General features: G+C 67.5%; 52 protein-coding genes and 1 tRNA gene (2 of these 53 cut by a window edge). 34 read left to right on the top strand and 19 right to left on the bottom strand.

The features are described 5' to 3' along the window. The 13 genes from C458_RS13780 to C458_RS13720 all read left to right on the top strand — a co-directional run. Positions 1 to 243, top strand: partial view of a cation:proton antiporter regulatory subunit gene (locus C458_RS13780; protein ID WP_008576569.1) — the 3' end only. 243 nt of this gene lie to the left of the window's left edge; only the last 243 of its 486 coding nucleotides appear in the window; its start codon lies beyond the left edge, outside the window; the stop codon is at positions 241 to 243. Then, positions 243 to 1,457, top strand: coding sequence for a cation:proton antiporter (locus C458_RS13775; RefSeq protein ID WP_008576568.1), 1,215 nt, complete (start codon positions 243 to 245; stop codon positions 1,455 to 1,457). Before C458_RS13780 ends, C458_RS13775 begins: the two co-directional genes overlap by 1 nt. A gap of 541 nt (positions 1,458 to 1,998) precedes the next feature. After that, a complete protein-coding gene (locus C458_RS13770; protein ID WP_008576567.1) occupies positions 1,999 to 3,213 on the top strand; it encodes an argininosuccinate synthase in 1,215 nt (404 codons plus the stop codon). Between the two features lies 1 nt (position 3,214). Continuing rightward, the gene (argH, locus tag C458_RS13765; protein ID WP_008576566.1) at positions 3,215 to 4,681 is read left to right on the top strand and encodes an argininosuccinate lyase; all 1,467 of its coding nucleotides are present in this window, start codon (positions 3,215 to 3,217) and stop codon (positions 4,679 to 4,681) included. Between the two features lie 320 nt (positions 4,682 to 5,001). Next, complete coding sequence (gene lysW, locus C458_RS13760; protein WP_004045057.1) at positions 5,002 to 5,181, top strand: lysine biosynthesis protein LysW; 180 nt, start codon at positions 5,002 to 5,004, stop codon at positions 5,179 to 5,181. 1 nt (position 5,182) lies between these two features. Next, the gene (lysX, locus tag C458_RS13755) at positions 5,183 to 6,058 is read left to right on the top strand and encodes a lysine biosynthesis protein LysX (protein ID WP_008576565.1); all 876 of its coding nucleotides are present in this window, start codon (positions 5,183 to 5,185) and stop codon (positions 6,056 to 6,058) included. Further along, entirely contained in the window at positions 6,055 to 7,098 is a 1,044-nt protein-coding gene (argC, locus tag C458_RS13750) for an N-acetyl-gamma-glutamyl-phosphate reductase (RefSeq protein ID WP_008576564.1), read from the top strand. Before lysX ends, argC begins: the two co-directional genes overlap by 4 nt. Before the next feature lie 54 nt (positions 7,099 to 7,152). Beyond that, on the top strand, positions 7,153 to 8,085 hold the full coding sequence (locus tag C458_RS13745; RefSeq protein WP_008576562.1) for an acetylglutamate/acetylaminoadipate kinase: 933 nt from the start codon (positions 7,153 to 7,155) through the stop codon (positions 8,083 to 8,085). Then, positions 8,085 to 9,221 (top strand): aspartate aminotransferase family protein, encoded by a 1,137-nt coding sequence (locus tag C458_RS13740; RefSeq protein WP_008576560.1) that lies wholly within the window; start codon positions 8,085 to 8,087, stop codon positions 9,219 to 9,221. The genes C458_RS13745 and C458_RS13740 overlap by 1 nt, the downstream gene beginning before the upstream one ends. Continuing rightward, positions 9,218 to 10,381: a [LysW]-lysine hydrolase gene (locus C458_RS13735; RefSeq protein ID WP_008576559.1), complete on the top strand. Its 1,164-nt coding sequence runs from the start codon at positions 9,218 to 9,220 to the stop codon at positions 10,379 to 10,381. Before C458_RS13740 ends, C458_RS13735 begins: the two co-directional genes overlap by 4 nt. A gap of 84 nt (positions 10,382 to 10,465) precedes the next feature. Further along, positions 10,466 to 11,365: an ornithine carbamoyltransferase gene (gene argF / locus C458_RS13730; protein ID WP_008576557.1), complete on the top strand. Its 900-nt coding sequence runs from the start codon at positions 10,466 to 10,468 to the stop codon at positions 11,363 to 11,365. Between the two features lie 147 nt (positions 11,366 to 11,512). Continuing rightward, positions 11,513 to 13,717, top strand: a complete 2,205-nt coding sequence (locus tag C458_RS13725; protein WP_008576555.1) for an ATP-dependent DNA helicase — start codon at positions 11,513 to 11,515, stop codon at positions 13,715 to 13,717. A gap of 79 nt (positions 13,718 to 13,796) precedes the next feature. Then, positions 13,797 to 15,173 (top strand): cytochrome P450, encoded by a 1,377-nt coding sequence (locus tag C458_RS13720; protein WP_008576553.1) that lies wholly within the window; start codon positions 13,797 to 13,799, stop codon positions 15,171 to 15,173. Between the two features lie 53 nt (positions 15,174 to 15,226). Here C458_RS13720 and C458_RS13715 read toward each other — a convergent pair whose 3' ends face one another. Further along, entirely contained in the window at positions 15,227 to 15,724 is a 498-nt protein-coding gene (locus C458_RS13715; RefSeq protein ID WP_008576551.1) for a 2'-5' RNA ligase family protein, read from the bottom strand. A 59-nt stretch (positions 15,725 to 15,783) separates the two neighbouring features. Then, positions 15,784 to 15,978: a hypothetical protein gene (locus tag C458_RS13710; RefSeq protein WP_004045037.1), complete on the bottom strand. Its 195-nt coding sequence runs from the start codon at positions 15,976 to 15,978 to the stop codon at positions 15,784 to 15,786. Between the two features lie 100 nt (positions 15,979 to 16,078). Between C458_RS13710 and C458_RS13705 the strand changes: the two genes are divergently transcribed. Further along, positions 16,079 to 17,284, top strand: coding sequence for an SPFH domain-containing protein (locus C458_RS13705; RefSeq protein WP_008576550.1), 1,206 nt, complete (start codon positions 16,079 to 16,081; stop codon positions 17,282 to 17,284). 443 nt (positions 17,285 to 17,727) lie between these two features. Continuing rightward, positions 17,728 to 18,222, top strand: a complete 495-nt coding sequence (locus C458_RS13700) for an acyl-CoA thioesterase (RefSeq protein ID WP_008576549.1) — start codon at positions 17,728 to 17,730, stop codon at positions 18,220 to 18,222. A gap of 27 nt (positions 18,223 to 18,249) precedes the next feature. On the opposite strand, the gene C458_RS13695 is transcribed toward C458_RS13700, so the two are convergent. The 4 genes from C458_RS13695 to uvrB form a co-directional block, all read right to left on the bottom strand. Next, on the bottom strand, positions 18,250 to 18,690 hold the full coding sequence (locus tag C458_RS13695; RefSeq protein WP_008576548.1) for a universal stress protein: 441 nt from the start codon (positions 18,688 to 18,690) through the stop codon (positions 18,250 to 18,252). 69 nt (positions 18,691 to 18,759) lie between these two features. Continuing rightward, the gene (locus tag C458_RS13690; protein WP_008576547.1) at positions 18,760 to 19,845 is read right to left on the bottom strand and encodes a sulfite exporter TauE/SafE family protein; all 1,086 of its coding nucleotides are present in this window, start codon (positions 19,843 to 19,845) and stop codon (positions 18,760 to 18,762) included. 408 nt (positions 19,846 to 20,253) lie between these two features. After that, positions 20,254 to 20,673 carry an NUDIX hydrolase gene (locus tag C458_RS13685; protein WP_008576545.1) on the bottom strand — a complete coding sequence of 140 codons (420 nt, stop codon included), beginning with the start codon at positions 20,671 to 20,673 and terminating at the stop codon, positions 20,254 to 20,256. Between the two features lie 6 nt (positions 20,674 to 20,679). After that, positions 20,680 to 22,788 (bottom strand): excinuclease ABC subunit UvrB, encoded by a 2,109-nt coding sequence (gene uvrB, locus C458_RS13680; protein WP_008576543.1) that lies wholly within the window; start codon positions 22,786 to 22,788, stop codon positions 20,680 to 20,682. Between the two features lie 88 nt (positions 22,789 to 22,876). Between uvrB and C458_RS13675 the strand changes: the two genes are divergently transcribed. Then, positions 22,877 to 23,146, top strand: a complete 270-nt coding sequence (locus C458_RS13675; protein ID WP_004045016.1) for a hypothetical protein — start codon at positions 22,877 to 22,879, stop codon at positions 23,144 to 23,146. Positions 23,147 to 23,289: 143 nt separating this feature from the next. On the opposite strand, the gene C458_RS13670 is transcribed toward C458_RS13675, so the two are convergent. Further along, a complete protein-coding gene (locus tag C458_RS13670; RefSeq protein WP_008576542.1) occupies positions 23,290 to 23,889 on the bottom strand; it encodes a hypothetical protein in 600 nt (199 codons plus the stop codon). 185 nt (positions 23,890 to 24,074) lie between these two features. On the opposite strand from C458_RS13670, the gene C458_RS13665 reads away from it, so the two are divergent. Then, complete coding sequence (locus C458_RS13665; RefSeq protein WP_008576540.1) at positions 24,075 to 25,517, top strand: short-chain fatty acid transporter; 1,443 nt, start codon at positions 24,075 to 24,077, stop codon at positions 25,515 to 25,517. A 52-nt stretch (positions 25,518 to 25,569) separates the two neighbouring features. Here the strand turns inward: C458_RS13665 and C458_RS13660 are convergent, their stop codons facing one another. Next, positions 25,570 to 26,430: a sulfurtransferase gene (locus C458_RS13660; protein WP_004065861.1), complete on the bottom strand. Its 861-nt coding sequence runs from the start codon at positions 26,428 to 26,430 to the stop codon at positions 25,570 to 25,572. A 251-nt stretch (positions 26,431 to 26,681) separates the two neighbouring features. Here C458_RS13660 and C458_RS13655 point away from each other — a divergent pair, with 251 nt between their 5' ends. Beyond that, complete coding sequence (locus C458_RS13655) at positions 26,682 to 27,458, top strand: sulfurtransferase (protein WP_008576536.1); 777 nt, start codon at positions 26,682 to 26,684, stop codon at positions 27,456 to 27,458. Positions 27,459 to 27,467: 9 nt separating this feature from the next. Here C458_RS13655 and C458_RS13650 read toward each other — a convergent pair whose 3' ends face one another. Then, positions 27,468 to 28,520, bottom strand: a complete 1,053-nt coding sequence (locus C458_RS13650; RefSeq protein ID WP_008576534.1) for an AI-2E family transporter — start codon at positions 28,518 to 28,520, stop codon at positions 27,468 to 27,470. A gap of 130 nt (positions 28,521 to 28,650) precedes the next feature. Here C458_RS13650 and C458_RS13645 point away from each other — a divergent pair, with 130 nt between their 5' ends. The 3 genes from C458_RS13645 (at position 28,651) to C458_RS13635 (ending at position 32,698) form a co-directional block, all read left to right on the top strand. Beyond that, positions 28,651 to 29,787 (top strand): thiamine ABC transporter substrate binding subunit, encoded by a 1,137-nt coding sequence (locus tag C458_RS13645; protein ID WP_008576533.1) that lies wholly within the window; start codon positions 28,651 to 28,653, stop codon positions 29,785 to 29,787. A 9-nt stretch (positions 29,788 to 29,796) separates the two neighbouring features. Beyond that, entirely contained in the window at positions 29,797 to 31,518 is a 1,722-nt protein-coding gene (locus tag C458_RS13640) for an iron ABC transporter permease (RefSeq protein WP_008576531.1), read from the top strand. A gap of 94 nt (positions 31,519 to 31,612) precedes the next feature. Next, on the top strand, positions 31,613 to 32,698 hold the full coding sequence (locus C458_RS13635; protein ID WP_008576530.1) for an ABC transporter ATP-binding protein: 1,086 nt from the start codon (positions 31,613 to 31,615) through the stop codon (positions 32,696 to 32,698). A 28-nt stretch (positions 32,699 to 32,726) separates the two neighbouring features. Here C458_RS13635 and C458_RS13630 read toward each other — a convergent pair whose 3' ends face one another. Beyond that, on the bottom strand, positions 32,727 to 33,407 hold the full coding sequence (locus tag C458_RS13630) for a class I SAM-dependent methyltransferase (protein ID WP_008576528.1): 681 nt from the start codon (positions 33,405 to 33,407) through the stop codon (positions 32,727 to 32,729). A gap of 125 nt (positions 33,408 to 33,532) precedes the next feature. Here C458_RS13630 and C458_RS13625 point away from each other — a divergent pair, with 125 nt between their 5' ends. Both C458_RS13625 and C458_RS13620 read left to right on the top strand, forming a co-directional pair. Continuing rightward, on the top strand, positions 33,533 to 33,991 hold the full coding sequence (locus C458_RS13625) for a DUF2391 family protein (protein ID WP_008576525.1): 459 nt from the start codon (positions 33,533 to 33,535) through the stop codon (positions 33,989 to 33,991). Between the two features lie 93 nt (positions 33,992 to 34,084). Further along, positions 34,085 to 34,663: a hypothetical protein gene (locus C458_RS13620; protein WP_008576523.1), complete on the top strand. Its 579-nt coding sequence runs from the start codon at positions 34,085 to 34,087 to the stop codon at positions 34,661 to 34,663. A gap of 21 nt (positions 34,664 to 34,684) precedes the next feature. Here the strand turns inward: C458_RS13620 and C458_RS13615 are convergent, their stop codons facing one another. Beyond that, on the bottom strand, positions 34,685 to 35,539 hold the full coding sequence (locus C458_RS13615) for a hypothetical protein (protein ID WP_008576521.1): 855 nt from the start codon (positions 35,537 to 35,539) through the stop codon (positions 34,685 to 34,687). A 253-nt stretch (positions 35,540 to 35,792) separates the two neighbouring features. Further along, the gene (locus tag C458_RS13610; RefSeq protein WP_008576519.1) at positions 35,793 to 36,038 is read right to left on the bottom strand and encodes a ferredoxin; all 246 of its coding nucleotides are present in this window, start codon (positions 36,036 to 36,038) and stop codon (positions 35,793 to 35,795) included. A gap of 109 nt (positions 36,039 to 36,147) precedes the next feature. Here C458_RS13610 and C458_RS13605 point away from each other — a divergent pair, with 109 nt between their 5' ends. Both C458_RS13605 and cgi121 read left to right on the top strand, forming a co-directional pair. Further along, positions 36,148 to 38,607 carry an ATP-dependent DNA helicase gene (locus C458_RS13605; protein ID WP_008576517.1) on the top strand — a complete coding sequence of 820 codons (2,460 nt, stop codon included), beginning with the start codon at positions 36,148 to 36,150 and terminating at the stop codon, positions 38,605 to 38,607. Beyond that, the gene (gene cgi121 / locus C458_RS13600; protein ID WP_008576516.1) at positions 38,604 to 39,098 is read left to right on the top strand and encodes a KEOPS complex subunit Cgi121; all 495 of its coding nucleotides are present in this window, start codon (positions 38,604 to 38,606) and stop codon (positions 39,096 to 39,098) included. The genes C458_RS13605 and cgi121 overlap by 4 nt, the downstream gene beginning before the upstream one ends. Positions 39,099 to 39,259: 161 nt before the next feature. Here the strand turns inward: cgi121 and C458_RS13595 are convergent. Further along, positions 39,260 to 39,332: transfer RNA gene (locus C458_RS13595), tRNA-Gln, on the bottom strand. Between the two features lie 132 nt (positions 39,333 to 39,464). Here C458_RS13595 and C458_RS13590 point away from each other — a divergent pair. Together C458_RS13590 and C458_RS13585 are read left to right on the top strand one after the other, a co-directional pair. Continuing rightward, complete coding sequence (locus tag C458_RS13590; RefSeq protein ID WP_008576515.1) at positions 39,465 to 40,037, top strand: IMP cyclohydrolase; 573 nt, start codon at positions 39,465 to 39,467, stop codon at positions 40,035 to 40,037. A gap of 47 nt (positions 40,038 to 40,084) precedes the next feature. Beyond that, on the top strand, positions 40,085 to 40,744 hold the full coding sequence (locus C458_RS13585) for a metallophosphoesterase (protein WP_008576514.1): 660 nt from the start codon (positions 40,085 to 40,087) through the stop codon (positions 40,742 to 40,744). 28 nt (positions 40,745 to 40,772) lie between these two features. Here C458_RS13585 and C458_RS13580 read toward each other — a convergent pair whose 3' ends face one another. Both C458_RS13580 and C458_RS13575 read right to left on the bottom strand, forming a co-directional pair. After that, positions 40,773 to 42,119, bottom strand: coding sequence for a tryptophanase (locus C458_RS13580; RefSeq protein ID WP_008576513.1), 1,347 nt, complete (start codon positions 42,117 to 42,119; stop codon positions 40,773 to 40,775). A 236-nt stretch (positions 42,120 to 42,355) separates the two neighbouring features. Beyond that, on the bottom strand, positions 42,356 to 43,534 hold the full coding sequence (locus C458_RS13575; protein ID WP_008576512.1) for an aspartate kinase: 1,179 nt from the start codon (positions 43,532 to 43,534) through the stop codon (positions 42,356 to 42,358). A gap of 187 nt (positions 43,535 to 43,721) precedes the next feature. Between C458_RS13575 and C458_RS13570 the strand changes: the two genes are divergently transcribed. Together C458_RS13570 and C458_RS13565 are read left to right on the top strand one after the other, a co-directional pair. Continuing rightward, positions 43,722 to 44,150, top strand: coding sequence for a hypothetical protein (locus C458_RS13570; RefSeq protein WP_004044961.1), 429 nt, complete (start codon positions 43,722 to 43,724; stop codon positions 44,148 to 44,150). A gap of 148 nt (positions 44,151 to 44,298) precedes the next feature. Further along, on the top strand, positions 44,299 to 45,108 hold the full coding sequence (locus C458_RS13565) for a ZIP family metal transporter (protein ID WP_008576510.1): 810 nt from the start codon (positions 44,299 to 44,301) through the stop codon (positions 45,106 to 45,108). A 123-nt stretch (positions 45,109 to 45,231) separates the two neighbouring features. Here the strand turns inward: C458_RS13565 and C458_RS13560 are convergent, their stop codons facing one another. Continuing rightward, positions 45,232 to 46,359, bottom strand: coding sequence for an NADH:flavin oxidoreductase (locus C458_RS13560; RefSeq protein WP_008576509.1), 1,128 nt, complete (start codon positions 46,357 to 46,359; stop codon positions 45,232 to 45,234). 108 nt (positions 46,360 to 46,467) lie between these two features. Next, positions 46,468 to 48,069: a DNA-directed DNA polymerase II small subunit gene (locus tag C458_RS13555; protein WP_008576508.1), complete on the bottom strand. Its 1,602-nt coding sequence runs from the start codon at positions 48,067 to 48,069 to the stop codon at positions 46,468 to 46,470. 144 nt (positions 48,070 to 48,213) lie between these two features. On the opposite strand from C458_RS13555, the gene C458_RS13550 reads away from it, so the two are divergent. Continuing rightward, positions 48,214 to 49,011, top strand: a complete 798-nt coding sequence (locus C458_RS13550) for a S26 family signal peptidase (protein ID WP_008576507.1) — start codon at positions 48,214 to 48,216, stop codon at positions 49,009 to 49,011. 41 nt (positions 49,012 to 49,052) lie between these two features. Here the strand turns inward: C458_RS13550 and C458_RS13545 are convergent, their stop codons facing one another. Further along, entirely contained in the window at positions 49,053 to 50,771 is a 1,719-nt protein-coding gene (locus C458_RS13545) for a Cdc6/Cdc18 family protein (RefSeq protein ID WP_008576506.1), read from the bottom strand. 1,390 nt (positions 50,772 to 52,161) lie between these two features. Here C458_RS13545 and C458_RS13540 point away from each other — a divergent pair. The 4 genes from C458_RS13540 (at position 52,162) to C458_RS13525 (ending at position 57,120) form a co-directional block, all read left to right on the top strand. Then, positions 52,162 to 52,803, top strand: coding sequence for an Era-like GTP-binding protein (locus tag C458_RS13540; RefSeq protein ID WP_004044952.1), 642 nt, complete (start codon positions 52,162 to 52,164; stop codon positions 52,801 to 52,803). Between the two features lie 6 nt (positions 52,804 to 52,809). Further along, positions 52,810 to 53,202 (top strand): DUF2073 domain-containing protein, encoded by a 393-nt coding sequence (locus C458_RS13535; protein ID WP_004044951.1) that lies wholly within the window; start codon positions 52,810 to 52,812, stop codon positions 53,200 to 53,202. A 48-nt stretch (positions 53,203 to 53,250) separates the two neighbouring features. Continuing rightward, complete coding sequence (locus C458_RS13530; protein WP_081603283.1) at positions 53,251 to 54,237, top strand: Zn-ribbon containing protein; 987 nt, start codon at positions 53,251 to 53,253, stop codon at positions 54,235 to 54,237. 345 nt (positions 54,238 to 54,582) lie between these two features. Further along, positions 54,583 to 57,120, top strand: coding sequence for a DEAD/DEAH box helicase (locus tag C458_RS13525; protein WP_008576502.1), 2,538 nt, complete (start codon positions 54,583 to 54,585; stop codon positions 57,118 to 57,120). Between the two features lie 71 nt (positions 57,121 to 57,191). On the opposite strand, the gene C458_RS13520 is transcribed toward C458_RS13525, so the two are convergent. Continuing rightward, on the bottom strand, positions 57,192 to 57,215 hold the end of the coding sequence (locus C458_RS13520; protein ID WP_008576500.1) for a universal stress protein. It continues 246 nt past the right edge of the window; the window shows 24 of its 270 coding nt (coding positions 247–270); the start codon falls outside the window, past its right edge — the gene reads right to left on this strand; the stop codon is at positions 57,192 to 57,194.

Raw genomic sequence — 57,215 nt, 5'->3', positions numbered from 1 at the left:
CTGGGCGGGGACACGCTCATCGAGTGGGTCGAAGTCGGCGCGAACTCCGATATCGCGGGGAGGACGCTCAGCGAGTCCGACCTCCGGCAGGCGACCGGCGCGTCGGTCATCGCCATCGAGCGGGGCGACGAGGTCGTCACCTCGCCCGGCGGCGACGCCATGGTCGAAGCCGGCGACACGCTCGTCGTCATCGGTCCCAAGACGGCCTGCCGCGACTTCGTCGCGCTCGTCAAAGGGGCCTGATGGCGGCGGCGCTGCTCGAATTCGGCTATCTGTTCGCCGTCCTCGCGGTCGTCGGAGCGGTCGCGCTCCGCCTCGGCCTGTCGGTGATTCCCCTCTACGTCGGCGGCGGCGTCGTCGCCGGGCCGTACGTCGCCGGGCGGTTCGGCCTCCCGTACGTCCCGAACGGCGAGGTCGTGACGATTCTCGCGGAACTCGGTATCGTCCTCCTGCTGTTTTTCCTCGGCCTTGAGTTCAGCCTCGACCGACTCCGGTCGTCGGGGGCGAAAATCGGCCGCGCGGGCGTCATCGACCTCGCGGTGAACCTGCCAATCGGCATCGCCATCGGCCTCGTCCTCGGGTGGTCGCCGGTCGAGGCGCTGCTGCTCGGCGGTATCGTCTACATCTCGTCGTCGGCCATCGTGACGAAGACGCTCATCGACCTCGGGTGGATCGCGGACCCCGAGTCGGAGCCGATTCTGGGCACGCTCGTCTTCGAGGACCTCGCCATCGCGGTCTACCTCGCGGTCGTCACCTCGCTCGTACTCGGCGGTGACGGCGGCGTCGCGGCCATCGGTCGATCGCTCGCCATCGCCTTCGGCTTCCTCGGCCTCCTGTTCGTGGCCGTCCAGTACGGGACGGCGCTTTTCGCCCGCATCCTCGACGTGGAGAATCAGGAGGCGTTCGTCCTGCGGGCGCTCGCGGTCGTCGTTCCCATCTCGGGTGCGGCGCTCGCGCTCGGGGTGAGCGAGGCCGTCGCGGCGTTCTTCGTCGGCATGGGCTTTTCGACGAGCGGCCACCGGGAACGACTCGAACACCTGCTCGTCTCCGTGCGCGACGTGTTCGCCGCGGTGTTCTTCTTCTGGATCGGGCTCGGCACCGACCCGACGCTGTTGGCGGCGGCGGCCGTCCCGCTCGCCATCGCGGTCGTCCTCTCGACGCCGTCGAAGGTTCTCTCGGGCTATCTCGGCGGTCGGGCGTACGACCTCTCGGCGCACCGGTCGCTCCGGGTCGGCGTCGGGATGGTCCCCCGCGGCGAGTTCTCGCTCGTCATCGCGGCGCTGGCCGCCGCGGGCACGACGCCGGTGATGCGCGAGGTCATCCCGGCGTTCGCCGTCGGCTACGTGTTCGTCATGAGCGCGCTCGGCACGGTGTTGATGCAGCGGTCCGACCTCGTGGAGCGTCTGGTCTTCCGCGGCGGCGAGACTGACGGCGAGGCCTCGGCCGAGAGCGCCTGAGTCGCCCCGGCGGGGCGTGTTCGAACCGTCGGTGGCGAATCGACCGCGGCCGACGCCGACCAACCCGAACGTCGAGGCCGACTCGAAGGACTCGACTGACCCGACCGGCCACAGAACACTTACCCGAGGAGCCGTCACGTTGCGGGTGCTATGACCCTTATCGAGTGGCTCATCATCGCAGTCGTCGTGGTCGCGGTTATCGCGCTCGTCCTCGCGCTCGTCGACAACGAACTGCTGGTCGAACTCGCCGGGGAGTTGCTCGACTGAGGAAACGTTTGCGTCGCCGGAAGCGTTTAATAGGGAAGCCGCCGTAGCGTCTCACAACCATGGCGACTCGCAGCACTTGCGCCACTTTTGCCCCGCTGCGAGCCGCGGCTGTCCGACCCCGACGACGGGCCCTTTAGGGCCACAATCATCACCTCCTTCGGGACACGTCGAAACCGCTAATCTCCTGTTTTCGTGCCCATAGGCATCTCTACCCTTTAATTTCATGGACTGAATGCAAAGAATTTATCTGTATGTCCCCGCCACAGACGAGTACATGAAGAAAGTCGCACTCGCGTTCTCGGGCGGACTCGACACGACAGTCTGCGTCCCGATTCTCGAAGAGGAGTACGGATACGACGAAGTCGTCGGCGTCACGGTCGACGTCGGCCAGCCCGAAGAGGAGTTCGAGGAGGCCTACGAGACGGCCGAGGCCCTCGGACTGGAACACTACGTCGTCGACGCGAAACAGGAGTTCGCACAGCTCTGTCTCGACTCGGTCTGCGCCAACGCGGACTATCAGGGCTACCCGCTCGGCACCGCGCTCGCGCGCCCGGTCATCGCCAAGGCCATCCTCGAACTCGCAGAGGAGCAGGACTGCGACGGCATCGCTCACGGCTGTACGGGCAAGGGTAACGACCAACTCCGCTTCGAGGCGGTCTGGCGCGCCTCCGACCTCGAAGTCATCGCACCCGTCCGCGAGATGGGCATGACCCGCGAGTGGGAAATCGAGTACGCCGCCGAGAAGAACCTCCCGGTGCAGGGCGGCAACGAGGGCGTCTGGTCCATCGACACGAATCTCTGGAGCCGTTCCATCGAGGGCGGCAACCTCGAAGACCCCGGCTACGTCCCGCCGGAGGACATCTACGAGTGGACCGACCAGCCCTCGGACGAGACGGAACTCATCGAAATCGCGTTCGAAGACGGCTACCCGGTCGCCGTCGACGACGAGGAGCTCGAACCCCTCGAACTCATCTCGCTTCTCAACGAGAAGGCCGGCAAGCACGGCGTCGGCCGCACGGACATGATGGAAGACCGCATGCTCGGCCTCAAGGTGCGCGAGAACTACGAGCACCCGGCCGCGACGACGCTCCTGAACGCCCACGAGGCGCTCGAAGGGCTCGTCCTCACGAAGGAGGAACGCGACTTCAAGGCCACCGTCGACAACGAGTGGTCCCAGAAGGCCTACGAGGGCCTCATCGACGCCCCGCTCGTGGGCGCGCTGAACGCCTTCCTCGAAAAGACCCAAGAGCGCGTCACGGGCACCGTGACCATCAAGTTCGAGGGCGGACAGGCCCGCCCGGTCGGCCGCGAGTCCGAGTACGCCGCCTACTCCGAGTCCGCCGCCTCCTTCAACACGGAGACGGTCGACGGCATCGAGCAGGCCGACGCCACGGGCGTCGCCAAGTACCACGGCTTCCAGGCGCGCCTCGCCAACCAGAACGCGAAGAAAGAAAAGCCCGAACTCGCCGCAGACGGCGGTAGCGACTGAGATGGCAGGCGAGGACGGCGACTCCGAGGGCGTCATCCGCCGGGACCGCTTCAGCGGCGGCCCCGCCCGCGGGTTCATGTCGAGCCTCGCGGCCGACGAACGCATCTTCGAGGCCGACCTCGCCGTCGACCGGGCGCACGTCGTGATGCTCGCGTCGCAGGACATCATCGAGTCCGAGGTCGCGAGCGATATTCTCGCCGCGCTGGACGAGGTCGAGGCCGCGGGCCACGACTCGCTTTCGGGCGGCGAAGACGTCCACGAGGCCATCGAGGCCGCCGTCATCGACATCGTTGGCCCCGACGGCGGAAAGATGCACACCGCCCGCTCGCGCAACGACGAGGTGGCGACCTGCATCCGTTACCGCCTGCGCGAGGACGTGCTTTCGGTGCTCGACGCGGCGCTCGCCCTGCGCGAGTCGTTACTCGAGACGGCCGCCGAACACACCGAGACGGTGATGCCCGGCTACACGCACCTCCAGCCCGCGCAACCGACGACGGTCGCGCACTTTCTCCTCTCGTACGAACGGGCGGTCGCCCGCGACTGCGCCCGCCTCATGTGCGCGTACGAGCGCATCAACCAGTCGCCGCTCGGGTCGGCCGCCTTCGCGGGGACGCCCTTCGACGTGAACCGCGAACTCGCCGCCGACCTGCTCGGCTTCGACCGCGTGATGGAGAACTCGATGGACGCCTCCGCGACCCGCGACTTCCTCGCGGAGACGCTGTCGGCGCTCACGACCCACGCGGTCACGCTCTCCGGCCTCGCCGAGGACCTCGTGATATTCTCGAACAAGGGGCTCGTCGAGCTGTCGGACGACTACTCGTCGACCTCCTCCATCATGCCGCAGAAGAAGAACCCCGACACGATGGAGCTCGTCCGCGCCGTCGCGGGCGACGCGGTCGGAGAACTCACCGGCCTCCTGACGACGCTAAAGGGGCTGCCGCGTGCGTACAACCGCGACCTCCAGCGCGCCCACAAACACGCGTTCCGCACCGTCGACGACGTGGGCGAGGCGGCCGCGGTCGCCGCCGGCGCGGTGGCATCAGCGGCGTGGCCCGAAGACGAACTCGCCGCGGCCGCGGGCGACGGCTTTTCGACCGCGACCGGCGTGGCTGACCTGCTGGCGATGGCCGGCCTGCCGTTCCGCACGGCCCACGAGGTCGTCGCGGAGGCGGCCGCCCGCTCCGAGGGAACGCCCGACGTGGCAACACTTGACGCCGTCGCTACGGACGTATTGGGTGAGTCACTCTTTACGCATGTGACAGCCGAGGCCGTCGAAGCCGCGCTCGACCCGACCGAAAGCGTGGCGAGTCGCGATTCGGTCGGCGGGCCCGCGCCCGCCGCCGTGGAAGCGACCCTGTCGACGGCCCGCGACGAGCTCTCGGACGACGCCGCCGCGGTCGCGGACGCCCGCGACTCACTTTCGGCGGCCACCGAGGGGCTCGATGAGGAGGTTTCGAGCTATGTCTGAGTCCGACCGCGCAACGCCCACGGGCCTACTCCGACGACCGCGAGCGGTCGCGCCGCGACGACCGGCGGGGCTCCGACGACCCCGACCGGAACCGCGGCGACGACGACCACGACCGACGCGGGGGACGGGTCGACCGGTCCGACGACCGGTCCCGTCTCCGGCGTCGAGTGAGCGTGGCACCCAAGCTCGACGCGTCGTTCAGCCGACCCGTATTGTCGGCCGATTCGACAGATAACACCCGTTAGAGGCTTCTTTTCATTAATTTTCTTCGTGTAATTTTCGACGGCTTTAATACTATCCGTCGACCAGCCACGGATGTAATGAGCGACACCATCACCGCGGAAGACCCGCTGAGCGGAGAGGAAATCGAGCTGCCGGCCGACGTCGAAGTCGGTGAAATCATCGACAGCCCCGCCACGGGCGCAGAGCTTGAGGTCGTCTCCCTCGACCCCGTGACACTCGAAGAAGCGCCCGAACTCGAAGAGGACTGGGGAGAGTAAATTGCACGTTGGACTGCTCTATTCCCGGATTCGCCGCGACGAGAAGCTGCTTCTCAACGAGCTTCGTGACCGCGGCCACGAGGTGACGAAGATAGACGTTCGGAAAGAGCAGTTCGACCTCACGGAGCCGCCGGAATCGTTCGACGGACTCGACGTGGTGGTCGACCGCTGTCTGGCGACGAGCAGGAGCATCTACATCACGCGCTTCCTGCAGTCGTACGGAATCCCGGTCGTCAACTCCCACGAGACCGCCGACGTCTGCGCCGACAAGGCGAAAAACAGCCTCGCGCTCGCGGACGCGGGCGTTCCCACGCCGAACACGAAAGTGGCGTTCACGGTCGAATCGGCGATGGACATCGTCGAGGAGTTCGGCTACCCCTGCGTCCTCAAGCCGGTCGTCGGCTCGTGGGGTCGCCTGATGGCGAAAATCGACTCCGAGTCGGCCGCCGAGGCCATCCTCGAACACAAATCGACGCTCGGTAACTACGAGCACAAGGTGTTCTACATCCAGGAGTTCGTCGAGAAGCCGGGCCGCGACATCCGCGTGCTCGCCACCGACGGCGAGCCCGTGGCCGCGATGGTCCGCTCGTCGGACCACTGGCTCACGAACGCCGCGAAGGGCGCGAGCGTCGAGGAGTTCGAACTCGACGACCGCGCGAAAGAGCTCGTCAAACAGGCGTCCGACGCGGTCGGCGGCGGCTTACTCGGCGTCGACCTCATGGAGACGGGAGACGACTACACCGTCCACGAGGTCAACCACACCGTCGAGTTCAAGGCGCTCAACGACGCCGTCGAGACGGACGTTCCCGCGACGGTCGTCGACTGGCTCGAAGCCAAGGCCGACGGCGAGCAGTCGCTGGCGGAGGTCTCGGCGTGAGCGACCAACTCACCGCGGGCGTCGTCGGCGGCTCGGGCTTCACCGGCGGCGAACTGCTCCGCCTGCTCGACGGCCACCCGAACTTCGAGGTCGAACAGGCGACGAGCCGCTCCTACGAGCGCAAGACCGTCGGCCACGTCCACCCGAACCTTCGTCACCTCGACCTCCGTTTCACCTCGCCGGAGGACCTCGAATCCGTCGACGTGCTGTTCACGGCGACGCCCCACGGCGTCTCGATGGAGCACATCGACGCCTTTCAGGACGCGGCGGACACCGTCGTCGACCTCTCTGCGGACTTCCGCCTCTCCGAGGCGGCGCAGTACGACGAGTGGTACGACGGCCACGTCTGCCCCGAGTATCTGGAGCAATCGGAGTACGCGCTCCCCGAACTGAACCGCGAGAACCTCCCCGGCGCGGACCTCATCGCCGCGGGCGGCTGTAACGCGACCGCGACGATTCTCGGCCTCAAGCCGCTTTTCGACGCCGGCATCCTCGCCGGCGACGAGCAGGTCGTCGTGGACGTGAAGGTCGGCTCGTCGGAGGGCGGCGCGGGCGCGAGCAAGGCGTCGTCGCACGCCGAGCGCTCGGGCATCGTCCGCCCCTACGCGCCGACCGGCCACCGCCACGAGGCCGAAATCGAGGAGTACCTCGGGCTTTCGGTCTCGTTTACCGTCCACGCGGTCGACATGGTCCGCGGCGCGGCGGCGACCTGTCACGTCTTCCCCGACGGCCCCGTCTCGAAGGGCGACATGTGGAAAGCGTTCCGCGGCTCCTACGGCGACGAACCGTTCATGCGCACCGTCGCCGGCGGCGGCGGCGTCTACCGCTACCCGGAACCGAAGTCGGTCGCCGGGACGAACTTCGGCGAGGTCGGCTTCGAAGTCGACCCCGGAAACCGACGACTCGTCGTCTTCTCGGCCATCGACAACATGATGAAAGGCTCCGCGGGGCAGGCGGTCCACGCCGCCAACATCGCGCTCGGACTGGACGAGACCGCCGGACTCGACTTCACCGGCTTCCACCCCGTCGGCTCGCCCTGACCGCACCGCCCCCGAACGCTCGCCCCGACCCACGATTTACGCACCATTTCGACTATGACAGGATACACACGCGAGGAACTGCTCGCGGCACACGAACAGCTCGTCGACAACGAAGCGAACCTACTCACCGATGGCGGCTCCGAGCCGCCGGTCGTCGTCAAAATCGGCGGCGCGAAGGCCGTCGACCCGCAGGGAGCCGTCTCCGACGTGGCCCACCTCGTCGCCAACGGCACCGACGTGGTCGTCGTCCACGGCGGCTCGACCGCCGTCGACGAGACGCTCGAAGAACTCGGCGAGGAGCCGACCTACGTCGAGTCGCCCTCGGGCGTCTCCGGCCGCTTCACCGACGAGCGCACCATGGAGGTCTTCTCGATGGTGATGCCCGGCAAGCTCAACACCGACCTGACGGCGCTGTTCCGCGAGGCGGGCGTCGACGCGCTCGGCCTCTCGGGCGTCGACGGCGGCCTCCTGACCGGGCCGCGCAAGTCGGCCGTCCGCGTCGTCGAAGACGGCAAGAAGAAGATCAAGCGCGGCGACCACTCCGGGAAGATTACCGCGGTGAACGCGACGCTCCTCGAAACCCTCCTCGACGGCGGCTACACGCCCGTCGTGACCGTTCCGATGCTCGCCGACGACGGCGTGCCGGTCAACGCCGACGCCGACCGCGCCGCGGCCGCTGTCGCGGGCGCGCTCGGCGCGAAACTCGTCGTCCTCACCGACGTGAAGGGCGTCTACGCCGACCCCGACGACGAGTCGACGCTCATCGAGACGGCCGACACGCCCGAGGAGTTCTCGGCGCTCGAATCGGCCGCTGAAGGGTTCATGACGAAGAAGGTCATGGCCGCGAAGGAGGCGCTCGACGGCGGGGCCGCCGAGGTCGTCGTCTCCGACGCGAACCTGAACGACCCCATCGTGACGGCGCTCAACGGCGGCGGCACGCACGTGACGCCCGGCGCGCTGGTCGAAGCAGAGGAGGCTGAGCAGTAATGTCAGGGTTCGTCTTCAACGAGAAACCCATCGCCATCGAGTCCGGCGAGGGGCCGTACCTCTACGCCGACGACGGTACCGAGTACCTCGACTTCGGCGCGAGCTACGCCGTCGCGGCGCTCGGCCACTCCCACCCCGCGGTCACCTCCGCGATTCAGGAGCAGGCCGCGAAGCTGACCTACGTGCAGGCGTCGTATCCCGTCGAGGTCCGCACGGAACTCTACGAGAAGCTGGCGACGCTCGCGCCCGGCGACATCTCGAACGTCTGGCTCTGTAACTCCGGCACCGAGGCCAACGAGGCGGCGATGAAGTTCGCCCGCTCCGCGACCGGCCGCCAGAAAATCGTCGCCACGAAGCGCGCCTTCCACGGTCGCACCCTCGGGAGCCTCGCGCTGACGTGGAAACAGAAGTACAAGAAGCCCTACGAACCGGTCGCCGGCGGCGTCGAGTTCGTCAGCTACGGCGACGAAGAAGAACTCGCCGAGGCCGTCGACGACGAGACGGCTGCCGTGTTCTTAGAGCCGATTCAGGGCGAAGGCGGCATCAACCCCGCGACGGCCGAGTATCTCCAGACCGCCCGCGACCTGACCGAGGACGCGGGCGCGGCGCTCGTCTTCGACGAGATTCAGACCGGCATCGGTCGCACCGGGTCGCTGTGGGCCTGCGAGAACGCCGGCGTCGTCCCCGACATCCTGACGAGCGCGAAGGGCATCGCCAACGGCCTGCCGCTCGGCGCGACGCTCTGCGCCGACTGGATTGCCGACGGCGCGGCCTCCCACGGCTCGACGTTCTCCGGCGGTCCCGTGGTCTGTGCGGCGGCGAACGCCACCCTCGACACCATCGTCGAGGAGGACCTGCCCGGCCACGCGGCCGCGGTTGGCGACTACCTCACGACGGAACTCGAAGCCGCCGTCGAGGAACACGACCTGCCGGTCCGCGAGGTCCGCGGCGACGGCCTCATGGTCGGCGTCGAGGTCAAGCGCGGCGCGAACCGCACGCTGAAGCACCTCGCGCTGTCCGAGCAGCTGCTCGCGCTCCCGGCGGGTCGGACGGTCGTCCGGTTCCTGCCGCCGCTCGTCATCGAGGAGGAACACGCCGACCGCGCGGTGGACGCCATGACGAACGTGTTATCATGAACGCCGAAATCGACCGCGAGGACGGCGGCGAGGCGGACGCGGAGACCGAGACGGAGTCGGCGGCCGAGACGGCGGCCGACGCCGAGGTCGACGTGGACCCCGACGCGGACGCCGACACCGACGCCCTCGACGAAGGCGAGTGGGCCGACGCGCGCCACCTCCTCTACGACATGGTCTCGACGCCCTCGGTGTCGGGCGACGAGGAGGCGGCTGCCGAGGTGCTGAAGGCATTCTTCGAGGCGCACGACCGCGAGGTGTGGATAGACGAAATCGGCAACGTCCGCGCGCCGGCCGACGACGCGGTGCTTCTCACCTCCCACATCGACACCGTCCCCGGCGACGTGCCGGTGAAAATCGAAGACGGCGTCCTCTGGGGTCGCGGCAGCGTCGACGCCACCGGGCCGCTCTGTTCGATGGCCGCGGCGGCCGTCGAGACGGGCGTCTCGTTCGTCGGCGTCGTCGGCGAGGAGACCTCCTCGCGCGGCGCGTGGCACCTCGTGGAGGACCGCGAGGAACCCGACGCGGTCGTCAACGGCGAGCCCTCGGGCTGGGACGGCGTCACGCTCGGCTACCGCGGGTTCCTCTCCGGGACGTACATCTCGACGAGCGAACTCGGCCACTCCTCGCGGCCCGAGGAGAACGCCATCCAGTCCGCGGTCGCGTGGTGGTCCCGCGTGGCCGACTTCTTCGACGAAGAACGCGACGGCGTCTTCGACACCGTGACGACCAAGCCCGTGACGTTCGACGGCGGCCCGACCGACGACGGCCTCGCGGTCGAGGCGACGGTGGACGTGCAGTTCCGCGTCCCGCCGCGGCTCTCCATCGACGACGTGCGCGAGGTCGCGGAGAGCGAACTCACCCGCGGCGGCGTCCACTGGAACAAGCCCATCCCGCCGGTCATGATGAGCCCCCGCACCGACGTGGCGCGGGCGTTCCGCGTTGCCATCCGCAACGTCGGCGGCGTGAAGCCTCGGCTCCTCCGCAAGACCGGGACCAGCGACATGAACATCTTCGCCGGGACGTGGGACTGCCCGATGGCAACCTACGGCCCCGGCGACTCCGACCTCGACCACGCTCCGAACGAACACCTCGACCTCGAGGAGTTCGACAGCGCCATCGACGTGCTCGTCGACGTCTGCGAGCGCCTCGCTGACGACTGAGGCGAGACGAGCGACGACGAGGGCGAGAACGAGGACCGACCGACCGAGACGACGAACCGACACGGAGACACGACACACGACACAATGCTCGAAACCACCCACTTCACCGACATCGACGACATCAGCGCATCGGAGTTAGACCGCGTCCTCACCCGCGCCGCCGACATCAAGTCCGGCGACGACGAGACGCAGCTCACCCGAGCGACGCTGGCGATGCTCTTCGAGAAACCGAGTACCCGGACGCGTGTCTCCTTCGAGACGGGGATGACCGAACTGGGCGGCCACGCGCTGTTCCTCGGCCCCGAGGACATCCAGCTCGGCCACGGCGAGCCGCTTTCGGACACCGCGCGCGTGCTGGGTCGCTACGGCGACGCCATCATGGTCCGCCTGTTCGACCACGAGGACCTGCTCGAAATCGCGGAGCACTCCGACGCGCCGGTCATCAACGGCCTGACCGACGACGCCCATCCCTGCCAGACGCTCGCCGACCTGCTCACCATCCGCGAACACGTCGGCGACTTCGACGAGGTGTCCGCGGCGTGGGTCGGAGACGGCAACAACGTCGGCCAGTCGTTCGTCCTCGGCTGTGCGATGGCCGGCATCGACCTCACCGTGGCGACCCCGCCGGAGTACGGCGTCGACGACGACGTGCTCGAAAAGGCCGCCGAACTCGGGTCGACGCCGACGATTACGACCGACCCCGAGGAGGCCGTTTCGGACGCGGACGTGGTCTACACCGACGTGTGGATTTCGATGGGCCAGGAGGACCAGCGCCACGAGAAACTGCAAGCGTTCGAGGGGTTCCAACTCAACGAGGAGCTGCTGTCGGACACCGACGCGCAGGTCATGCACTGCCTGCCGGCCCACCGCGGCGAGGAGATTACCGGCGACGTGCTCGAAGGCGAGCGGTCGCTCGTCTGGGACCAGGCGGAGAACCGCCTGCACGCCCAGAAAGGGCTCATCGTCGAACTGCTCGAAGAGTAACCTCGGAGCCGGGCGGTTCCGAAACGGTCGGTTCTCTTTCTCGGAAGACGCCGCCGCATCGCGGAGAGGCGCGTACGCCGTCCCCGTCGTCTCCGGCGGTGTCGGGGGCTCCGAGCCTTTTAATCGGATGGCGGCCGAGATGCTTTCGTGGCCCACGCCAACGGCGCACCCGACGACGGCGACGCGGACGGAGCGTGGCGGTTCTTCCCGTACGACGAGCCGTACCCGAATCAGGAGGCGGCGATGTCCGGCATCGCCGACGCGCTCGACGACGAGCGGAACGTCCTCCTCGAAGGGGCGACCGGGACCGGGAAGACCATCTCCGCGCTCGTGCCCGCGCTCTCGTACGCCCGCGAGCACGACAAGACGGTCGTCATCACGACGAACGTCCACCAGCAGATGCGCCAGTTCGTCGAGGACGCCCGCGCCATCACCAGAGAGGAGGCCATCCGCGCGGTGGTGTTCCGCGGGAAGTCCTCGATGTGCCACATCGACGTGGGTTTTCAGGAGTGTCAGACCCTCCGCGATACGACCCGGAGCATCGTCGAAAAGGAGTCCGACAGGGCAGAACTCTCCGAGCAGGCGCAGTCGCTCCTCGACGGGATGCGCGAGGGCGAGTCCGGCGCGGCCGACGCGCGGAGCGCCGTCACGGACGAACTCGACAGCATCGACGACGAGCTGGAGGAGTTGAAGCAGGGCAACTACTGCGAGCACTACTACAACAACCTCGCGCGGAACACCGACGAGTTCTTCCAGTGGCTGTTCGACGACGTGCGGACGCCCGACGAGATTTTCGAGTACGCGGGCAAGCAGAACCTCTGCGGCTACGAACTGCTCAAGGAGGGCATGGAGGGCATCGACCTCGTCGTCTGCAACTACCACCACCTGCTCGACCCGATGATACGCGAGCAGTTCTTCCGGTGGTTGGACCGCGACCCCGACGACGTGATCACGGTGTTCGACGAGGCGCACAACATCGAGAGCACGGCCCGCGACCACGCGAGTCGCGCGCTCACCGAGAACACGCTCGAAAGCGCGATGACCGAGTTGGAAGACGAAGACGACTCGCGGGCCGAGAGCGCCCGCAACGTCATCGGGACGTTCCTCGACGCGCTGCGCGACAGCTACGAGGAGGCGTTCGGCTTCGGCGAGCGCGAGCAGGTCGGTGAGAACTGGTACGACCTCTCTATCGCCAGTCAGGGTCGCCGCGACGACCTGACGATGGAGTTCCTGCGGTCCTACGAGGGCCGCGGCATCGACGTGGAAGTCGAACTCGCACTCCAGTTGGGCAAGCAGTTAGACGAGCAGTACGAAGACGCGTACAAGAACGGCGAGGCGACGACGCGCAAGGAGTGCCAGACGCTCCAGGCGGCGAACTTCATCGCTGACTGGACGGAACTGGGCGACGAACTCGGCCGCCACCCGATGCTGTCGGTCCGCCGCGACGGCGGCACCGACGAGATTTACGGCCGCGCGGAACTGTACACCTGTATCCCGCGGGAGGTCACGAAGGAGCTGTTCGAGGAGGTTCACGCGAGCATCCTGATGTCGGCGACGCTCCGTCCGTTCGACGTGACGGAAAGCACGCTCGGCCTCGACGACCCGGTGACGATGGCCTACGGGCTCGAATACCCCGAGAAGAACCGCCGGACGTTTTCGGTCTCGCTGCCCGCGCTGTTCTCCTCCGAGCGCGACGACCCCGGCACACAGGAGACGGTCGAGAAGGTGCTCTCGGACGCCGCCGGCTTCACGCCGGGGAACACGCTCGCGTTCTTCCCGTCGTACGCCGAGGCCGAGCGCTACCACGAGCGCCTGCGGGCGAACCCGAACGTCGACGCGGAGCTGTTTTTAGACGAACCGGGCGTCCGCGCGGAGGAGATGCGCCGGGAGTTCGTCGGCAAGGACGGCGCGGTGCTTCTCACCTCGCTGTGGGGGACGCTCGCGGAGGGGGTGAGCTTCGACGGCGACGACGCCCGAACGGTCGTGGTCGTCGGCGTACCCTACCCGCATCTCTCCGAGCGGTTGGAGGCGGTACAGGACGCCTACGACCGCGTCTACCGTCGGAAAAAGGACGCCGGCTGGCGCTACGCCGTCGAGATTCCGACGATTCGAAAGACCAGACAGGCGCTCGGCCGGGTCATCCGCGCGCCCGACGACTTCGGCGTCCGCGTGCTGGCCGACAAGCGCTACACCCGCGAGAGCACCTCGATGGGGAAGTACGGCGTCCGCGGGTCGTTCCCGGTCGAAGAGCGCGCCGAGATGGTCGATATCGCGCCGACCAAACTCAAGTTCGCGATGCTGAACTTCTACACCGACCGCGACGCCTACGACGGCGACCCGCCGCGGCCCTGAGCCTGAGCGGGTCGCGCTCGGCGCGGAAAAGCCGAGCGACCGCCGTGCGATTCTTACCTGTTCGAACCAACACAGGGTGATGAGTGCGACCCCTCCCGGCCCGAAGGGCCTCCCGTTGTTCGGCGCGAGCAGACAGTACGCCCGCGACCCGTTTACGTTCCTGACGGCCGTCGCGGACGCCTACGGCGACGTGGTCCACTTCGATCTCGGCCCGCTGGACACGTACATGCTCACGAACCCGGCGGACGTCGAGACGGTGCTCGTGAGCGAGGCGTCGAAGTTCAGAAAGCCGCAGTTCCAGGACCGCGCCATCGGTGACCTGCTGGGCGACGGCCTGCTCATGAGCGAGGGCGCGACGTGGAAGAAACAGCGCCAACTCGCCCAGCCGGCGTTCGACGCGCGGCGCGTCTCGACGATGGCCGGCATGATGACCGACCGGACGGAGTCGATGCTGTCGTCGTGGGGCGACGGCGACGTGGTCGACGTGCAGTTGGAGATGGCGCGGCTGACCGTCGAGATAATCGTCGACGCCATGTTCGGCACCGACCTCGACGACGAGCGCATTCGGCGGGTACAGGAGAACCTCGAACCGCTGGGCGCGCGGTTCGAACCCGACCCGCTTCGGTTCCTGACGCCCGACTGGGCGCCGACGCGGGAGAACCGCGAGTACAAGCAGGCGCTGTCGGAACTCGAATCGCTCGTCTGGGACATCGTCGAGGAGCGCCGCGGGACCGAGCACGGCGAGATGCCGGCGTCGTCGGTGTCGGCCGACGCGACGGGCGACGACCGGCCGATGGACCTGCTTTCGATTCTGCTCCGCGCCTACGACGAGGGCGAGCAGACGGAGAAGAACCTCCGCGACGAGCTGGTGACGATGCTCCTCGCGGGCCACGACACGACGGCGCTGACGCTGACGTACGCGTGGTACCTGCTCTCGCAACACCCCGAGGCGGCGGCGAAGCTCCACCGCGAACTGGACGCGGTGCTCGGCGGGCGGACGCCGACGTTCGAGGACGTGCGAAAACTGGAGTACACAGAGCGCGTGCTGAACGAGGCGATGCGGCTGTATCCGCCGGTGTACGTCATGTTCCGCGAGCCGAAGGTGGACGTTCGCCTCGGCGGCTACCGCGTCCCGGAAGGGTCGGCCATCATGCTCCCGCAGTGGGTCGTCCACCGCTCGGGGCGCTGGTGGGACGACCCGTTGGAGTTCGACCCGGACCGCTGGGCACCCGAGCGGGCCGGCGACCGGCCGCGCTTCGCGTACTTCCCGTTCGGCGGCGGGCCGCGCCACTGCATCGGCAAGCAGCTCTCGCTGCTCGAAGGGCGGCTCATCCTCGGCACCGTCGCCCAGCGGTACGAACTCGACTACGTCCGCGACGAGCCGTTCTCGCTCCGCGGGTCGCTGACGATGCATCCCGAGGAGCCGATGGGGATGCGACTCCGGGCGCGCGACTGACGGCGCGACCAGCGGACACGGGTACACCGCCGACGCCGGTCGAACCCTCGCCGTCAGGACGGGAGCGAAATCGAGGCCGTGGTCTCGCGGAACGACGAGTCGTAGATATCGAGTTGCGAGACGGTCCACTCGATAGGGTCGAGCGGCTGGCTCGCGGCCGCGCGGGCGTCCGCGACGCTGCCGCCGCGAGCGAGCGTGACGTGCGGGACGTAGTCGTCGCCCTCGATTCCCTCGATAGCGCCGAACTCGTCGGTGAGCGTCCGGTGGAGGTCGAGAAGGCCGGGGCTGTCGACCGCGAGGTAGACGACCGGCGCGGCTCCGCGGGGCGGCTCCTCGAAGAATCGGATGTCAGTGACGCGGGCTTCGAACGCCGGTTGGCCGGCGAGCGCGCGCCGCAACTGTTCGCGGAGGCGGTCGAGGTCGGCGTCTTCGAACCGCTTGCAGACGAGCGTGTGCCGGTCGCGAACCCGGTCGAACGGGGCGAGGTACGGAAACAGATCGGACGCGAGGCGGGCGACCCGCCCCGGAACCGGGACGTTCAGACTGTACACGCCCGTGTCTCACGCGAGAGACACAAAGGCGTATCGTCGTCGCCGCGGGAACGTCAGATTCAGATTCGGTCGAGCAGCCAGAGGACGATGAGCGCCGCGACGACGAGTCCCAGAAGCGGCTGGAGCGGGCCGAGCAGCGCACCGAACAGCCCGAGCACCTCGCCGATGATTTCGAGGACGAGCCAGACGAGGACGAGCAGGAGGATGATTTTCAGCAGGTCCTCCACGTCGATTCGGCCGCGGTTCGTTCGCATACCGGGGCGTGGGGCGTTCGCGGACAAATAGTTGGTGGCCGGGTGAGTGGGTAGGTGAGTAGCCGGCTAGCTTTATTCCGTCTCGGTGTCACTCTCCACCATGGACAGCCTGTTCTACCAGCTCGGGAAGCTCTCGGCGTCCTCCTCGTCGGCTTCGTCGTCGGGCGCGGAGCGGGTCGACAGCGACCCCGGCCGACTCCCGCGGTGGCTCGCCCCCCTCGCGGTCGCGGTGGTCGTCTTCGGCCTCGCGGTGGTCGTCTTCCCCGTCACGCCGCTGACGCTCGCGGGCTACGTCGTCCTCGCGCTCGCCGTCGCCGCGGTGTACGACGCGGTCGAAATCGTGCAGGCGTACGAAAAGCGGACGCTGACGGTGTTCGGGGACTACAAGGGCATCCTCGAACCGGGGCTGAACGTCGTCCCGCCGTTCGTCTCGAAGACCTACCGCTTCGACATGCGGACTCAGACGCTCGATGTGCCCTCCCAAGAAGCCATCACGGAGGACAACTCGCCGGTCACGGCCGACGCGGTGGTCTACATCCGCGTGATGGACCCCGAACGCGCCTTCCTGCAAGTCGATAACTACCGCCGGGCCGTGTCGCTGCTCGCGCAGACGACGCTCCGGGCCGCCCTCGGTGACATGGAACTCGACGACACGCTGGCGCGCCGCGACCACATCAACGCGCGCATCCGCCGGGAACTCGACGAGCCGACCGACGAGTGGGGCGTCCGCGTGGAGTCCGTCGAAGTCCGCGAGGTGAAGCCCTCGAAGGACGTCGAGAACGCGATGGAACAGCAGACCTCCGCCGAGCGCCGCCGCCGCGCCATGATTCTCGAAGCGCAGGGTGAACGTCGCTCCGCCGTCGAGAAGGCGGAGGGTGACAAGCAGTCGAACATCATCCGCGCGCAGGGCGAAAAGCAGTCGCAGATTCTCGAAGCGCAGGGCGACGCCATCTCGACGGTGCTTCGGGCCCGCGCGGCGGAGTCGATGGGCGAGCGCGCCATCATCGACAAGGGCATGGAGACGCTGGCGAACATCGGCACCTCGCCGTCGACGACGTACGTCCTGCCGCAGGAACTCACGTCGCTGCTCGGTCGCTACGGCAAGGGGCTGTCCGGCTCGGACGTACAGCAGGCGGCGGGACTCGAAAGCAAGGCGTTCGACGAGGAGACCCGCGAACTCCTCGGCCTCGACGACATCGGTGAAATACTCGGGGAGTTGGACGGCGTCGAGACGGCCGACATCTCCGCGGACGCGGTCGACATCGAAATCGAAGACGGCGGCGTCAAGGCTGAGCGCGTCGAGTGAGAGAAAATCGAAGGCGCGAATCAGTCGGAGACCCGTCCGACGCACCGGGGGCCGGTGCAGCGTCGTGCCCGGTCTGCGGGGGCGACCGGCGCGAGTCCCGTCGTCCGACCGTCGCGGTTCGGTGAGGCGCGAGGCGGACGTGAGACGGGGCGGCTCGGTGCGTCGACTTTCGGGTCGCGGTTGATTTCCCGCCCGTCCGGTCGAACGAGAGTCGGAACCCTCCGGGAACGTCCTCCCGAACGCGGACGAGACGGGCGTCGGCGTCCCACCACCGGTCTGCGGTTCGCGCAGACACCACACTAGACGGAACAAACACTATTAATCATCTAGGTCGTTGGAACGCCGAGCGACCCGCCAAACGCCAACCCGAGCGATTAATCGCCTTTATTTCTATTTTTCAAGAGGTAGAATAATTTAACCACGTCCGACTCTGACGGTGTGGCATGCAACAGCAATCGTCGGTCGGGACGCGGTCGCTGTCGGCGTCTCGCGCCGAGATGAGCGAGATTCTGATGCCCAACGACACGAACAACCTCGGACGCGCCCTCGGCGGGCGGATTCTGGAGTGGATGGACGTCTGCGGGGCCATCGCCGGGCGGCGCTTCGCTGAACGGCAGGTGGTCACGGCGTCGATGGACCACGTGGACTTCCTCGCACCCATCGACGTGGGCGACGTGGTGACCGTCGAGGCGTACGTCTTCGACACCGGCCGCACCAGCATGGACATCAAGGTGGACGTGACCGCCGAACGCCCGAGCGAGGGGGACCGCCGCGAGACGCTCACCTCCTTTTTCACCTTCGTCGCGCTCGACGACGACGAGAATCCGGTTCCGGTCCCGGACCTCGCCTGCGACTCCCAAGAGGAGCGCGAACTGCGCGACTCGGCGCTCCAGAAGCGCCGCGAGCACCGCGCCGCGCTGGCAGAAGAGTTCGAGTAGCGCGGCCCGCTCGCGGACCGCGGGTTCTTAGTCTTCGCCCGCCGCGCGGACGGTCAACACCGGCGCGTCCGACTGCCGGACGACGCGCTCGGTGACGGAGCCGACGAGGTAGTGGTCGAGACCGGTGCGGCCGTGGGTCGCCATCACGACGAGGTCGATGTCGCCGTCGGCGGCGTAGTCGACGATAGTCGAGTGCGGCACGCCCTCCACGACGATGCGTTCGGTCTCGACGTCCTCGGGGAGCGCCTCGATTGCGGCGTCGGCCGCCGACTCCGCGCGGTCGAGTTCGGATTTTTCCCACACGTCCGGCGCGATGCCGGCCGAGGGCGACTCGAAGCGGTTGCGCGAGTCGGCCACCGACAGCACGTGAACCGTCGCGCCGTAGGTCTCCGCGAGGGTCGCCGCGTGTTCGATGGTCGCGTCGGTCGCGTCGCTGCCGTCGGTCGGAAGCAGGATGTGGTCGTACATGGGTGAGAGTTCAGAATCGAGGACTGTGAAAGTGGTGCCAGTGGGGGTGGTTCGGGTGGTCGTGAGTCGTTAGATACCCAGCGCCATCAGGAACAGCGCCAGCGAGATGACGGCGAAGAGGACGCCGACGAAGTTCTTGATGACGCTGGTCTCCAGCGCGTTCGACACGTAGGGCGCGATTTGGCCGCCGAGGACCGTCGCGGGGACGGTGAAGACGACCATGTTCCACGGCGTCGTCGCGAGGCTCAGCGAGTGGCCGCCGACGAGACCGCCGCCGAAGACGTGGACGAGCGACGCCAGGATGGCGGTCAGCGCGACCACGATGTGGTTCGTGCCGATGGCGACGCGGACGGGGACTTTCGTGCCGAGCATCGAGATGATGCCGAGTTCACCGATACCGAAGCCGGCGAGGCCCTGGAACATCCCGCCGACGCTGTAATTGGCGAAGCGACGCAGGTAGCCGCCGCGGGTGTAGGTGTAGTCGTCACCGTCGCGGTCGACGCGGGTGACGGTGCCGTCGTCGGCCGTGTTGACGCCCGCGGGGCCGAGCTTACCGGGGTCGTTGGGGAGGCTCGCGGAGACGGTGCCGCCGTCGGTGGCCGCGGCGTGGTCGGAGTCCGACGAGCCGTGGTCCTCGTGGCCGAGGTCCGCGGTGAAAAGCAGGTACGACGCGGCGAGCAGCGCGATGCCGAGCAGCGCGTGGAACACCACGTCGGGGATGACGAACGAAAGCAGCGCGCCGCCGACGACGAACGGAATCGACCCGCCGACGAGCGTCAGCGCCAGCCGACGGTCGACGAGACCGTACTGGATGAAGGCGACGGCCGAACTGGAGAGGCCGAACGCCTCGCTGATGAGGCCCACCTTGACCAGCGTCGACGAGTCGAGCGGGGGCGCGAAGATGGGGAAGATGAAGATGAGAAACGGGACGAAGAGCGCCGACCCGCTGATGCCGACCGTGTTCACGATGGTCGCGCCGGTGAGGAACACCGGGAACAGCCACCAGTACTGGAGCCAGTACTCCATGCCTGCACCCGACGGCGTCGGTGCCATGGTGAACACCGAGACGAGGAACAGCAGGGGAGCGATGAACACGAGGATGTGTTGGTACTTCAGGAACGACTTCTGAACGTGACTGAGAGACTGAGAGCTCATGGTTCTCGTTGTTGTCAGTTCGCAGTAGCGTTCGCGTGCACTCGCGTGGAGTGACGCGTCGAAAACAGCCCGTTTGCCGAGTCATCAGCGGCACCGACCCGCGCGCGTTCACCGTCTCCCGAGGATGCGACCGCGTCGCACACCGGGTGGACCGGCGTGCGGTGGTCGCCCGAACTGTCGAGCACGGAGTGCTCGAATCCGCGGACCATTCAGGTAATACCTCCGTTGGGGTAGGCGTGGTGAACGGAGTGGGTTGCAGGCTCGTCCGCCGAGGTGCGGATCACGGTGGAACGGGCATAGCGAAGTCGGAGTAATAAGTCTTGATGTCGACCCACTGATTTGGGTACGGACCACACACCGACGCGCGTCGAAAAACCAGTAACATGTGTTTCTATCCAAAATCTGCGCTCACTCGTTGAGTTCGAACGCCCGTCTGACCAGCGCCCGTTCGGTCTCGTAGGTGAGCCGTTGGAGGGCTTCGACCGGGGTAACCCACTGGCGCGCGTCCACCTCGCCGTCCGGTTCGAACGGGCGCTCGTCGACGACGCGCATGTGCCAGACGAACACGCCTTTCGGCCCGGTCGGCGCGCCCGCGTCGTCGGGGACGCGATACTCGTAGCGGCCGGCGAACCGGCCGCAATCGACCTCGCATCTCGTCTCCTCGCGGACCTCTCTGACGGCGGTCTCGACAAGCGTCTCGCCGGGTTCGAGTTTCCCCTTCGGGAGCGACCAGTCGTCGTAGCGCGGTCGGTGGACGACACAGAGTCGGCCGTCGTCGCGGCGGAGGAGGCCGCCGGCCGCGAACGTCAGGATTGGGGGGTGAGACACGGCCGGTCAGAACTCGTCCGGCGGCGCGAGACCGTCGTCGTCGCCGTCTCCGCCGTCGCCGCCGTGTTCGTCCGGGTACTCGGGCGCGACGCCGTCTTCGAGCGCGTCCACGTCGAACTCGCGGCGGAGCGTCTGGATGCGGTCGCGGATGTCGGCGGCGAGTTCGAATTCGAGGTTGTCGGCGGCCTCCTGCATCCGGTCTTCGAGGAAGGCAATCTGTTCGACGGCTTCGTCGGCGTCGGCGGGGGCGTCCCCGGAGACGCCGCGGGTGTCGGTCTTGCTCCCCGGCAGGTTCGTCTCCCCGACCTCCTTTTCGATGGTCGTCGGCGTGTAGCCGTGTTCTTCGTTGAACTCCTGTTGGATGCGGCGGCGGCGCTGCGTCTCGGAGATGGCGGCCTCCATCGCGTCGGTCATCTCGTCGGCGTAGAGCACGACCTCGCCGTTGACGTTGCGGGCGGCGCGGCCCATCGTCTGGACGAGCGTGGTCTCGGACCGCAGGAAGCCCTGCTGGTCGGCGTCGAGGATGGCGACGAGCGAGACCTCGGGGATGTCGAGCCCCTCGCGGAGGAGGTTGATGCCGACGAGCACGTCGATGTCACCGAGGCGGAGCGACCGGATGAGCTCGTGGCGTTCGAGCGTGTCGGTCTCGTCGTGCATGTAGGCCACGTCGACCCCCGCCTCTTCGAGGTATTCGGTGAGGTCCTCGGCCATCCGCTTCGTGAGCGTCGTGACCAGCACGCGCTCGTCGCGGTCGATGCGCTCGTCGATGCGGGCCATCAGGTCGTCGACCTGCCCGGTCGCCTCCGTCACCTCGACCTTCGGGTCAACGAGGTGCGTCGGGCGGACGATTTGCTCGACGATTTGGTCGGAGTGCTCGCGCTCGTAGTCGCCCGGGGTCGCGGAGACGAAAAGCGTCTGCCCGACGGTTTCTTCGAACTCCTCGAAGGTGAGCGGGCGGTTGTCGTAGGCCGTCGGCAGGCGGAAGCCGTTTTCGACCAGCGAGTCCTTTCGGGACTTGTCGCCGGCGTACTGGCCCTTGATCTGCGGGAGCGTGACGTGCGACTCGTCGATGACGGTGAGGAAGTCGTCGGGGAAGTAGTCGAGGAGGGTGTAGGGCGCGTCGCCCGGCTCGCGGTCCGAGAGGTGGACCGAGTAGTTCTCGATGCCGGAGCAGTGGCCCGTCTCGCGGAGCATCTCGATGTCGAAGGTGGTGCGCTCTTCGATGCGCTGGGCGGCCACGAGGTCGCCCTGTCGCTGGAAGTGCTTCACCCGCTGTTCCATCAGCTCCTCGATTTCCGAGATTGCGCCTTCGAGCTGTGCTTCGGGGATGGAGTAGTGCTCCGCCGGGTGGACGAGCACCGCCGGCTCCGACGACTTGACCTCGCCCTCCAGCGGGTCGAGCTTCAGCATGCGGTCGATTTCGTCGCCCCAGAACTCGATGCGGACGGCGTAGCGGCCGTACATCGGGAACACCTCAACGGTGTCGCCGCGGACGCGGAACGTTCCCTGCCGGAAGTCCACGTCGTTGCGCTCGTAGTTGAGGTCGACGAGGGCGCGGAGCAGTTCGTCGCGGTCCATCCCCTGGCCGACCTCCAGCCGGAGGGACATGTCGGTGTAGTTTTTCGGGTCACCGAGGCCGTAGATGGCCGACACCGAGGCGACGACGATGACGTCGTCGCGGGTGAGAAGCGACCGGGTCGCGGAGTGGCGGAGCCGGTCGATTTCCTCGTTTATCGACATGTCCTTGTCGATGTAGGTGTCGGTCTGTTCGATGTACGCCTCGGGCTGGTAGTAGTCGTAGTAGGAGACGAAGTACTCGACCGCGTTGTCGGGAAAGAGGCCCTTGAACTCCTCGTACAACTGGGCGGCGAGCGTCTTGTTGTGCGCGAGGACGAGCGTCGGCTTCTGAATCTCCTCGACCACCCACGAGACGGTGTTGGTCTTGCCGGAGCCGGTGACACCGAGCAGGGTCTGTACGTCGGCACCCTCGCGGAAGCCGCGGGCCAGCGCCTCGATGGCCTCGGGTTGGTCGCCCGCGGGGTCGAAGGGGGCGTCGACGCGGAATTCGCGGTCTGCGTCGGGTCTGTCGGCGGACAGGGGACCGGACTCGCTCATTGTCCGTCCTTGGGTCGCGGCGTACTTGAGCGAGGCGGTGCTTGTCGCCGGAGGAACGGTTTTGGGGCGGGCTATCGAACGTTCCCGTATGACGAGAGCCGAACTCGAACGCGCGAGCAACCTGCTCAAGGACGCCGCCGAGGCGACCGAGGGCGACGTACAGGAGCGACTCTACGAACAGTCCGACCAGCTGGCGACGCTGGCGACGCGCGAGCAGGGACCGGACCACGGGCGACTCGCCCGGCACATGACGGTCCTTCACGACCTCGCCGAGGACCTCGACGGCGACGCGGCCGAGACGGTCCGCGAGGCCCGAAGCGAAGTCCTCGAATACCGCAAGGGCGTCCCCGGCGTCTGACGACCGGCGGACAGACCCCCTCGTTTCTACTGGAACTCACTCACATACGCCGCGCGTCGGTGCTGTCAGCACTCGGTGAGCGAAACGGATTTCACGCCGGGCGGGTCGCCAACGGCGGCCCCAGCGCGGAGACAGATGGCCGCTTAACAGACGTTCTTCGGCTTGACGCCCATGCCTTCGAGCGTCTCGACGTACTCGTCGTAGGCGGCCTCGACCACCGCGTCGGCGGCCTCGCGGGCGACGGCGTCGTCGTCGACGAGGTCGGAGACGGCGGCTTCGAGCGCGTCGAGCTGGTCGTTGAGGTCGGATTTGAGCGTGCGGAAGTCGTTGGCGGCCATCGGGTCCGCGTCGCCGACGAAGAAGCCGACCATCTGCTCGACGGTCTTCAGCGACACGAGCGCGCGGGCGAGCGCGCCGCCGAGGCGGCCGTCGGTCGTCTCGAACTCGGCGAGCACGTCGTAGACGTTCGGCTTCGACCCGTCCGGCTCCGCGTCGACGGTCTCGGCGTGGGCGCGGGCGGTGTCCGCGAGGTCCGAAAACAGCGCGGCGGCCTCGTCGTTCGGTTCGTCGTCGGCCCACCAGTCGAACAGGTCGGCGGCGGCGGCGGCCTCGGCGGCGGCGGCCGCGCGGACCGCATCGCCGTCCATCTCGCCGCCGGTGACGGCGTACAGCGCCTTCGAGGAACCGAGTCGGGAAAGCGGCGTCTCGTGGTCGTCGCGGAGGGTGTCGAGGAGTTCGGTCATACGGGCCCGTATGTCCGTCTCGGGTTTGTACCCATCGGCGGCGGCGAGTCCGGCGCGAGTCCGCGACGGGCGAGGAGACGACCGGTGAGTCGGCCGCCGAGCCGCCGATTCGTGACATTCAACCGAGTCGAATCCGTCCGGATATTAAACATTATATATTGTATTATCATGAAGTAAGCCAGACTATGACAAACGCTATCAGGCAGGCGGCGGAGCGGAGTTCGAAACTGGTCGAACAGTACCTCCCCGACGCGTTCTTGTTCGCCATCATTCTGACGGGGGTGGCGTTCGTGCTGGCGCTGGTGTCGGTCGCGCCGGGCGAGGGGACCGGCGTCGTCGGCCACGCCGGAAACCTCCTCGTCGACGGCTGGTACGGCGGCTTCTGGAACCTGCTTTCGTTCGGGATGCAGATGACGCTCATCCTGATGACGGGCTACGCGCTCGCACAGACGAAGCCCGTAGACCGGCTCCTGACGCGACTCGCGGGCGTCCCGAGCACCGAGCGGGGCGCGGCCGCGATGGTGCCGGTCGTCGCCGCCGCGGCGTCGTTCGTCCACTGGGGCCTCGGCCTCGTCGTCGGGGCGCTTTTCGCCCGGAAGATAGCGACCGAGATGCGCGGCATCGACTTCCCCATCGTCGTCGCCGGCGCGTACTCCGGCTTCGTCGTCTGGCACGGCGGCCTCGCGGGGTCGATTCCGCTCCTGTTGAACACCGAGGGGAACTTCCTCATCGAAGCGGGCATCCTCGACACGACGTTCGGCACCGGCGGGACCATCTTCACGGTCGCCAACCTCGTGTTGGTCGTCGCGGTCGGTTTCCTCTTCCTGCCGGCGCTGTTCGCGCTCATGTACCCGACCGACGAGACGAAGAAGACGCCCATCGACCCCGCGGAGTTCGAGACGGCGACCGACGGCGGCGAGCAGGCGACGGGCGGATGGGCCTCCACGACCGTCCCCGAGGACGCCTCGCTCGCGACGCGCATCGAGCACTCGCTCGGCATCGGCGTGGCAATCGGCCTCGTCGGCCTGCTCGCGGTCGCCCTGTACTTCTTCGAGGGCATCCAGAACGGGACGATGCCGTGGAACAACCTCAACCTGAACATCGTCAACTTCGGCTTCCTCTTTCTCGGCCTGCTGTTCCACGGGACGCCCAAGGCGTACATCGAGGCCATCGTCGAGGCCGTCGAGAACGTCTGGGGCATCATCCTCCAGTTCCCCTTCTACGCCGGCATCATGGGCATCATGGCCTACGCGCCGGAGGGCTCGGTCAGCCTCGCCACGCAGATCGCACAGGGCATGGTCGCCGTCGCGCCCGACGGGACGCTCCCGGCGTTCGCCTTCTTCACCGCCGGCCTCGTGAACTTCTTCGTCCCCTCCGGCGGGGGCGAGTGGGCCGTCATCGGTGAGACGCTCGTCACGGCCGCGAAGGCGTCCGGCGAGTCCATCCCGCGGGTCGCCGTCGCCGCCTCGTGGGGCGACGCGTGGACCAACATGATTCAGCCGTTCTGGGCCATCCCGCTGCTCTCCATCAGCGGCCTGTCGGTCCGCGACATCATGGGCTACTGCGTGATGGTGCTTCTCGGCGCGGGCGTGCTCGTCGCCGTCGGTATCAGCGTCCTGCCGATGTAGCCCGCAAAAGAAACCGTACGGTCGGGTCCGACTCGAATCGAGCCGAGGCGGCTCAGTTACCCTTCTCGACGGGCGCGCCGACGAGGTTACCCCACTCCGTCCACGAGCCGTCGTAGTTGGTGACGTTCTCGTAGCCGAGGAGTTCGTGCAGGGCGAACCACGCGATGGACGAGCGCTCGCCGATGCGGCAGTAGGCGATGGTGGACTCGTCGCCTTCGATGCCCTGGTCCGCGTAGAGGTCGCGGAGTTCGTCGGCGGACTTGAAGGTGCCGTCGTCGTTGACGGTCGCGGCCCACGAGATGTTACTCGCGCCGGGGATGTGGCCGCCGCGCTGGGCGGTCTCCTGCAGTCCCGGGGGCGCGAGAATCTCGCCGGAGAACTCCTCGGGCGAGCGAACGTCGACGAGGGGAAGGCCCTTGTCGACCGCCTTCTCGACGTCGTCGCGGTACGCGCGGATGTCCTCGAAGGGACCCTTGGCGGTGTAGTCTTGCTCCGGGAAGGACGGGACTTCGTCGGTCGTCGGATAGTCGTTGTCGACCCAGTAGTCGCGGCCGCCGTTCATCAGGTGAACGTCCTCGTGGCCGTAGTATTTGAACTGCCAGTAAGTGTAGGCGGCGAACCAGTTGGAGTTGTCGCCGTAGAGGACGACCGTGGAGTCCTCGGAGATGCCGTGCGAACCGAGGAGGTCCTCGAAGTCCTCCTTGGTCAGCACGTCGCGGGTCGTCTGGTCCTGCAGTTGGGACTCCCAGTTGAACCCGATGGCACCGGGGGCGTGACTCTCGTCGTACGCCTCGGTGTCCACGTCCACTTCGACGAGTCGGTACGCCGCGTCGTCGCTCTGGAACTCGTCGAGGTGGCTTTCCACCCAGTCCGCGGAGACGAGTACGTCCTTCGCGTAATCGGAGTTTGACATCGCGTTTGCCCGTACAACAGGAAGGCCCATAACTCTCACAGCGACGGCATGTACGGCCTGACCTCGGGTGATGCGGCAATATTGGCCTGAATATGGCGGGAGAGACGGAGAAAGTAACTCGGAAACCGGCCGTCTCGGACGGTATCAGGCCGGTATCCGACGAAACCAGCAACAACATCCGCTACCACGGACACGGGGCGAGGGGTGCGAGGATGGTCGGACCTAAACCCGCGGCCCGGAAACAGGGGGGCATGGTAGACGTGGTCTCTCCGACGTGGCTCGCGGACCGACTCGACGACGTGCGCGTGGTGGACGTGCGCGACGGCTGGGAGTTCGACGGCATCGGACACCTCCCCGGCGCGGTGTCGATACCGTTCGACGAGTTCCGAAGCGCCGACGGCGACGTGGGGATGCTCCCCGGCCGCGACGCCTGGACCGACCTCCTGTCGGGCGCGGGCGTCGCCGCCGACGACGACGTGGTCGCCTACGACGATACCCACGGCGTGTTCGCGGCCCGCTTTCTCGTGACCGCGCTCCTCTACGGACACGACCCTGAACGACTCCACCTCCTTGACGGCGACTTCAGCGCGTGGAACCGCGAGCGCGAGACGACGACCGAGGCGACCGATGTCTCGGGGACGGTCTACGAGATAACCGAACCGGCGGAGACGCCGCTCGTTGACTTCGAGGCGGTCGAGGCCGCCCTCGACGACTCCGAGACCGTCATCGTCGACACCCGCGACCCCGTGGAGTACGACGACGGCCACCTCCCCGGCGCGGTCAACCTCGACTGGCGCGAACTCGTGGACGACGAGACGCGCGGGCTGAAGCCGCGGGACGAACTCGACTCGATTCTGGCGGCCGCGGGCGTCACCCCGGACCGGCGGGTCGTCCTCTACTGCAACACCGCCCGGCGCATCAGCCACACCTACGTCGTGCTCTCGCATCTCGGCTACGACGACGTGGCGTTCTACGAGGGCAGCCTCACCGAGTGGGAGAAGCGCGACGGCGCGGTCGTCGAGGGCTGACGAGCGAGGTCACGGCTGATTCGGGTCGGCCGAGTCGTCCGCGGACTCGTCGCGCTCGTCGCCGTCACCGCCCACGTCGTCGACGCGTAACTCCGCGCCGAGCAGGTCCACCGACTCCGCGAGGAGCGCGACGACGAGCGGGCCGGCGATGATGCCGACCGGGCCGAGGCTGAGCAGGCCGCCGACGAAGCCGACGAAGTAGAGGCTCCCCGGCAGGTCGGCGGTCTCCTTGGCGAGTCGCGGGCGAATCAGGATGTCCGGGAGCCACGCGACCGCGAACCCACCGACCGTGACGACGAGCGCAGCGGCGACGAGGTCACCGACCGCGACGTGGTAGACGGCCATCGCCGCGAGCAGGACGCTCGGGCCGACGATGGGGATGAACTGGAGGACGGCCGCGACTGTCGCGAGCGTGACGACGTAGTCGTAGCCGAGCACCCAGAAGACGACGAGACCGATGGCGAACGTGCCGACGGCGGTCGCCGCCTGCAAGACGTAGATGGCGAACAGCGTCTCGCGAGCCCGCTCGTTGAGCGCCGTCGCCGCGTCCCGGTAGTCGACCGGGACCAGCGCGAGGAGCGTCCGCCCGACCGCGTCGCCGCTGAGGAGCAGCGCGAACACGAGGAAGCCGAACAGCGTGAGTTTGATGAGCACCACGGGCGCGGCGGTGGCGGCGGTGCGGCCGACCGACCGGAGCAGACCGAGACCGACCGCGACCACGTCGTCCAGCGTCACCGTCTCGACCATCCCGAGGAACTCGACAGTCACCACGTCGGGGAGGAGCGCCGCGAGTTCGAGGATGTCGCTCAGGCGGAGAAAGAGGATGACGACGAGCGGCGCGAGCACGACGCCGACGCCGACCGCCGCGACGACGGTGGCGGCGAGGCTGGCGACCCACCGGGAGGCCCCGCGCGCTTCGAGGCGTCGCCTGAGCGGGACGAGCAGGTAGGCGACGGTGATGGCGAAAAACACCGTCGCCAGCACGTCCACGAGCAGGACCGCCGCGAGGAGCGCAAAGAGGGCGAACACGCCGCCGAGGACGTACGGGCGAGAAGTAGTCATCACCCGTGATACTCTCGCTGACGGTAAAGCCGTTCTCCCGGGACAACCCTCGAAACCGACTTATTCAGCCGTTTACCCGTCCCCGCGAACATCACGCCCGTTAAGTACCACAGAGTACAACAACCGAGTAATGAGACGACGTGGCTTCCTCAAGGCCGCCGGGGCGGGAGGCGTCTCCGCGCTCCTCGCCGGCTGTACCGGGACCGGCGGCGAGCAGACGACGACCGAGGCCTCGGGCGACGCGACCGAGACGGCAGCGACGACCGAAGGGACGACCGCGGGCGGCGAGTCGCGGACGCTCACCGTCGGCACCTACGGCTCGTTCGTCGACGCGCCGAGTTCGAGCCCCGGTCCGTGGCTGAAAGAGACGTTCGAGTCGGAGTTCGACGCGACGCTGGAGTGGCAGACGCCCGACTCGGGCGTGAACTACTACATCGAGCGCGGCCTCCGGGGCGTCGAGTCCGGCGCGGACCTCTACGTCGGCCTCGACGCGCAGATGCTCGTCCGCATCGACCGGGAGCTCGACGAGGCGCTGTTTTCGCCCGCCGAGGGGCTGTCCCGCATCGACGACGTAAAGCAGGGGCTGAACTTCGACCCGCAGGGCCGCGCGGTCCCCTACGACACGGGCTACATCTCGCTCGTCTACGACGAGACCTACGGCGACGGCGACTTCGTCGCCCCCGAGACGTTCGACGGCCTGCTGGACTCCGAGTACGCGGGCGCGCTCCTCGCGCAGAACCCCACGTCGTCGGCGACGGGACAGGCGTTCCTGCTTCACACCATCGACGCCAAGGGCGAGGACAGCTATCTCGACTACTGGGCGAACCTGAAGGAAAACGACGTGCGCGTCCTCGGCAACTGGGAGGACTCCTACAACGCCTACTCGAACGGGGAGGCCCCGATGGTCGTCTCGTACTCGACCGACCAGGTGTTCGCCGCCGAGTCCGGCGAGGACATGGCGAGACACCAGATTCGCTTCCTGAACGACCAGGCGTACGCCAACCCCGAGGGGATGGCCCCCTTCGCCGACGCGTCGAACCCCGACCTCGCCGCCGAGTTCATGGACTTCATGCTCCGACCCGAGGTGCAGGCCGAAATCGCCGTCCGCAACGTCCAGTTCCCGGCGACGACCACCGCGGAACTCCCCGAGGACTTCGCGCAGTACGCCCAAGAGCCGCCGGAAGCCGTCACGTTCTCCTACGACCGGCTTCAGAACAACCTGAGTGACTGGACCGACGCGTGGGCCCGCGAGTTCGCCAGCAAGTGAGGTGAGCCGGTGAGCCGCGCCTCGGCCTCGGTTCGCCGGGTCGCCCGCGCCCTCGAACAGCGGCTGCTCACCCTCGTCGCGGCGCTCACCGCCGTCGTCCTTCTGGTCCTGTTTTACTACCCCGTCGCCACCGTCTTCGCGGACGCCGTCCTCGTCGACGGCCGGCTCACTATCGAGCCCATCGCGGCGGTGCTGACGAGCGAGTTCTACCTCGTCGATATTATCTGGTTCACGGCGAAGCAGGCGTTCTACTCGACGCTCGCCAGCCTCGCGCTCGGCCTCCCCGCCGCGTGGCTGTTCGCCCGCTTCGAGTTCCGCGGCCGCGAGACGCTCCGCTCGCTCACCATCCTCCCGTTCGTCATGCCCTCCATCATGGTCGCCATCGGCTTCGTGGCGACGTTCGGCCGCAACGGAACCTTGAACCGCGCGCTCTCCCTCGTCGGCCTCCCGCCGGTCGAACTGCTGTTCACGCTCGAAGCCATCGTCGTCGCCCACGCGTTCTACAACGCCCCGCTCGTCGCCCGCGTCGTCACCGCCGCGTGGGAGAGCGTGGACGCCCGGGCCGTCGAGACCGCCCGCTCGCTCGGCGCGAACCCCCGGCGGGCCTTCCGCGACGTGGTCCTCCCCCAACTCCTGCCGTCTATCGGCGTCGGCGCGACCCTGACGTTCATCTTCACCTTCGCGTCGTTCCCCATCGTCCTCGCGCTCGGCGGCTTCCAACTGGCGACCATCGAGGTGTTCGTCTACTCGCGGGTCCGAGACCTCGCGTACGCCGAGGCCGCCAGCCTCGCGGTCGTCGAGACGGCCGTCTCAATCACGCTGACCGCCGTCTACCTCCGGTACGAGGCGGGCCAGCGCTCGGCCGGCGGCGCGGCGAACCCGCTTCCGCGACAGTCCGTCCTTCCCGCCGACTGGACGCCGAAATCGACGCTCCGAACCGCGGGCATCGCCGGCTACGCCCTCGTCGTCGGGCTGGTGTTCGTCGTCCCCGTCGCCAGCATGGTGCTGGCGAGCGTCACCGGCGGCGACGGCGGCCTCACGCTCGCCAACTACGCCTTCCTCGCCGAGCGACAGGCGACCGGCGCGAGCTTTCAGGTCAAACCACTCCCCGCCATCCTGAACTCGCTGGCCTTCGCCGCGGGGACGCTCGTCGTGGCCGTCCCGATGGGCGTGACGATGGCCGTCCTCACGACCCGCCGGTACCGCGGGCGCGGGCTCATCGACGTGCTCTCGATGGCCCCCTTCGCCGTCTCGGGCATCGTCGTCGGCCTCGGCCTGCTCCGCGGGCTGGTGTTCGGCGTCGACGTGCTGGGGACGCGAATCCGCGTCACCGGCGCGCTCGCCATCGTCGCGGCCCACGCCGTCGGCGCGTACCCCTTCGTCACCCGGAACGTCGCGCCGCTTTTCGCCCGGCTCGACGGCCGGCTCGTGGAGTCCGCGCGCTCGCTCGGCGCGACCAGAACCCGCGCGCTCGTGGACATCGAACTGCCGCTCGTCTGGACCGGCGTCGTCGCGGGCGCGGCGTTCGCCGTCGCCATCAGCATCGGTGAGTTCGACTCGACCATCATCCTCGCGGAGGGCGCGGGAAGCTACACGATGCCCGTCGCGGTCGAGCGATTCCTCGGCCGACGGCTCGGCCCCGCGACGGCGATGGGCTGTCTCCTGCTTCTCGTCACGTCCGCCAGCTTCCTCGTCGTCGACCGCTTCGGCGGCCGGTGGGGCGAGCTATGAGGGAGCGCGGAGGGCGAACCGAGGGCGGGCCACGGGCAGTGAGAATTATGACCGTCGGCCGGCGAGAGTGGAACGTGATTTCGGAGGCGAACCCGTGAGACTCGAACTCGACGCGGTGTCCAAGCGCTACGGGTCGACGACGGCGCTCGATTCCGTCTCGCTGTCGGTCGACGACGGCGAATTCTTCACGCTCGTCGGCCCCTCCGGCTGCGGGAAGACGACCACACTCCGCTGTATCGCCGGCTTCGAGTCTCCGACCGAGGGGACCGTCCGCTTCGACGGCGAGTCGATGGTCGGCGTCGCGCCCGAGTCGCGGGGCGTCGGCGTCGTATTCCAGAACTACGCGCTGTTCCCGCATCTCAGCGTCGGCGAGAACGTCGCCTACGGCCTCCGCTTTACCGACCCGCCGGGCGGCGGCTCCCGCGACGAGCGCGTCGCGGAACTGCTGGACCTCGTCGACCTCGCGGGGTTCGAAGACCGCGACCCCGACTCGCTATCTGGCGGCCAACAACAGCGCGTCGCGCTCGCCCGCGCCCTCGCGCCCGGCCCGGACCTGCTGCTTCTCGACGAGCCGATGTCGGCGCTGGACGCCCGACTCAGGGACCGACTCCGCCGGCAGGTAAAGCGCATCCAGTCGGACCTCGGCGTGACGACCGTCTACGTCACCCACGACCAGTCGGAGGCGCTGGCGGTCTCGGACCGGGTGGCCGTCCTCAACGGCGGCCGCGTCGAGCAGGTCGGCCAGCCCCGCGAACTCTACCGCCGCCCGCGGACGCGGTTCGTCGCGGAGTTCCTCGGCGAGAACAACGTCCTCGACGGAGTCGTCGAGTCTCGACCGGAAACGGGGGGGATTCGCGTCGGCGTCGGCGACGCGGTGTTCACGCTGGCCGAGGGGCGGCGAGTGCTCGGGGAGGCGGGGTCGAGAGCGGGAGCCGGCGACGAACTCACCTTCTGCGTCCGGCCCGAACAGCTTCGGGTCGGCGCGGAGACGAACAAAATTCGCGGAACCGTCGTCGACACCGAGTTTCAGGGGGCGACGACGCGGGTCAGACTCGACTGGGGCGGGACGGAACTCGTCGTGGCGGTCGAAGACGGCGGCGAACAGTCGGACGCGGGGTTCGAGGTCGGGACGACGCTCGAAGTCGGATTCGCCCCGGCGTCGGCTCACGTCGTCGAATAGGTCGAAACGGTCGGTTTTCCGCGCCGTCTCAGGGCGCGACGCCGACGGTCAGGAGCGTGCCGAACGTCCGGTAGCGCTCGACCATCGCCTCGCGGGTCTCCCAGTCGTCGGTCGGGAACTCGGTCGCCGCCGGGATGTCGATGTCGAGGTCTGCGATGGAGTCCTGTTCTGCGACGTGGAGGCCGGCGTCGCGGAACGCCTCGCGGTACTCCGCGTGGGACCACCGGGTCATGTCGATGGAGATGAGGTCCTGCCACTCGTGGGAGTGGACGTTCTCCTCGTAGTAGTTGACCGCGCAGTAGAACGTCCCGCCGGGCCTGAGGATGCGGGCGATTTCTTCGAGGGTGTGGTGCGGGTCGGCGGCGTAGTAGAACGCCTCCATCGACCAGACGTGGTCGACGCTGTCGTCCTCGAACGGGAGGTCGTCGAAGTCGCCGACGAGAAACGAGAGGTCGTCGGTGTCGGTGTACGCGCGGGCGTTCTGGACCATCTCGGGCGAGCCGTCGAGACCGAAGCCTCGGCCGATGCCCTTCGTGTCGTGAAGCGCGCGGAGGGCGTAGCCGCTCCCGGTCCCGAGGTCGACGACGGTGTCGCCTTCCTCGACGGGCATCCGTGCGAGCGCGTGCTTCGCGGTGTGCCAGTGTCGGTCCTCCATGCCCTTGTCGCGGCCGTCGGCCGCCCAGGCGTCGAACTCGTCGCGGACGCTCATACCGGAGCCTCGCGCGCCGGGGTGAAAATGCGTTCGGACCGGACCGCACAGACGGGCGAGTCCGACGACGACCCGGCCGCGCCCCCCGTCGCGCGTTTTAATTGCCGCCGTCACGACGACGGGGTATGGTCGGAGTCCGCCGCCGGTTCGCGCTCGCCGACACCGCCCAGCAGGTCGTCGGCGGCTTCCTCCTCGCGGGGCCGTTCGTCGTCACCGAGGAGGTGTGGGTGCTCGCGCGGAGCATGTCGTTCGCGCAGGCGCTTCTCACGCTCATCATCGTGCTCGCGGTCGGCTACGGCGCGCTCTACAAGGCCGACGACCGCGACCCCGACAGAGAGCGCGAGGTCGGCGGGGTTCCCGTCCGATTCATCTCGCTCATCTCCGTCTCGTATCTCTCCGTGTTCATCCTCGCGCTCGCGTTCGACGCGCCGGGGACGTTCCTCTCGGACGTGTCGGGAGAAGTCCTCGTCTCCGTGCTCGGGTACGAACTCGACCTCGCGGTGCTCCGCATCACGCTCAAGGCGACGAGCGTCGGCGCGGTGTTCAGCGTCATCGGCGCGGCCACGGCCGACTCGCTGTTCTGACCTCGCCCGGAGGCGTGAACATACGTCACGATTCCGGGACGACGCCGCCCGAGCGGCATGAAGGATTAAGTCGGCAGGGTAACTGCTTGGGGTATGGATTACGAGCTCGCCATCGAAGACGCGCCCGCGACGATTCCGGGCGGCACAGGTATCTTGCTCCTTCATCCGAGCATCGGCGAGACCGACCGCATCGACACGGACTTCTTCAAGGTCGACACCGACCGCTTCCTCGTCATCTCGACGCGGACGACCGCGCGCGAAGTCGAACAGAAGCTGGAACACTACGAGGTCGACGAGTCCAGCGCCACCATCCTCGACACGCTGTCTATCGAGCGCGGCTACTCCCGACGCAGTTCGGACAACATCCACTACGTCGCGGCCCCCGACGACCTCGACGCCATCGTCGAGAAGACCCGGCAGTTCCTCGAACGCCACGACGGGAAGCTCCGGCTTAGCGTCGATTCGGTCACGGAGATGGCCTACTACGCCGACGAGGACCGCGCCTTCGAGGCGACGAAGCAGATTCTCGAACTCCTCGACGAGTTCGACGCGGTGGGGCTGTTCCACCTCTCGAAGGAGGTCCACGACCAGGAGACGCTCGACCGCTTCCGCGAACTGTTCGACGGCGTCGTCGACCTCGACGAGGACGGTACCGTCGAAACCGAGTTCTGAGGCAGAACGCGAGGCGACCGACTACGCCGAGTCGGCGTCGTCGGCGGCCGAGTCGTCAGTGGCCGCGCCGTCACCCGATTCCGCGTCGTCGTCGGCCGCGAGCTGCTCGAACGTCTTTTCGGCCCACTTGACCGCGTAGCTCGGGCCGTGGTCGCGGTACGCCGCGGTGTCCAGCGCCGAAAACGGCGCGGGGAGGTCGCGGCCGTGTTTGACGGCCGAGCACGCGAACTCGGTCGCCTCGGCGAACGAGAGTCCGCCGAGCGCGACGAGCCGCGGGAGATTTTCGAGGCGGTCGTCGAGGCGGCCGCCGGCGTCGACCCACGCGTCGTGGAGGCGGTCGTGGTCGCCCTCCCACGACGCGAACGCCTCGCGGGTGTGGAGGCCGACCCAGCCCTCGTAGAGGGCGGCGGCGACCTGATACGTCTCGCTCGGGCCGAGCGGCGTCGCCGCCGCGAGGTCGGCGTACTGCTCACCGAAGAAGGGGAGGAAGTGTTCGGGAATCTCGTCGTTCCCGGCCTGCACGAACGCCTCGGCGATGAGGAAATCCAGGAAGTCGTCGGGCGTCCCCTTCGCGCGGTACTTCACCAGCACGACCGGCGGGTCGGTCTGTCGGGACCACGTCACGGTGCCGTCGCCGGGCATCCCGATGGTGAAATCCGACGACGCGTAGCGCCGAAGCTGTTGGGGCGCGTCGTTCGGTAGCCACTCGGCGGGGTACGCCGCCGGGGAGAGCGACTCGACCACCAGCCCGAGGTTTTCGGCGGCCTCGGGGGGGATGGTGTCGAAGTCGCCGGCCACGTCCAACACGAGCGCGCCGGGGGCGTAGTCGTCGCGGACCGATTCGAGGTCCGACGGCAGGCTGCGCGTCTCGAACATCCGTTCAGGCGATGCTCATCCCGACGAACACGACGGCAAGCAGGGCCGACACGCCGACGGTACCGAGCACGATTTTCGTCGCTTGGCTCATAGTGGCACGATTAGGGGCCCGCCGCTTAACTGTTACACTCTATCGTCGGTCGAATCTCCAGTCGAAACGGAGGGGTTCGGGGACGCGGCCCACGGTCGGCGGTCACACGGGTCGGTCGCGTCGCGGACGCGAGAGAAAACAGCAGGCTCGTCGGCGTCGCGGTCAGGGAACGAGCTGTTCGCCGTCGTCGTCGAGGATGCGGATCGCCTCGACGGGGCAGACGCGGGCGGCGAACTTCGCGTCGAACTCGGCGTCCTCGGGAATCTCGCGGACGAAGACGCCGTCGTCGGTCTCCTCGCCGTCGACGAGGTCGGCCTTGCCGTCGTCGACGTTCTTTTCGAAGCCCTCCCACTCGTCGACACACTGGAACATGCCGATGCAGGTGTCGCGGTCGTACTCGACTTTCATGCGCCACCGTACCGCCGGGCCGTACAAAGCCCTGCCGACGCGGGACCGGCGCGCCCGCGCCCGAACCGACCCGATGGCTTAAACCGGGGGACGGTCCAAGGGGGATGCAATGCGAACTGCGGACCTGACGGGCCTGCCGACGGGGATTCCCGAGGCCCTCCGCGACGAGGGCATCGAGGAGCTGTATCCGCCGCAGGCCGAGGCCGTCGAGGCCGGCCTGACGGACGGCGAGAGCCTCGTGGCCGCCGTCCCGACCGCGAGCGGGAAGACGCTCATCGCTGAACTGGCGATGCTGTCGAGCGTCGCGCGCGGCGGGAAGGCGCTGTACATCGTCCCGCTCCGGGCGCTCGCCTCCGAGAAGAAAGCCGAGTTCGAGCGCTGGGAGGAGTACGGCATCGACGTGGGCGTCTCGACCGGCAACTACGAGTCCGACGGCGAGTGGCTCTCCTCGCGCGACATCATCGTCGCCACGAGCGAGAAGGTCGACTCGCTCGTCCGGAACAACGCGGCGTGGATGGACCAACTCACCTGCGTCGTCGCCGACGAAGTCCACCTCGTCGACGACCGCCACCGCGGGCCGACGCTGGAGGTCACGCTGGCGAAGCTCCGCCGACTCAACACGAACCTGCAAATCGTCGCACTCTCGGCGACCGTCGGCAACGCGGGCGTCGTCGCCGACTGGCTCGACGCGAAGCTCGTCAAGTCCGACTGGCGACCAATCGACCTCAAGATGGGCGTCCACTACGGCAACGCCGTCTCCTTCGCCGACGGGAGCCAACGCGAGGTGCCGGTCGGCCGCGGGGAACGACAGACGCCCGCGCTCGTCGCCGACGCGTTGGAGGGCGACGACGACGGCGACCAAGGCTCCTCGCTGGTCTTCGTGAACTCGCGACGCAACGCGGAGTCCGCGGCCCGCCGCATGGCCGACGTGACGGAGCGGTACATCACCGGCGACGAGCGCAGCGACCTCGCGGAGCTCGCCGCCGAGATACGCGACGTGTCCGACACCGAGACCTCCGAGGACCTCGCCAACGCGGTCGCCAAAGGCGCGGCGTTCCACCACGCGGGACTCGCCGCGGAACACCGAACGCTCGTGGAAGACGCCTTCCGCGACAGACTCATCAAATGTATCTGCGCGACGCCGACGCTCGCCGCCGGCGTCAACACCCCGAGCCGCCGCGTCGTCGTCCGCGACTGGCAGCGCTACGACGGCGACTACGGCGGGATGAAACCGCTCGACGTGCTCGAAGTCCACCAGATGATGGGTCGCGCCGGTCGGCCCGGCCTCGACCCCTACGGCGAGGCGGTGCTGTTGGCGAAGGACGCCGACGCCCGCGACGAACTGTTCGAGCGGTACATCTGGGCCGACGCCGAGGACGTGCGGTCGAAGCTCGCGGCCGAACCCGCGCTTCGGACGCACCTGCTCGCCACTGTCGCCTCCGGCTTCGCCCACACCCGCGAGGGGCTGCTCGAATTCCTCGACCAGACGCTGTATGCGACCCAGACCGACGACCCCGAGCAACTCGGACAGGTGACCGACCGCGTGCTCGACTACCTCGAAGTAAACGGGTTCGTCGAGTTCGACGGCGAGACGATACGGGCGACGCCCGTCGGCCACACCGTCTCGCGGCTCTACCTCGACCCGATGAGCGCCGCCGAAATCATCGACGGCCTCGAATGGGGCGCGAACCACCGGACCGAGAAGCTCCGGGCGCTCGCGGGTGAGACGGAGAAACCGACGCGAGACCGGTGCGAATCCGACGAATCCGGCGGCTTCCAGCGGGCAAGCGAGATGGTCGCTGACGACGGCGGCGGTGGAGGCGGTGCGGACGACGACAGCGACGACGCCGACGAGTTCGAGACGGACCGGACGTATCCGACGCCGCTCGGCCTCTATCACCTCGTCTGCCGGACGCCCGATATGTATCAGCTCTACCTGAAGTCCGGCGACCGCGAGACCTACACGGAACTGTGCTACGAGCGCGAACCGGAGTTCCTCGGGCGCGTGCCCTCGGAGTACGAGGACGTGGCGTTCGAAGACTGGCTGTCGGCGCTGAAGACCGCGAAACTCCTCGAAGACTGGGCCGGCGAGGTCGACGAGGACCGCATCACCGAGCGCTACGGCGTCGGGCCCGGCGACATTCGCGGGAAGGTCGAGACGGCCGAGTGGCTCCTGGGCGCGGCCGAGCGACTCGCCTCCGAGCTCGACCTCGATTCGGTGTACGCGGTCCGCGAGGCGAAAAAGCGCGTCGAGTACGGCGTCCGCGAGGAACTGCTCGACCTCGCCGGCGTCCGCGGCGTCGGCCGAAAGCGCGCCCGACGGCTGTTCGAAGCCGGCGTCGAGAGTCGGGCCGACCTCCGCGAGGCCGACAAGTCGCGCGTCCTCGCCGCCCTCCGGGGTCGCCGGAAGACGGCCCAAAACATCCTCGAAGCCGCAGGAAGAAAGGACCCCTCGATGGACGAGGTGGACGAAGACGACGCGCCGGACGACGCCGTCCCCGACGACGCCGGCTTCGAGACGGCCAAAGAGCGCGCCGACCAGCAGGCCAGTCTGGGTGATTTCGAATGAGGCTCCTCGAAGCCGAGGCGACCGTCTCGGACCTCGATTCGTTCATCGCGGCCGTCGGCGACGTGGCCGACGAGACGGGCGCGACGGTGCAGGCGTTCGACGCCCGGTACGTCGTGGACCGCGAGCACCTCGAACGAGCGGTCGAACTCGCCGACCGAGCCATCGCCCGCGGCAACGAAATCGCCCGCGACCGCGCCGTCGAAATCCTCCTCTACGCCAGCGGCCGCCGGCAGATTAACCGCGCGTTCGAAATCGGCGTCTCGGAAGGAACGCTCCCGGTCGTGCTTCTCGTCGACGGCGGCGACGAGGCCGCCGCCGAGGCCGCGCTGTTCGACCGCCTCGACCTCGAACCCGCAGAGACCCTCGGTGATTACGACGAGAGCCTCGTCCGCGACGTGTTCGACGTGGGCGAGACGGAGTTGCGCGTCGTCGACGGCGACCTCCCCGCGCTGGTCAGAGAGCGAGTGGCGCTGCTCGCGGTCGACCGCTAAGCGTTTTTCGCGGCCCGTATCGGCCGTATTCGGAGGTCCCGCGAATCCGTACTCAAAAATTCCACTCGAAACGAACCCCTTGGGTTTTCGAATTCCACCCCTTCGTTTCAACTGGAGAACGGGGGACAGCGTAGCCTCGAAGCGCGTGAGAGTCGGAGAAATAGTCCCACCAGGATTCGAACCTGGGTCGTTGCCCCCAGAAGGCAACAGGATTGGCCACTACCCCATGGGACTTCGCATCAGTTCGTACTTCGCGGGTATTTGTAAACGTTGCGTGTCGGTTCCGCCGTGGGATTTCGTCGCACGGCGACGGACAGACGTGCATAAACCGCCAACTATTTGCACCTATTCTATCCACTGTCGTGTATGTACGTCGGACGTTTCGTCGTCGTTGGCCCCGGAATCGGTGCGTATCGCGTCTCCTCTCGGTCCTTCCCGAACCGACAGGTCGTCGACCGGGACGACGCCCTGACCGTCGGACCGACGCCCGACGCCCCCGAGACCGACAACCCCTACATCGCCTACAACTGCGTCCGCGAGGGCGGCGACTACGTCGTCGTCGGCAACGGCTCACAGGTCGACCCCGTCGCGGAGAAACTCGACCTCGGCTATCCGCCGCGAGACGCGCTCGCGGAGATTCTGCTCGCGCTCGACTACGAGAAAGACGACTACGACACGCCCCGCATCGCCGGCGTCGTCGGCGACGACGAGGCCTTCATCGGCATCGTCCGCAAGGACGCCCTCGTCGTCGAAGCCGTCACCGAACCGACGCTCGTGGCGACCTACGAGGAAGACGACCCCCGCGCGTTCGACCTCGACGCGGAGACCGCCGCCGACGCGGCCCGCGAACTGTACGACCACGAGTTCGAACACGCCGTCTGCGCCGCCGCCGCGACCGTCGGCGACGCGGTCGAGACCGCCTTCTACAACGGCGAGTAGTTCGGCTCGGCCCGAGGTTTTTCAGCCGCGCTCTCGTACACGGAGCCATGCGTCTGGGCGTCATCTCGGACGTGCACGGGAACCTCCCGGCACTCGAAGCGGTGCTCGAATCGATGCCCTCGGTCGACCGACTGGTCTGCGCCGGCGACGTGGTCGGCTACAACCCGTGGCCCGAGGAGTGCGTGTCCGAACTCGCAGAACGGGACGTGCCGACCGTCTCGGGGAACCACGACCGCGCGGTCACGTCGGGGACCGGCTTCCGCTTCAACAGCATGGCGGCCGCGGGCGTCGACTACGCCCGCGACGCGCTGTCGCCGGCGTCGATGGAGTGGCTCTCCGGGCTTCCGAAGACCCGAACCCTCGCCGACGGGCGGGTCAAACTCGCCCACGGCCATCCGAACCACCCCGACCGCTACACCTATCCCGACGACTTCTCGCCGTCGCTCCTCGACGACGAGGACCTGCTGGTGTTGGGTCACACTCACGTCCAGGGCCACCGAATCTACGACGACGGAATCGTGCTGAACCCCGGTAGCGTCGGCCAGCCCCGCGACGGCGACCCGCGGGCGGCCTACGCGGTCGTCGACCTCGACGCGATGGAAATCGAGGCGGAACGCGTCAACTACGACATCGACCGCGTCGCGGAGCGCGTGCGCGAGGCCGGCCTGCCGGAGCGACTGGCGAGTCGGCTGTACGAGGGAAAATAGGGAAACGCGAGGGGCTGTCCTGAAGCCGTCAGTTCGACACCGGTTCGAGCCGCGCCGAGAAATGCCGAAGCTCCTTCATCGGCGGCTCCGCGACGATTTCGAGACCGCCGTAGTCGCCGGCGGAGTCCATCACCTTCGCGGCCGTCTCAGCGACGTGTTCGAGGTGTTCGCGGCTGTATGTGCGCCGCGGGAGCGCGAGGCGCACGAGGTCCGGCCGGTCGGTGCCGGGGAACGCGAAGCCGCCGAGTTCGACGCCGCGAACGCCGCCTTCGAGGTAGAGCGCGCAGACGAGTTCCTGTCCGGGGAACTCCTCTTTCGGGATGTGCGGGAACACCTCGCCGGCATCGAGATAGACCGCGTGCCCGCCGGTCGGCCGGTAGACGGGGACGCCGGCCTCGACCAGCAGGTCGCCCAGTTCGGCCACCTGCTCGACGCGGTCGGTCACGTACGGCGGCGTGACGGCCTCGCGGAGGCCGACGGCCATCGCCTCGATGTCGCGGCCCGAGAGGCCGCCGTAGGTGGGAAAGCCCTCGTAGAGGATGGCGCGCTGTTTCGCGTGTTCGAACACCGTCTCGTCGCGCATCGCGGCGAAGCCGCCGATGTTGACGAGGGCGTCCTTCTTCCCGGACATGGTGATGGCGTCGGCGTGTTCGAACTGCGCGCGGGCGATTTCCGCGACCGAGTGGTTCTCGTAGCCCGCCTCGTGGGTCTTGATGAAGTGGGCGTTCTCCGCGAACCGACAGGCGTCGATGACGAACATGGCGTCGATGTCGCGGGCGAACTCGGCGGTGGCGCGGATGTTCGCCATCGAGACCGGCTGGCCGGCGACGGAGTTGTTCGTGATGGTGAGGGCGACGACGGGAATCGCGTCGGCTCCGACCTCCTCGACGAGCGCGTAGCCCGCGTCGATGTCGAAGTTGCCCTTGAACGTCTCCGTCGAGTTGGGGTCGCGGGCGGCGGGCGACGGGCAGTCGACCGGCTCCGCACCCTGATTGACGACGTGGGCGCGGGTCGTGTCGAAATGGGAGTTGTTCGGCACCACGTCGCCGTCCTCCAAGAGGACGCCGTAGAGGACGTTCTCCGCGCCGCGGCCCTGATGGGTCGGCACGACGTGCTCGAAGCCCATCACGTCGCGGACCGACTCCGCGAGCCGGGCGAACGACTCGCTGCCGGCGTAGGCCTCGTCGCCGCGAATCATCGCCGCCCACTGCTCTGCGGACATCGTTCCCGTCCCCGAATCGGTCAAGAGGTCGATGTACACGTCGCGAGCGTCGAGGTTGAACGCGTTGTAGCCGGCGCGTTCGAGGGCGGCCTCGCGCTCCTCGCGCGAGGGGAGTTCGATGGGCTCGACCATCTTCGCCTTGTACGATTTCATGCCCGCAATAGGCCCGCGAATGTGAAGTAATCGGCAGGCGGAAAATCGAGGGACGACGCCCGATTTTCGGCGCTCGTGGACGGGACTGTACATCGGTGTCGTCGGCTGGTCGGCCGTCGCCACGAACCGCCACGAACCGACCTCGGCGGCCGTCGCGTACTCCCGGACGGTGGGCGTCGCTGGTGGGACGCGAGCGCGCGAAAATAGTTCGAACCGAATTGCGGGGCGGGGCCGGCTCAGAACTCGTTTTGGATGATGCCGAGCGTCTCCTCGCGGTCGTCCCACGCCACGAAGATGGCGACGGAGGTCGCGGAGGTGATGGCGTCGTGGATGTTGATGCCGGCCTCGGACAGCGGCTCGACGATGTCGAGGATGACGCCGGGGCGGTTCGGGAGTTCGCCGCCGGTGACGCGGACGACGGCGATGTCGTCTTCGACGGTGACCGACGACAGCGCGTCGTCGGCGACGACGCGGTCGTGGAGGACGGCCTCGGCCCGGTCGGAGTCGTCTTCGAGGACGTAGAACGTGATGGAGTCCATCCCGGAGGCGACCGAATCGACGTTGATATCCTCTTCTCGGAGTGCGGTCGAGAGGTCCGCGAGGATGCCCGGTCGGTTGCGAATCGCCCGCCCGGCGACGGTGAGACACGCGAGGGGCTCTTCCTGCATGTCGATGAGGTTGTGGAACTCGCCTTCGATGAGCGTCCCGCCGGTGAGCAGGTCGCCGTGCTGGTAGTGGACGACCCGAACGTCCAGCGCCGCGTCCTTGTACGAGAGCGCGGACGGCGCGACGACCTCGGCCCCGCGGAACGAGAGGTTCCGAAGCTCGTCGACGGTGATGCGGCCGACGTTGCGCGCGCCTTCGACGACGCGCGGGTCGCCGGTCATGACGCCCTCCACGTCGGTCACGATAACGACCTCGTCGGCGTCCATGTAGTTGCCGAGCATCACGGCGGAGGTGTCGGAGCCGCCGCGGCCGAGCGTCGTGATTTCGCCGTCGTGGTTCTGCGCGAGGAAGCCGGTGATGACCGGGACGACGCCGTCGAGTTCGGCGGCGAGCTTCGCGGCCCGCTCTCTGGTCGCCTCGACGTCGACCTCGCCGAGGTCGTTCGTGATAACCGGCCACTCGTCGGTGCCGGGTTCGACGAACAGGGCGTTGACGCCGCGGGCGGCCAGCGCCGCCTTGAGCATCCGCACGCTGGTCCGCTCGCCCATCGAGACGATTTCGGCGCGGTCGCGGTCGTCGGCCTCGAACTTGATTTCGTCGAGCAGGTCGTCGGTCGTCGAGCCCATCGCGGAGGCGACGACGGCGATTTCGTGGCCGTGTTCGACGGCCGCGGCGATGGAGTCGGCGGCGCGGTTGATTCGGTCGCCGCTACCGAGCGAGGTGCCGCCGAACTTCGCGACTACGCGCATCGTTCCTCCGGTGCGTCGCGTCGCTTCGGGGCTCCGTTGGTAAACATGCGAGGGGCTAACGCGGGGGGACGTATAACTATGTCCTCCGATTCAACCGTTGCCGTCACCCGCGAATCCGGCGCTGAGACGGCCCGTACCGCCGCCTCGCGGGCGGAGATTTATCACCGAAGCCGCGGAAGGTTCGGGCATGGATGTCAGAGACGCCGTTGACACCGACGCCGAGGCGCTCGCCGCCGTCGCCGACGCGCCGATACGGGCGATGCGGCGGCTGATACGCGACCGGACGGTCCGCCTCGCCACCGCCGAGACGAGTTCGGACCCCCACGCCGACGCGCCGGCCGACGACGAACCGGTGCTCGGCTTCGTCGGCTTCGACGTCCGCGACGGCGTCCTCCACGTCACCCGACTCGGCGGCACCGAGGCGGCAGTGCGGCGACTGCTCGAAGAGCCGCTTCGATTCGCCAGCGCCGAAGACCTGCCGGTCGAGGTGCTCGTCCTCGAATCCGAGGCCCCGCTGTGCGAGGCGGTCGAGCACGTCGGCTTCGACCGCGTCGGCCACGGCCCGCGGTTCGAGGGGTCCCCGACGCTTCGGTACGTCCTCGACGAGACGGGATAGCGAACGAGCCGACTCGTCTTCGTCGTTCCCCGCCGCCCCCGGCGGCGTCGCGGGCGACGAGAACCGACGGAGGGAATACATACCTCCCGCCCGTCAGGTGGCCCATGACCGAACGACGCGGGTACCGACGACCGGAAGTGAGACGGCCGTGACGGCGGTCGAAGAGCTGTTCGTCTCGCTCGCCGGGTCGAGCCCGGTGATGCAGGGCCTCCTCGGCGGCATCGTCATCGCCGGGATGAACATGCTCGGCGCGCTTCTCATTCTCGTCTGGCGCGACCCCTCGAAGCGCTCGCTCGACACGCTCCTCGGCTTCGCCGCCGGCGTCATGCTCGCCGCGAGCTTCACGAGCCTCATCCTCCCCGGCATCGAGGCGGCGGGCGGGAGCCCGATTCCCGTCCTCGTCGGCTTCGTCGTCGGCGTCGTCGTCCTCGACCAAGCCGACCTGTGGATTCCGCACGTCCACATCCTCGTGACCGGCAAGACCCGAGCGGACGCCCCGGAGACGGACAAAAAAATGGCCTCAGTCATCCTGTTTATCGTCGCCATCACCATCCACAACATGCCCGAGGGTCTCGCCGTCGGGGTCGGCTTCGGCTCCGGCGACCTCGGGACCGCCATCCCGCTGATGCTCGCCATCGGCATCCAGAACATCCCCGAGGGGCTGGCGGTCTCCATCGCCGCCGTCAACGCCGGGCTTCGGAACACGACCTACGCGACGTTCGCGGGCATCCGCGCCGGCCTCGTGGAGATTCCGCTCGCCGTCTTCGGCGCGTGGGCCATCCAGTACGCCGCGGCGCTGCTCCCCTACGCGATGGGCTTCGCCGCCGGCGCGATGCTGTTCGTCATCTCCGACGAAATCGTCCCCGAGACGCACTCGAACGGCCACGAGCGCGTGGCGACGTTCGGGACGATGGTCGGCGTCGTCGTGATGCTCTACCTCGACGTGACGCTCGGGTAGCGGAGTTGACGGCGCAATGCCCGAAAACAGGGCGCTCCGGGAACCTGCAAAAACGGGAGTTCGAGTGGAAGCGAAGGGGTTCAGTCGTCGAGTTGCCGGTAGAAAGTCGCCGGCGCGTGCGCGTCAGTCGTCCGCGAGCGGCGGCTCGGACGGGACCTCGTGGTCCGAGAGCCCCGCGGTCGGCGCGAGGTACGTCGCCGGGTCGAACGCGTCGAGGTCGTCGCCGGCGGCCGCGCGCGCCGGCCAGTCCGGGTTGGCGAGCGCGCTCGTTCCCAGCGTAAAGAGGTCCGCGCCGGCGTCGACGGCGGCATGCGCCGCGTCCGGGTCGCCGAGCCCGCCGTTGGCGATGACGACCGTGTCGTCGGTGACGTACTCGGCGGCGGCCTCCGCGAGCGACGGGCCGTCCGCGCCGAAAGTCGGAGTCGTCGCGTCGGTCTCGGTCGTGTGAACGTAGTCGGCTCCGGCCGCCGACAGCTCCTCGAAGAAGACCGCGGCCGCGTCCTCGCCCTCGGGCCACTCGTAGTCGCCGTCGGTCACTTTTTCCTGCGAGACGCGGATGCCGACGACGAACTCCTCGGGGACCGCGTCGGTGACCGCCGAAAGCACCTCGGCGGGGAATTTCACGCGGGACTCCGGACCGCCGCCGTACTCGTCGTCGCGTCGGTTCGCGTCCGCCGCGAGGAACTCGTTGAGCAGGTAGCCGTTCGCGCCGTGGAGTTCCACGCCGTCGAAGCCGGCTTCGACCGCGTTCGTCGCCGCCCGCACGAACCCCTCGCGGGCGGTTTCGAGGTCGGTCTCGTCGGCCGCCTTCGGGACCGCGAACTCGCCGCTTCCGCCGTAGGCCTCGGCCTTCTGGCCGTCGGGCTGGACCGCGGAGGGCGCGAGCGTCCGGTCGCCGTCAAGGTGGGGGTTGCCCTGCGACTGCGCCCCGGCGTGCATCAACTGCGCGAAAATCGGCGTGTCGACCTCGTGGACGGCGTCCGTGACGGTCGTCCACGCCTCGACGTGGTCGTCGGTGACGAGTCCCGGCTGGTTCAGATAGCCCTGACTGTACGCGTCGTCCGTGTAGACGCCCTCGGTGACGAGAAAGCCGAAGCCGCCGTCGGCGAACTTCCGGTAGTAGTGGGCCATCTCGTTGGTCGCCAAGCCCTCGTCGGTGGCGCTGATGCGCGTCATCGGTGCCAGCCCGACTCGGTTGGCGAGCGACAGGTCGTTCAGGCTCGTCGCATCGAACAGCGCGTCGTCAGTCATCACCGATGCTGTGCGCGTCGCGGATAAAAAGCGACGGCGGAATGGTCCCGACCGTCGCACATCCGGCGTGCTAACAGGGCACATTCGAGTCTGAGACGAACGGCCGCCTCAGGAGAACTTCCGGACCGTCATGTTCAGCGTGTCGAGGTCGACGATGGGCGCGTAGCCGGCGTCGGGGTCGATGTTGACCGATTTCTGGAAGTCGGTCTGGGCCTGCCAGCAGCCGGAGTTGACCGCGAGGACGTTGTGGTACTTGCCCCAGCCGAGTTTGTGGACGTGGCCGGTGTGGAAGATGTCGGGCACGTCCTCCATGACGAGGTAGTCGAGTTCCTCGGGCGCGAGGCGGGTGTGCCCCCCGAACTGCGGCGCGACGTGGCGCTTCTTCAGGAGCTGGTACATCGCCTTGTGCGGCTCGTCGTAGCTCGCCTTGTCGGCCGGCAGCTCGGCGATGACCTCGTCGAGCGAGACGCCGTGGTACATGAGCACGTTGACGCCTTCGAGCGTGACCATCGAAGGGTTGCTCGTGATGCGGGCGTCGTGAGCCGACATGATGTCGCGGAGTTCGTCGTCGAAGCCGGGTTGGGGCTCCGCGAGTCGGACCGCGTCGTGGTTGCCCGGAATCATCACGATTTCGAGGTCGCCGGGCACCGATTTGAGGTGTTCGGAGAACGCCTCGTACTGCTCGTAGATGTCGATGACGTCGAGTTCTTCGTCCTGATTCGGGTAGACGCCGACGCCTTCGACCATGTCGCCGGCGATGAGGAGATACTCGATGCGCGCTGCCTCCTCGGTGTGGAGCCAGTCGGCAAAGCGGTTCCACGCGTCGGCCATGAACTCCTGACTGCCGACGTGCACGTCGGAGATGAGCGCCGCCTGCACGTCCCTGTCGGCGGTGTTGGGGCGGTGGCTCCGCGGCACGTCGGGGAAATGCATCGAGTCGACGAAGAGGATGCCCGCGTCGCCCGACAGCGTCCCCTGGACCGCGATGCACTCGTCCATGAGGAGTTCGTCGACGTAGCCCGCGATGTCCTTGTCCTTCATCACGAGACAGGGGAACGTCCCCGTCGTGTCCTCGAGGTCGATAATCCAGTGACCGCTCTTGGTGGAGCGCACGTCGTCGACGAGGCCGATGAGTTCGGCGTCCTCGCCGCCGGACATGTTCGAGATGGCCTTCGCGGGGCGGTGGTTGACGCGCCCGCGGAGCAGCTTCGAGAGCTTCTCGTAGCGGTCGCGGAACACCTTCACGAAGTCGTCGTACTCGCCGGTCCCCGTCGACTGGCCGGTCATGTCGTTGGCGATTTCGAGGGACCGAAGCGCCGGGTCGACGTTCCGACCGCCCGATGTCCCCTGCGCTTCGGCTGGAACAGACTGGTCGGTGTGGGCCGCGTTGTCGTGCGATGTTGCAGCGGAAACGGAGGGGTCTGATGCGGCGGAGGCGGCTGGGTCGGCATCCGCGGCGTTCGCAGCGTCCGCAGCGGCCGGGGGCGTCGGTTCGGTTCCCGACGGGTCCGCGGCGGGGGCGGACGCGAGCACCTCGCGGACGTGGTCGGCGGTGATGCGAAGCGCGTCGTCCGGGGCGGCTTCGACGACGCGGGCGAGGGTTCGGCCGGGGTCGTCGGAGCCGGCGATGAGGGTCACGGCCTCGCGTTCGGCGTTGTAGCCGCGACCGACGAGCGTCCGGACGATGCGCGCCGGCGTCTCCAGTGGCACACCCGGAGTGCGCGACACGCGGCAAAAAGGATGCCGAAACCCAGAACGTTGAAACCCAGTCCGGGTAAACTGGGAGTGATGAGTGACGACGATGGCCGCCCGCCCTCCCCCGACTCGCGGCGCGGTCCAACCTCCGACGAAGGCGTGCTAACTCGGCTTCGGACGGCAGAGGAGGGGCCGCTTCTGTTCGTCCGCGAACTCCTGACGAGCGCGCTCGCCGTGTTGGCCGTCGGGTTGCTCCTGTTCGCGCTGAGCGGCGTGTGGCCGCCGATGGTCGCCGTCGAAAGCGGGAGCATGGAACCGCACATGCACAAAGGCGACCTCGTGTTCATCACGGGGCCGGAGCGATACGCCCCCGACTCGGCGGTCGAGGGGACCGCCGTCGTCACGGCCGAGACGGGCGCGGAGGTCGACTACCGGAAGTTCGGCGGCCCCGGGAGCGTCATCGTCTACGACGACCCCGGGTCGGCAGGTCCCCCGATTATCCACCGGGCGATGTTCTGGGTCGACGACGGAGAGAACTGGTACGACCGGGCGAACCCCGAGTACATGTCGGCCGACAACTGCCGAGAACTCGCCAACTGCCCCGCCGAGTACAGCGGCTTCATCACGAAAGGCGACAACAACCCCCGGTACGACCAAGTAAGCGGCATCGCCGACCCGGTCCGCCCCGAGTGGGTCCAAGGCGTCGCGCGAATCCGTATCCCGCTTCTCGGGTGGGTTCGGCTGACGCTCGCCAACTCGATGGCGACGACGACGCCGGTCGCGCCCGCCCCTGTCGAGTTCGTCGACGTGCCGACGATGGAAACGGCGGTTCCCGACGCGTCGACGGCAAACGCGGCGGGAGGCGACGCGCCGGGAAGCGACGCGGCGGCGACGACGGCACCGCTTCGGGTCGAAGCGGGGAACACACCGATGCGGACCGCCGCGCTCGCGGCGTGACGCGAGTGCACTAAAAGCGTCGGACGTTCTTCGTTCGTTCTTCAGTTGTCGAACCGCGCCTGCACGAACGGCTGTGCGCTCTCGATGTCGCCGAGTCGGGAGTCCGTCAGCAGGACGGCCTCGGTCTCGTCGATGGGGACGGACAGGCTGATTTCCTTGGTCCGGCCGTAGCGACCCTTCGAGACGACGACGGCGTTGACGATGCCGAGCATGTCGAGTTCCGAGATGAGGTCGGTGACGCGGCGCTGGGTCAGCACGTCGGCGTCGATCTCCTCGCAGAGGCGCTTGTAGATGTTGAACACCTCGCCGGTGTTGATGTTGCGGACGCCGTTTTTCTCCAGGAGGATGATGGCGAAGAGGACGATTTTCGACTGCGTGGGCAGGGTGCGGACGACCTCGACCACCCGGTCGAGTTCGATTTTGTCCTGCGCCTGTCGGACGTGGGCCTCCTCGACGGTGTCGGCCTGCCCGCGCTCCGCGAGTTCGCCGGCCGTGCGGAGCAGGTCGAGCGCGCGCCGGGCGTCGCCGTGTTCCTGCGCGGCGAACGCGGCGCACAGCGGAATCACGTCGTCGGTGAGCGCGCCGGGCTTGAACGCCACGTCGGCGCGGTGCTGGAGGATGTCGCGGAGTTGGTTCGCGTCGTACGGCGGGAAGACGATTTCCTCCTCGCCGAGGCTCGACTTGACCCGGGGGTCGAGGAAGTCGGTGAACTTCAGGTCGTTCGAGATGCCCATGATGGAGATGCGGGAGTTGTCGAGTTCGGAGTTCATCCGCGAGAGGTTGTAGAGCGTGTCGTCGCCCGACTTCTCGACCAGTTTGTCGATTTCGTCGAGCATGATGACGACCACGCGCTCCTTGTAGTCGACCGCGTCGAAAAACGTCGTGTAGACGCGGTCGGTCGGCCACCCGGTCATCGGCACCGTCTCCATCTCGTCGGCGTCGTCGTCGAGTTCCGCCGCGCGCTCGTCGATGTCGGCGATGGAGTCGTAGGGCGTCTCTTCGAGGGCGTTGGGGTCTTCGGTCGCCCGCGTGCGCATCTCGTCGAGGCGCTCCTGTTCGGCCTCGATGCGCTCGACGTTCTTCTCGATGAACTTGTTCGCGAGCTGGGCGAGCACGCGGTACTGCGTGTCCGTCACCTCGCAGTTGATGTACTCGACCTCGCAGGGCACGTCGTACTTCTGGGAGGTGGATTCGAGCTCCTGGCTGACGAACTTCGCGCTCGCGGTCTTCCCGGTCCCCGTCTTCCCGTAGATGAGGATGTTCGACGGCGTCTCTCCGCGCAGGGCGGAGACGAGAATCGTCGCCATCTGGTTTATCTGGTCGGTCCGGTGCGGGAGTTCGTGTGGCGTGTACGACGGGCGGAGGACTTCCTTGTTCTCGAAAATCGGCTCGCCGGCGAGAAGGTCGTCGAACAGCCCTTTCGACCCCTCGTCGTCGTTGAGAACGACTTTGTCGAGGCCGACGTCGGGGTCTTTGTGCTGGTCGAGGTCCTCGTCGGACGCGTCGGGCGCGTCGGCGTCGGGACCGATGCTCGCCTGAATGTCGATGTCTTCGGGCGACACGTCGTCCTCGACGGCGGAACTGTCGGCGGAACCGTCACCGCCGGACGCGTCGTTACTGGGTATGTCGTCGGTGTCGGTGCCAGCATCGGCGTCGGTGTCGGTGCCAGCATCGGCGTCGGCGTCCGCGCCGCCGTCGTCCGGCGTGCTGTTCCCGGCTTCCCCTCGTGCGCCGCCTCGCGGATTCTCTTCCTCGTCCATCGTGAATACCCCTTTGTTTCAAGTGGAATAGTCGCCCGCGGCGGCGTATAGGGTGCGTGAAGCCGGTGATAGTCGGCATTTACGCATCACGCCGAAGAAGGCGATTCCAGATGATGCAAAGGAACCAAACGAACAGTCGGTACAAAAATCTTACTTCTCCGACCCGTCCGCCGCCGTTCGACCGGAACTCGGCCAGACGGGACCGTTTCAACACGAGAACCCGCACGTATCAGTATCGCTCCCCCGGCGATGTCGTCGGTACCGGCGGTCGCTGGGAGACGAACCAGACGGCGAGCAGACGAATCGAGTCGCGTCGGAGGGTCGGCTCGGGTCGGCTCGGGTCGAGTCGAGACGAAACAGGCCGAGACCGAAAGTCGAGTCGGCCGAGTGGTGGGTAACGAGTTGCGCCGGCAACTGCGCGGCAGCGTGACTGAGCGGTGGTGGGTAGCCGGATGGGTGTCGGAGACCGAGTACCGACAGTAACTGGGCGGTGGCGGTGACCGACCAACGGGCGTCGTTGGAGTGGAACTCGACGTGCGATGTGTCCCCGACAGGAAAACTCGATGGGAGCAACCCCTTCGTTTCGTGTGGAGATGGCCGAATAACGATTTGGACGAATTCGAGTAGTAGAGCGAGTGTCAAGCTTGTGTAACGCCTCGATTTCTTCTGGAATTAACCGTCGTTCTCCAGTTCGACGGGAAACCCCTGCGTCTCGGTTCCCCCACACCCCTTCGTTTCGGGTGGAGCCGTGAACAGGAGGGGAGGGGGTCTCGGAAGTTTTTGTATAGCGGTGGTTTTATTACAGATATCTGCATACCATACCCGTAGTAGAGAGAAAACAGATATTATTACTTGCCCCCTCTATTCAATTAACATCCGATCGCCGTCTAGCGGTCTCCCCCCACCCCCCCCTTCGGCCCGTTCCACCTGAAACGAAGGGGTGGGGGTGTTGCCTTGCGAGTCGTTCACGTCCCGCAGTACGTGTCACCCGATCAGAACTACGACTACTGCGGCGAGGACAGACTGCGGGGAGGTCGGCGCGGCGGCTTCAGAACGCTCGTCGTGTTCGAGAGACGCTGCGGTACTCCGAAGGTCACTGCCCGGTGCCCGTTCCAGTTACGCACGTGTACGCCCAAAGTAACAACTAAACGAATGCGGTACCGCCGCCGAGCGGCCGCCTTTCGGTCGCTCGGTACGTCCCGACCGAACGACGGCCTGTCGATTTCGTCGTTCGAGTTCGTCCACTCGGACTGACCGCCGTCACCGACGTTCTTTTCTGTCGTTTTGTCGACCACGTGACTGGTGTCTGACGTAGTGCTTAAGTGAGTCCGGTTGGGTGATACCTCCATACGCCCTCCACGACGCGTTCGGGAGGTGCGGGAGGCCCAGGATGGGACTGCTCACAGATTTAAGAGACAGCATCTCACGAGTCGTCGACCGGCTCTTTTCGGAGAGCGAGCCGAAGCGGATCGGTATATATGGCCCGCCCAACGCCGGGAAGACGACTCTCGCAAATCGTATCGCCCGTGATTGGACCGGTGACGCCGTCGGTCCCGAGAGCCACATCCCTCACGAGACTCGCCGCGCCAGGCGGAAAGAGAACGTCGAAATCGAGCGGAACGGCAAGAAAGTCACTATCGACATCGTCGACACCCCGGGGGTTACGACGAAGGTCGATTACAAGGAGTTCCTCGAACACGACATGGAGAAAGACGACGCCGTTCGCCGGTCCCGCGAGGCGACCGAGGGCGTCGCCGAGGCCATGCACTGGCTCCGCGAGGACGTCGACGGCGTCATCTACGTGCTCGACAGCACGAAGGACCCGATATCGCAGGTCAACACGATGCTCATCGGTATCATCGAGAGCCAGGACCTGCCCGTGCTCATCTTCGCGAACAAAATCGACCTCGAAGACTCGAACGTCGAGCGCATCGCGAACGCGTACCCACAGCACGAAACAGTCGAGTTGTCAGCGCTCGAAGGGGAGAACATGGACGAAGTGTACGCCAAAATCGCGAAGTACTTCGCGTGATTCACCATGCCTGAAGCAACAGCCTCCGACAACGGCTCCGACGGGGTCCAGATAGACCTCTTCAGCGGGAATCGGATGGCAAACCTCACCAGCATGGAGAAGATTCGACTCATCCTCGACGGCGTCCGTGACGGAAACATCGTCATCCTGGAGGAAGGCCTCTCGCCCGACGAGGAGTCGAAGCTTATCGAAGTCACGATGGCCGAGATAAGCCCCGACGAGTTCAACGGTATCGAAATCGAGACGTATCCGCGTTCGCAGACCGCAGACCAGAGCTTCCTCGACCGGCTCATGGGCCGACAGTCGACCCAGAAGCTCACGGTCATCGGTCCTGCGAACCAGATTCAGACGCTTCACAAGGACGAGAATCTCATCAGCGCGCTCGTCTCGCGAAAGTAGGGGGCCCCACGAACGCCCTCACGCGCCATCCGGCGCCAACATCCACCAATGCCACATCAATGCACCACGTGCGGTAAGGTGTTCCCCGACGGCTCGAAGGAGATGCTCTCGGGGTGCCCGAGCTGCGGCGGCAACAAGTTTCAGTTCAAGCCCGCGTCGAGCGGGAGCGCTCCCGCGAGCGCAAGCGACGACACGCCGTCGACGGGCGGCGCCGGAACGCGGGACCTGAGCTCCTCGGCGGCCGACGCCGTCCGAGACCGCGCCCAGCAGCAGTCCCATCCCGACTCGACCGACGAGGAGTCGATGACCGTCAGCGACTGGGCGAACGCGAATGCGGACGCGAACGCCCCACAGCGATCCGAGACCGGTGACACCGCCGGTTCGACCCGAAGCGAACCGTCGTCGACCGGTGCGGCCGGGTCGAGCGACGCGGCCGACGGGGGTGGCGAACCCGAAGACAAACCTCGTGGTTGGGGCGAGTGGCCGTCCGCGCCCGGCGAGTCTCCGGGAGCAGACCCGCAGGAGCCCCCAGCGTCGCGGAACAAATCCCGAGGTGAGCCCGCGACGGAGCGACCCAGTAGCTCGGCGGACTCGGCTTCGCCGCCGGACCGCGACCCCGGTACAATCAACGCGCGCGAGACGGACGAGGACAACTCCCAGAAGAGCGCTCGGAGCGATGTCGTCACGCCGGAGGAACTCGCCGCCGCCGACGCGAACCGACGCGGTTCGGGGGCTGAGACGCCGTCGGAAGCGCCGCCCGCCTCCGAGGGGGCGGCCGGTCAGCCCGCCGACGCGCCCACGGACGCGGACGGCACGGTCATCGAGCCTTCGTCCGACGAGCGGCCCGACCTGGACCAGCTTCGCGAGGAGCTCAACGACCAGTTCGAGAGCATCAAAATCGTCAACCCCGGGCAGTACGAACTCAACCTCATGGAGCTGTACGACCGAAGCGAGTACATCATCTCGCTCCGCGAGGACGGCCGGTACGTCATCGAAGTTCCGGACACGTGGGGCCCCGGCAACCGCGAGGACTGAACGCGCTTTCCGCGCCCGCCCGACTTTTCATCCCGTCGTTTCCGGTGGAACGCCGACCGTCCGGTCTCGTACGCACGAGTCCATCCGTCGAATCGGCACAACCGTTATATACGATAGTTGAGAGTATATCTCCTTGGGGAAGCGCTATGTCCAATCCGCACAACGAAAAGGTCGCTGAGTGGGCGTCGCTCCTCGGAGCGTCGCTCCCGACCGCGCGACCAGACGACCCCGACCTCGATACCGCTGACAGCACGGGGTAACGACCGCCGCGGCGAGGCCCGGCGGACGCTTTACTTTCACCCCGCTCTGCGAACCCTTATCGGCAAGGGCGAGCAATCGTCACCGATGTCGGCCTCCGAGGACGTTGCGTACGTGGACCACCCGCTACTCGCGCCGTCGTTCATCGAGCGGCGGCTCTATCAGATTCGCCTCGCCGGGACCGCGCGCGACGGCCACACGCTGGTCTGTCTCCCCACCGGTCTCGGGAAGACGACCGTCAGCCTGCTCGTCACCGCCCAGCGCCTCCACGACGTGGGCGGAACGTCGCTGTTTCTCGCGCCCACGAAGCCGCTGGTCCAGCAGCACGCCGATTTCTACCGCGAGGCGCTGACCGTCCCGGACGACGAAATCGTCGTCTTCACCGGCGACGTTCGGCCCGACGACCGGGCCGAACTCTGGCAGGAGGCCCAAATCGTCATCGCCACGCCGCAGGTCATCGAAAACGACCTCATCGGCAACCGCATCTCGCTTCGGGACGTGACGCACCTCACCTTCGACGAGTGCCACCGCGCGAGCGGCGACTACGCCTACGTCTACATCGCAGAGCGCTACCACGCCGACGCCGAAGACCCGCTCGTCACGGGGATGAGCGCCTCGCCCGGCGGCGACGAAGAGGCCATCCTCGAAGTCTGTGAGAACCTCGGCATCGTCGACGTGGAGGTGATGACCGAGGAGGACGCCGACGTGTCGGAGTACACCCACGACACGGACGTGGAGTGGAACCGCATCCAACTCCCCGACGAGATTCTGGAGATACGCGACGCCCTCAACGAGGTCATCACCGACCGCCTGGAGAAGCTCAAGCAGTTGGGCGTCACCAAATCGACGAAGCCCGATATCTCCCAGAAGAAGCTCAACCGGATGCGCGCGGAGCTCCAGCGGCTGATGAACGCCGACAAGTCGGAGGGCTACAAGGGGATGTCGACGCACGCGGAGGTGATGAAGCTCCGCCGGGCGGTCGAACTCGTCGAGACCCAGTCGGTGGAGTCGGTCCGGCGGTACTTCGAGCGCCAGCGCAACGCCGCCCGGTCGTCGGGCGCCTCGAAGGCGAGCCAGCGACTCGTCGCCGAGCCGAAAGTCCGCGAGGCGATGCGGAAAGCCGAGTCGTTCGACGGCCTCCACCCGAAGTTCAGGAAGACGCGCATCCTCCTCGCGGAGACGCTCGGCATCCAGAACGGCGAGCGCGTCATCGTCTTCACCGAGTCGCGCGACACGGCCGAGGCGCTGACGGAGTTCCTCTCGGAGAGCTTCTCGGTCCGGCGGTTCGTCGGGCAGGGCGACCGCGAAGGCTCCGACGGGATGACCCAGAACGAACAGCAGGAGACCCTCGACAAGTTCCGAAACGGCGAGTTCGAGGTACTCGTATCGACCTCCGTCGCGGAGGAGGGCCTCGACGTGCCCGAGGTCGACCTCGTGCTCTTTTTCGAACCCGTGCCGACCGCTATCCGGTCCATCCAGCGGAAGGGGCGGACCGGCCGGCAGGCCGACGGTCGCGTGGTCGTCCTCCTCGCCGAGGACACCCGCGACGAGGCGTATTTCTGGATATCGCGCCGCCGCGAGAAGACGATGCAAAACGAGCTTCGGGACCTCAAGGGCGCGGCCGACGACCTCGAAGCCGAACTCGACCCCTCCCAGCGCGACCTCTCGGCGTTCGCGGGCGACGACGGCAGTTCCGCCGGTAGCGCGGGGAGTTCCACCGGAAACGAGGGGGTTGACGCCGCGGCCGGTGACGATGCAAACGGGGCGTCGGACGCGGAATCGACCGCCACGAACGGAGAGACCGCGGCAGCCGCGACGACCGACTCGGACGGGCAGTCCGGCCTCGCCGACTTCGGCCCCTCGGACGAGGAGTTGGCGCGGGCGGACGAGGGCGACGAGGGCGACAGTGGAAACGACAGCGACGCCGAGACGGACGACCCGGCCACCGTCGCCGCGGCGGGAACGGACGACGAGGAGACCGTCGAAATCGTCGTCGACCAGCGCGAACTCGACTCCAACATCGCCCGCTCCCTCTCGAAGCGCGAGGACCTGACGACCCGACTGGAGACGCTCGCGGTCGGTGACTACGTCCTCTCGGACCGCGTCGCGGTCGAGCGAAAGAGCGTCTCGGACTTCCTCGACACGCTCACGGGCGGCGACCGGTCGATATTCGAGCAGATAGCGGACCTCACGCGCCACTACGCCCGGCCGCTGCTCGTCATCGAGGGGCGCGGGCTCTACGAGGAGCGCAACATCCACCCCGGCGCGATTCGCGGGGCGCTGTCGTCGGTCGCGGTCGACTTCAACGTGAGCGTGCTGTTCACGGAGGACGAAGACGACACCGCGGAGCTGCTGGCGACCATCGCCACCCGCGAGCAGACGGACCGCGAGCGCACCGTGAGCGTCCACGGCGGCAAGAGCGCGAAGACGCTCGACGAGCAACAGGAGTACGTCGTCTCCGCCATCGCGGACATCGGCCCGGTCACGGCGCGGACGCTGCTCGAAGCGTTCGGGAGCGTCGAGGCGGTCATGACCGCAAACGAGGACGACCTCAAGGAGGTCCGCGGCGTCGGCCAAGTCACCGCCGAGCGAATCCGCGAGGTCGTCGGCTCGGAGTACCGCTGAGCAGCGGTCGCCGCCCGCGACGCCTCAGGGGACGATAGTCACCGGGACGGCCTCGGCCCGAAGCCTGTCTCTTATACACATCTCTGAGCGGGCTG

This window comes from Haloferax sp. ATCC BAA-644, assembly GCF_000336975.1.
Lineage (GTDB): Archaea > Halobacteriota > Halobacteria > Halobacteriales > Haloferacaceae > Haloferax > Haloferax volcanii.
The sequence above is the reverse complement of the archived record's forward strand: the minus strand, read 5'-3'. Positions and strand labels throughout refer to the sequence as shown.

Excerpts from the sequence above, each read along its gene's own strand:
- C458_RS13770 (WP_008576567.1), top strand. The coding sequence starts at position 1,999 with ATGAAGAAAGTCGCACTCGCGTTCTCGGGCGGACTCGACACGACAGTC.
- C458_RS13525 (WP_008576502.1), top strand. The coding sequence starts at position 54,583 with ATGTCGGCCTCCGAGGACGTTGCGTACGTGGACCACCCGCTACTCGCG.
- C458_RS13660 (WP_004065861.1), bottom strand. The coding sequence starts at position 26,430 with ATGTCAAACTCCGATTACGCGAAGGACGTACTCGTCTCCGCGGACTGG.
- C458_RS13675 (WP_004045016.1), top strand. The coding sequence starts at position 22,877 with ATGACGAGAGCCGAACTCGAACGCGCGAGCAACCTGCTCAAGGACGCC.
- C458_RS13740 (WP_008576560.1), top strand. The coding sequence starts at position 8,085 with ATGTCAGGGTTCGTCTTCAACGAGAAACCCATCGCCATCGAGTCCGGC.
- C458_RS13650 (WP_008576534.1), bottom strand. The coding sequence starts at position 28,520 with ATGACTACTTCTCGCCCGTACGTCCTCGGCGGCGTGTTCGCCCTCTTT.
- C458_RS13645 (WP_008576533.1), top strand. The coding sequence starts at position 28,651 with ATGAGACGACGTGGCTTCCTCAAGGCCGCCGGGGCGGGAGGCGTCTCC.
- C458_RS13630 (WP_008576528.1), bottom strand. The coding sequence starts at position 33,407 with ATGAGCGTCCGCGACGAGTTCGACGCCTGGGCGGCCGACGGCCGCGAC.
- C458_RS13590 (WP_008576515.1), top strand. The coding sequence starts at position 39,465 with ATGTACGTCGGACGTTTCGTCGTCGTTGGCCCCGGAATCGGTGCGTAT.
- C458_RS13570 (WP_004044961.1), top strand. The coding sequence starts at position 43,722 with ATGGATGTCAGAGACGCCGTTGACACCGACGCCGAGGCGCTCGCCGCC.
- argH (WP_008576566.1), top strand. The coding sequence starts at position 3,215 with ATGGCAGGCGAGGACGGCGACTCCGAGGGCGTCATCCGCCGGGACCGC.
- C458_RS13700 (WP_008576549.1), top strand. The coding sequence starts at position 17,728 with ATGCAACAGCAATCGTCGGTCGGGACGCGGTCGCTGTCGGCGTCTCGC.
- C458_RS13585 (WP_008576514.1), top strand. The coding sequence starts at position 40,085 with ATGCGTCTGGGCGTCATCTCGGACGTGCACGGGAACCTCCCGGCACTC.
- C458_RS13625 (WP_008576525.1), top strand. The coding sequence starts at position 33,533 with ATGGTCGGAGTCCGCCGCCGGTTCGCGCTCGCCGACACCGCCCAGCAG.
- C458_RS13530 (WP_081603283.1), top strand. The coding sequence starts at position 53,251 with ATGCCACATCAATGCACCACGTGCGGTAAGGTGTTCCCCGACGGCTCG.
- C458_RS13580 (WP_008576513.1), bottom strand. The coding sequence starts at position 42,119 with ATGAAATCGTACAAGGCGAAGATGGTCGAGCCCATCGAACTCCCCTCG.
- C458_RS13575 (WP_008576512.1), bottom strand. The coding sequence starts at position 43,534 with ATGCGCGTAGTCGCGAAGTTCGGCGGCACCTCGCTCGGTAGCGGCGAC.
- C458_RS13710 (WP_004045037.1), bottom strand. The coding sequence starts at position 15,978 with ATGCGAACGAACCGCGGCCGAATCGACGTGGAGGACCTGCTGAAAATC.
- C458_RS13605 (WP_008576517.1), top strand. The coding sequence starts at position 36,148 with ATGCGAACTGCGGACCTGACGGGCCTGCCGACGGGGATTCCCGAGGCC.
- C458_RS13655 (WP_008576536.1), top strand. The coding sequence starts at position 26,682 with ATGGTAGACGTGGTCTCTCCGACGTGGCTCGCGGACCGACTCGACGAC.
- C458_RS13695 (WP_008576548.1), bottom strand. The coding sequence starts at position 18,690 with ATGTACGACCACATCCTGCTTCCGACCGACGGCAGCGACGCGACCGAC.
- C458_RS13775 (WP_008576568.1), top strand. The coding sequence starts at position 243 with ATGGCGGCGGCGCTGCTCGAATTCGGCTATCTGTTCGCCGTCCTCGCG.
- C458_RS13745 (WP_008576562.1), top strand. The coding sequence starts at position 7,153 with ATGACAGGATACACACGCGAGGAACTGCTCGCGGCACACGAACAGCTC.
- C458_RS13690 (WP_008576547.1), bottom strand. The coding sequence starts at position 19,845 with ATGAGCTCTCAGTCTCTCAGTCACGTTCAGAAGTCGTTCCTGAAGTAC.
- C458_RS13720 (WP_008576553.1), top strand. The coding sequence starts at position 13,797 with ATGAGTGCGACCCCTCCCGGCCCGAAGGGCCTCCCGTTGTTCGGCGCG.
- C458_RS13610 (WP_008576519.1), bottom strand. The coding sequence starts at position 36,038 with ATGAAAGTCGAGTACGACCGCGACACCTGCATCGGCATGTTCCAGTGT.
- uvrB (WP_008576543.1), bottom strand. The coding sequence starts at position 22,788 with ATGAGCGAGTCCGGTCCCCTGTCCGCCGACAGACCCGACGCAGACCGC.
- cgi121 (WP_008576516.1), top strand. The coding sequence starts at position 38,604 with ATGAGGCTCCTCGAAGCCGAGGCGACCGTCTCGGACCTCGATTCGTTC.
- C458_RS13540 (WP_004044952.1), top strand. The coding sequence starts at position 52,162 with ATGGGACTGCTCACAGATTTAAGAGACAGCATCTCACGAGTCGTCGAC.
- C458_RS13615 (WP_008576521.1), bottom strand. The coding sequence starts at position 35,539 with ATGTTCGAGACGCGCAGCCTGCCGTCGGACCTCGAATCGGTCCGCGAC.
- C458_RS13705 (WP_008576550.1), top strand. The coding sequence starts at position 16,079 with ATGGACAGCCTGTTCTACCAGCTCGGGAAGCTCTCGGCGTCCTCCTCG.
- C458_RS13665 (WP_008576540.1), top strand. The coding sequence starts at position 24,075 with ATGACAAACGCTATCAGGCAGGCGGCGGAGCGGAGTTCGAAACTGGTC.
- C458_RS13670 (WP_008576542.1), bottom strand. The coding sequence starts at position 23,889 with ATGACCGAACTCCTCGACACCCTCCGCGACGACCACGAGACGCCGCTT.
- argF (WP_008576557.1), top strand. The coding sequence starts at position 10,466 with ATGCTCGAAACCACCCACTTCACCGACATCGACGACATCAGCGCATCG.
- C458_RS13535 (WP_004044951.1), top strand. The coding sequence starts at position 52,810 with ATGCCTGAAGCAACAGCCTCCGACAACGGCTCCGACGGGGTCCAGATA.
- C458_RS13545 (WP_008576506.1), bottom strand. The coding sequence starts at position 50,771 with ATGGACGAGGAAGAGAATCCGCGAGGCGGCGCACGAGGGGAAGCCGGG.
- lysW (WP_004045057.1), top strand. The coding sequence starts at position 5,002 with ATGAGCGACACCATCACCGCGGAAGACCCGCTGAGCGGAGAGGAAATC.
- C458_RS13620 (WP_008576523.1), top strand. The coding sequence starts at position 34,085 with ATGGATTACGAGCTCGCCATCGAAGACGCGCCCGCGACGATTCCGGGC.
- C458_RS13735 (WP_008576559.1), top strand. The coding sequence starts at position 9,218 with ATGAACGCCGAAATCGACCGCGAGGACGGCGGCGAGGCGGACGCGGAG.
- C458_RS13560 (WP_008576509.1), bottom strand. The coding sequence starts at position 46,359 with ATGACTGACGACGCGCTGTTCGATGCGACGAGCCTGAACGACCTGTCG.